Origin of the sequence: Roseovarius albus (genome assembly GCF_900172335.1) — a bacterium.
In the GTDB taxonomy this organism is placed as follows: domain Bacteria; phylum Pseudomonadota; class Alphaproteobacteria; order Rhodobacterales; family Rhodobacteraceae; genus Roseovarius; species Roseovarius albus.
Genome location: NZ_FWFX01000006.1, coordinates 1 through 57,671, shown reverse-complemented (window position 1 = coordinate 57,671; position 57,671 = coordinate 1). Strand labels below are relative to the sequence as shown.

Below are 57,671 nucleotides of genomic sequence, written 5' to 3'. Positions count from 1 at the left end.
CTGCATCCTTTAGAGTTGACATGCAGATAGTCAGTGCCATCGAAATTTCGATAACCTGCTGGAAATGCTCCGCGACTATTGCTCATTGGCCACAGCCGTGAGGGTTCAAGGACTGTACAAAGCACGGACACTGACTGTCGCTCCGACAGCCCGGCCCTCAACGAGAATTTGATAACTCCCAGAGATAAGATCACTAGCTTTTGTGCCTGTCTCGCAAGAAACGTACCCCATGCCTATGCCAGCCCCTACGCTCCAGCCATAGCTGGCCGATGTAAGGCGTCCAACAACCTGCCCTTCGCGCAAAATGGGCTCATTTCCAAAGACAAGTGCCTTCGGATCCTCAAGACGGAACTGTAAAATACGGCTGGAGACGCCGGCAGAGCGCTGTGCAACTATGGCCGCCTTACCTGAGAAATCTGTTTCAAAGTCGCAGGCAAACGTCAGGCCAGCCGTAACAGGATTGTCGAAAGGCCCGATATCATGCCCCCAATGGCGAAAACCCTTCTCGATCCGACAACTGTCGACCGCTATGCCTCCACATGGACGTGGTGTATTCGGCGCAGCCACAATGGTCTCAAAGACCTGTGGGGCATATTCGCTTGGAATATGTAGTTCCCAACCCAACTCCCCCACATAGGTGATCCGATGCGCTCGTATCGGGCAATGGCCGATGTGCAGATCTTGCCAGGTTCCAAAGGGAAAGGCGGCGTTCGACAGATCCGAATCCGTAAGGTCAGACAGAAAGTCACGCGCCCGCGGTCCCATGATCGCGAGCGTTGCCTCAGACGAAGTAACATTCACCATATTCACCCCTGTGCCTTCGAGTTGGGTCTTAAGCCAGCTTTCGGTCTGTGGCTCTGCCCCGGCGGAGGCCATGACTAAATAGCGGCTGGAGCTAAGGCACGCCACGGTCACATCCGCCTCAATCCCGCCATGAGCGTTGAACATATGCGTATACACCAGCGTGCCTACGGGTACCGCCATATTCGCCCCGCAAAGCCGCTGCATCTGGGCCTCAGATTGTGCGCCATTCACAATGAAGCGCCCAAATGTCAGGTCAATCAGCCCCAGGTCATTGCGCAAAGCCTCATGTTCGGCCTTCCAGGCCTCGAACCACGGCTGGCGGTCAAACCCGTCTGTCAGCGCAGCACCATAAACCAATGGCCGTTCCCAGCCATTGGCGCTGCCAAACTGTGCACCCGCTTCCTTCAACGCTGCATAGAAAGGTGTACGTCGCAACCCCCGCGCCTTCGTCTTTCGTAAGTAAGGCCAGTGCATCGCATAGGCATGCGAGAGCGTTTCCGCTGCCTTAGTGGCAGTATAGCTACGCGCGTTCAGCCCCGGCAGAATTCGGCGACTGTCCACATCTGTCAGGTCCATGGTCATGTGGCCCGCCATGATCCATTCGGCCAAGGCGCGCCCTGCCCCCGGTCCGTTTTGGATACCGGTCGAATTGAACCCTGCCACCACCCAAAGCCCTTTCACATCCGTGATTGGCCCCAGATAGTGTTTGGCGTCCGGCGTAAAACACTCTGGCCCGTTGAAAAACTTGCGAATGCCGGAGCTGGCCAAGGCGGGCACCCGCTCCATTGCCGCTTCCAAAATCGGATAAAGGTGCTCTTCGTCGCAAGGCAATTCATCAAATTCAAAATGCTCTGGGATCCCCTCCTCAGGCAACCACGGCGTCGCATGCGGCTCAGAGCAGCCAATCAGGAGCTTTCCCGCATCTTCCTTGTAATAGGCATATTCATCCATCACGCGCAGCACCGGCAAGTCGCCTGTCACGCCTTGAATCGGATCGGTCACCACATAGTAGTGATTAGTATAGTGCAAGGGGATCTGTACCCCGTGGCTTAGCCCGAATTCCCGCGCCCACATACCGGTGGCATTGACCACATGCTCGGCCCGCACCAATCCTTGTGTGGTTTCCACGCCGATGGCGCTGCCTTGTTCGATGACAACCTCCTCGACCTTGCACTCCTCAAAAACCTGCGCGCCATGCATCCGCGCGCCCTTGGCCAGCGCCATGGTGGTATCAATCGGATTGGTGTAACCATCACCCGGAAACCAGAATGCACCCTTCGCATCATGTGTAGACAGCAAAGGCCAGCGATCTTGAGCTTCCGCCACACTGATCTCTTCCGCCCGGATGCTACAGCCAAGAGCATAGTCCACCTTGCGCCGCAGTTCCTGCATCCGCGGTTCTGTCAATGACAAAGTGATCGAACCATTGCGCTTGAACCCAGTGTTCTGGCCGGTTTCCTCTTCCAGACTTTCCATCAGCTCGAGACCATATTTGGCCAGCGCTGACATTATTGGTACGCCCTGCGTCTCTGACACCAACCCCGCCGCATGCCATGTCGTGCCCGAGGTCAGCTTTTTGCGCTCAAACAGCGCAACGGACCACCCTGCCTTGGCCAGATGATAGGCCGTGGCACAGCCAACGATACCGCCGCCAACAATGGCGACCTGCACGTCCGAGGGAAGAGATTTCGCCATGTGTTATCCTCGCAACCGCTCGTTATCCGGGTCATAAAAGGGTGTGGTTGAAACAGTTGCTTTCACCGGCACACCCAGCACTTCGATCTCATATAAATCCCCGGGCTGCGCTTCTTCGGTCAAGTACCCCAACGCGATGCGATTGCCGATCCGAAACCCTGTCCCGCCCGAACTGACATAGCCGACTGGTTTACCATCCCGGCAAATTGGATCGGATGGCAGCGCATCCGCCTCATCGCTTTCGAGCACAAAGGCGGTGAAGTGATAGCTCTTTGGCTGCTCGGCTTGCGCCAGAAACGCTGCGCACCCGACAAAACTGTCCTTCTTGCGACTGACGAACCGATCCAACCCCGCATCAAAGGCAGTATATTCGCTCCCAAAGTCCGTCCCCCAGCCATGGTATCCCTTTTCCAACCGCATAGCGTTGAGCGCATAAGAACCAAACTCAACTATGCCCTTGTCCACGCCTTGCGCCATGATCGCGTCATAGGATGTGACCAAATCCGAGGAGCGCAGATGCAATTCCCAGCCCGGCTCGCCGACATAGGACACCCGCAGGGCGATCACCGGAACCCCGGCAATCGTGATCTCACGCACCGACATCCAAGGGGCGGCCTCTTTAGACAGATCATTCTCGGTCAAGGGCTGCAGGGTCTCGCGTGACTTTGGTCCCATCACCATCAAGGCCGCATCAAAGTCTGAGCCACGCTGCAGGGTCACGCCCTCCTCCGGCAAAAACTGCACCATCCAGTCAAAATCGCGCTGATCCGCCAGTGTTGGCCCGCACAGCAGAAACTTGTCGTCGGCGAGCCGCGCAATGGTTGCCTCTGACCAAATCTTGCCCTTGGGCGTCAGCATATAACTCAGCTTCACCCGTCCAACGGCAGGCATTGCGCCGCAAAATACATGGTTCAGAAAATCGTAGGCCCCCGGCCCTTCGACCTCGTATCGGGTGAAACCACCATGATCCATGACACCAACATGATCGCGCACACCTTCGCATTCGGCCTTAACCGCCTCATGCCAGCATTCGTGGTGAAAGCTCAGCCTGCCATCGTTTTTGACGGTGTCCGTCTCAAACCAAAAGGCCCGTTCCCATCCAGCAACTTGCCCAAACACCGCGCCTTTGGCTTTCAGCCGGTCATATAGTGGTGTGGACTGAACCGGCCGCGCCGATTTCCAAATCCGATGCGGATGGGGAATGGCGTATTGGTTTTCATACAGCTCGCTGGCACGGGTGGCGGTATAGCCGAATGTCGCCCATTCCTCACCAAACCGGCGCGGGTCCCACATCGACATGTCCCATTCAGTCTCACCTTCGACGATCCATTCCGTGAGCGTTTTGGCGGCCGCTGCCGAATGGGTGATCCCCACCGGGAAACAACAGGCATGAAAGAAGTTCGGCAGACCAAAGGCCGGGCCACAGAGCGGTGCACCATCCGGGCTATAGGGAATCGGGCCGTTAACAAAACGGCTGACCCCCGCCTTGCGCAACAGCGGCACATGCGCCAGTGCCGCCTCCAACACCTCGGCAATGTCATCGACGCTGTCTGGGTAAAGCTGGTTAGCAAAACACTCCGGCATACCATTCTGCCACGCAGGGCGCCCTTCGTGTCCATAAGAACCTAGGAGCAAACCGTTTCGTTCACGCCGCAGATAATACATGATGTCCGGATCGCGGATCAGTGGGAAATTGTCCGGGTTTGCTTCCAGTTCAGGTAGGCTTTGTGTCACCAAATATTGATGCTCCAGCGTGACCACCGGCAGTTTTTGCCCGACTAATTCGCCCACCTGACGACCATAATAGCCACCTGCGTTAATCACGATATCACAAACAACATCACCTTTATCCGTGTCAACCTGCCATTCGCCAGACGGGCGACGGTTGATCCCGGTGACCTTGGTGAACCGCGCAATCTGCGCCCCCAGATCCCGCGCGCCCTTTGCAAGCGCTTGTGTCAATTGGCTGGGGTCGAGGTCCCCCTCATAGGGATCGTAGACCCCGCCGATGATGCTCTCCCCAGAACTGAAGTACGGGTGCATCGCATCCATCTCAGACGGGCTAAGCATCGCCATATCATAGCCCAACCCTTTGGAAATTCCCACCAAATGGCGAAAGAAATCCATGCGTTCCTGCGTATGCGCGGGCCAAAATGCCCCGGTGTGGCGATAGGTGATCGGATAATCCACCTCATCAGCCAGATCCTTGTACAGCCGCCAGGCATAATTGCCTGCCCGCATCCCGGCCCAGCTGTTGGCATAGGTCGGTATGTTACCCGCCGCATGCCAGGTCGATCCGCTGGTCAGCTCGTTCTTTTCGATCAACAGCGTATCCGTTACCCCGGCCTTGGCCAGATGGTAGAGTGTTGAGACGCCAACCGCGCCCCCGCCGATGATGACAACTTTGGCCTGTGTCTTCATGTTATTAAGCTTTCAGGTGAATTGGCAGGCGCGCGCGGATCGCGACCTCGATGTCTTTGGGAAGATGGGATGGCGCAGGTTGGGACTCAATCTCGGCCACACGTTCGACGGCCCGGTCCCAGATCGTATGACTGCCGCTTTCGATCCAATCATTCACGCTCTGACGGTCACCAAGCGATGGATAGATGTATTCCTTGGTCATCAGGTCCAGCGTCTGCGCAGTGCCGAGGAAATGCCCCTCGCCCGTCACGACCTGCTCGATCATATCCAGATCAATCGCCCCATCGAACAGCTCCACGCCGCGCACCGAGCGCAGGATCGCACCGCACATATCATCGTCGATCACCAACGCCTCTTTGCTGGCCGCCATGATCGAGCCCAACATGCCAACCGATAAGTTGATCATGTCGGCCCCGGCCTGCGCGGCCAAAGCAATGGTATAGCCCTTCTCATATCCCGCCTGAGTATCGGCGGTTTTGGCGTCCGTCATCCCCGCCGATACGGTGGATGGTAATCCCAAATGCAGCAACAACTGCGCTGCGGCAGCATTGGCCACTGCAGCCTCACCTGAGCCGCCAGTCATCGCCCCCGTACGCAAGTCAGAGATGAACGGCAAAAACGCCAATATGCTCGGAAAACCGGGCTGCATCATGTTGACTAGCACAAGCCCAGCCAAAGACTCTGCCAAACCCTGCGCCAGCGCACCGGCGAGCGAAGCCGGGCTTGTCGCCCCCGCCTGCGCTGCCGAACAGATCTGCAACGGCATACCCAATCGCACTGCCTCTTGCATCACCCCGCAGGCTTCTTCTGCCATGGTAAGCGGAGGCACCACATGACACACCGAGGCAAAACAGAACGGTTGTTTGCGAAATGCGCCTTCTCCGCCCAAAGCCGCATCGAACATCTCAACAATCGGGGCCACATTCTCGGGTTCAAAGAAACTGGTACCGATGGGTTTTGATGTTGCCTTCATTGCTGCAAAGGCGGTGTTGATATCCAGCGTCAACGGGTCGGTCATATCCCGCGCCACAACGGGGCGGAGTGAATAGTGAATACTGTCACAGGCATCGACCACGCGCATCAATTCAAAGAGGTCCGTCAAGGTGCTGTCGCGAAACTCCCCGGTCTCGGCCTCCAACATCTGTACCGCCGCACCGCCAGTGCCGATGTGCACCCGACCTCCACCAACCTCGATCCCGCGTTCAACTGAAAATCCCGGTAATTCTACGCGTTTGCAAGCCTTTGCACAGCAATCCTCAACCACTGAACGCGGAAAGGTCACCCTGCCATCGGCACGTACCACAGCACCGTTTTCCAGCGCAATCTCGCGCAAGTCTTCGGGCACATTGGCGACACCGATCCGTTCCAGAATATCAAATCCGGCATCTATAATGCGCAGCACGTCCCCGTCGCCAAGCGGCATGAATCGCCCACCAAGGGGTGGCTTGGCTGCTGCCTGCACTCTTTGGAGCGTCTTGCCAGATTGTCTTTTGCGCCGCATGGCTGCCCCTTTTGTCAGAGCTGGTTTGAAGCGCAGTTTAGGCAGGGATTTAGATTAGGCCAATTCCATTAAACGTCGTTTATCCTGAATGAAATTCACTCAAGCGCGCGCCGCCCGCTCAATCTCATTTGCGCTCAGCCGGTATTTATCCGCATAGTGATGCCGTGCCTTGATCAACCTCGGATCATCAGGCCGCATACCCAAGGTCCGAATGAATTCAATTCGTTGCTGATTTCGTAGGGAATCCCGGTTGATCGCCGTCCCCATTGTGCGATCAATGATTTCTCCGCCGGGCGAGACGTGAAACCACTTTGAAAAATCCCTAAAATGGTGCTGATTGTGCAGGGTTGTGACATGCCGCTCGACCCGGGTCTTGCGCACATTCAGATGCGCAGTCATATGAAACCACTCGTATCCCAGAAAAGTCGATACACCACCAACCAGAACAATGGCTGCGGCAATCGGCAAAGCATATGCTGGCACAATGAGCGACAGCACGCCCCACACTAATGCAAAATTCAGCACCAACATGGGTACCGACACCCAGATCGGGGCAAAAAACAAGCGCGTGTTTGTCGGAAAATCATGATGGCCGTAATGCGCCTGATAGAGCAGGTTGAAGGCCCATTGCTGGCGCGGCGGATCCAGATGAAAGATATAGCGGTGCAGCCCGTATTCATTCAACATCTGCGCCGGTATCCCCAGAAGTACAAAGCCCCAAGCCCACACCGGCCCGTGCCACAGCAACAGGCCCACCCCAATCGCAACGGCGCATAACATCACCGGGATCGAGTTGTGATGTATCAACATCTTTAATCTGGTCATCAGGTCTCTGCCGCAGGGGTTGATGCGGCAGAGCTTAGCACGCTGGACTGGCAACGCATCAATGACGTTGGATCACTTTGGTCTGATAGGCTCTCTGATTTCAGAAACCTGAGACCCGTTCGACCAGCCAGTACATTGAAACACAGCCAATCGCATAGCCCATCGCGGTATAGCCCGGGGCACCCACGGTGCGAAACTGATTGGCGACATCTTTTGACAAGATACGCACCACGGCAAACGCGGAAATCACCATCAAGACAAAGGTCAATTGCCCCGCTTCCACCCCCAGATTAAAAGCCAGCAAGGCCGCTGGAATATCGCCTTCGGGCAGGCCAATCTCGCTGAGCGCTCCCGCAAACCCCAATCCGTGCAGCAATCCGAATAGGAATGAGACCACCCACGGGAACCGTGCACTTAAACGTGGATTGGCAGGGTCAGTCTTGAGGATCTCAACCGCCAGAAACACAATCGACAAGGCGATCACCGCCTCGACAGGTGGTCCGGGCATGTTCACCCAACCCAACGTCGCAAGCGCCAGAGTGATCGAATGCGCCACGGTAAAAGCGGTAACCGCTCCGATCAGGCGTCCGGGGCTTTGGATCAGGATCAACAAGGCAAAGACGAAAAGCAGATGGTCCCAACCTTCCAAGATATGCTCGAACCCCAACTGCCCATATTGCCATAAGATCTGCAGGATCGTTTGCTCCTCGGGCAAGACAAAGACCGTCTCTGAAGGAGTGAAGCGATACGCCAGCGTTGATGGCCCCTCCAAAAACTCCACCCGCATCAAAACATCGGTGCGCTGTGCTTCCAGACCGGGAATTGTAACCAACTGTGCTTTCAAACCACCGTCACATGTCGCAACCCAAGCCGAGCCCCAAGCCTGACCGTCGAATTGCGGCGCTGCCCCTCGGCTCGGCTCACAAACTTCGGGCAACTGCGCATCAATCGCCATGGGTTTACCTTTGACATCCGGCTTACGCCAGAAAACCTGCCAGGTATCAGGCGCGATCTCGGTCAATTGCAGATAACCCGGCTCCAACGTGTGACTTTGTGCAGACTGTCCACCCAGCAGCACTGCGATCAGACAGGCAAAGGCTTGAAGAACACCTATCATTGCGCCGCCTGCTCTTCTGTAGTGGCCTCTTCAGGCAGAACGATCTCGTATTTTTCTCGCAACCGTTCGACATAGGCTTTGGATAGTTCCTCGGACTTTTCCCGCCGCCAATCTGTCAAAACCCGTTCTTTCACGGCCTCGAATGCAGGCACGGTAGCTTTTTGCGCATCCGTGACCCGCACAATATGCGCACCGTAGCCCGAAACATAGGGACCGCTCCAAACCCCAGCGTCAGCGCCCTGCAACTGCGCAAAGAACCCGCGCCCAAAGGATCCATCGACAGCCTGCTCTGGCGTAAGCGAAACGCGTGGGGGCAACAAGGTTGACCGACCGATCGTGGCCTTTTCATCCGAATTCAAAGTCGCTATTGCCGACTCGATCTCTTCCTGTGTTGGGTTGTCCCCCAAAAATACTTGCTCAAAAGCCACCTGCCCCTGCTGCTGGTATTGCTCTGCTCCATTTTCAAAAAAAGCGGCCAATTCAGCCTCATCCGGCGTAGCAGCCTGCGCCACTGAAGTCGTCAGGAATGTCATTTTCTGCCGCAACCGATTGCGGACCACGCTGTCGCCGCGCGCCAACCCCAACTCATAGGCCTCGCGTACCAGAACTTCTTCCGTAATGTGATCCTCGATCAATGCCTCAATTTCATCGTCTGTTGGTGCGCGCTTCCAAGTCGTCGCAAAGGTTTGCCTCAGCACTTCAATGGTTTCGGGCGACACATTGATCTGATTTGTTGCAGTTTCTTCTACCCCGTCATCTTCAGCGACATAGGCAAACCAAACAAACAGCAACGCACCAAGCGCACAAAAATGGACTAAAGGCTCCTTGAGATAATTCATCGTAATTCCAAATTTTTAAAGCTGGGGATTAGCACTTCAAGCAATCCAATATTTTGACTGATTTGACAACAGTTCGCCCGGCGAATTTCCCCGACGAATAGCTGCCTGCCATCGCCGCAAAAATTCACGACACGTTAAAGGCGTGACATTCCGGTCATAAACAGGTGTTATGGACCTACCAACAGGAGAAAAACATGACAAAAAAGAAGTCCAAACGGGGTGGCAGCCGCAAGAAATTGAAATCCCTTTCCGAGATATTCCAGTTTCTGCGTAAAAATGAGACCCCCATTTATGTGGTCACCCCCACCCCCTATAGCCTCTTGGGCCTCGACCAATGGGTCGGTGGATTGGAATACATTAACTACTTTGACATTTTTGACGGCAATCACGATCGATCTTTTGTTCCAACCAAGATGCCACATGATGATTTTCAATCAATGGAAGACGTGGCCAACTATCTGGTCTCTCACCCCGAATTTCTGGAGCGCACCCAATCCCGCAAAGGTGGATTGGCAATCTTTGTCATGTTCAACGAACAAACCGAGCAACTATGTGCCAAGGCTGGTCTGAGTGTGGCTTTAGCCCCAGCAGCCCTGCGTGAGCATTTGGACAGTAAGATTGTCACCACCCAGCTGGGCAATGAGGCGGGTGTCGCCTCTGCCCCGAACGTACTGGGTCACGCCGATACTTACGAAGAGCTGATTGAATTGGCAGACAGCGCCAAACTTGGCTCCAACCTCGTGGTGCAAACCCCTTACGGCGACAGTGGGCGCACGACCTTCTTCATCAAGTCGCGCAAAGACTGGGACAAGCATTCTGGCAAGATCATCGATCAACAGATCAAGGTGATGAAGTATCTCAATCACCTGCCTGGAGCGGTCGAAGGTTGTGCCACACGGCACGGCACGCTTGTTGGCCCGGTCATGACCGACATCACCGGATTTGCCGAGGTTACCCCCTACAAGGGCGGCTGGTGTGGCAATGACGTGTCCCCACAACTGTTGCCTGATGGTGTGGCCGAACAAGTGCAAGAGATGGTTCGCAACTTTGGCGACCGCCTGTACAAAGAGGGCTACAAGGGTGTGTTCTGTCTAGACTTCCTGCTCGATACCGACACCAACGAGGTTTATCTGGGTGAGCTGAACCCGCGCGTCAGCGGTGTGACACCACCGACCAATCTGATCACCTCAACATACGGCGGATGCCCACTCTTCCTGTTCCACCTGCTGGAATATCTGGACGTCGATTACGACATCAACGTCGATGAAATTCAGGCGCGCTGGACCGAATATGACAACTGGACCCAGCTGGTGTTGAAGCAGACCGAAGACAAGGTTGAACTAATCACCAAGGCACCTCAGTCCGGCATCTGGCGGCTTGATGACAATGGTGATGTGCATTTTGCACGCTCGGCGCTCAACATCACCTCTTTGGGGCAAGAGACCGAAGCGTTTTATCTGCGGGTCTACAGCACGGGTGATTACTGCTATCACGGGGCCGATCTGGGCTGCCTGCTCACCCGTGGCCGCATGCAAACCGACAAGCGCAATCTGACCAAGCGCGCCAAGCTCTGGAATGCCGGGATCAAAGCGCAGTTCAAATCCATCCCGCTAATGCCACAACAAGCGGCGGCAGTACCGGACGATCTGTCTGCAGGAAAATGGTTCTGAGCCAATATAAGGTTAAAGGGAAAGGCCGGGCAATGCCCGGCCTTTTTATTTCATATTTGGGCCACCCATCGGGCCATCACCCGCTGGCGCAACCGGATCAATATCGTTGCGCACCCAGAAAAACCGGAAGCCGAACGAGAGCAGCCATTTTTCCAAGCGGTCCAGACTGGACCACTCGCGTCGCAACCCACGCGCGGATTCAACCAACGCCCACTGCCCATCCACCAAGAAATAAACCGTCCAGGTGTTGGGATAGCGGTCATTGTTGGCAAAGCCCCCACCGGCCACTTCGCGCACTGTACGCACGGCAACAGGATAATCTGCAATTCGGTCTTCCAACATCAAACCCGGCAGGTCACCCTGCCGGATTGTGCTAGTTGGTGCTGGATCAGCGTTCATTCAAATCTCTGACGTGAAATAGGTCCTGCAAACAGTATCTTCACGCCTGAGGTTGCGCGTCAACCACCTCTTCCACATTCAGGGCGACAGCGCGACGCTCGGCGATCGCATCACCGGTCAGGGCCTCAACACGCTCTGCCACGGTCCAAATCTGGCCAAATGGGTCAGCCAGCGCCGCTGTGGTCTCACCCCAATAAGTTTCGGTCGGCTCGGACAACAGGGTCGCGCCTGCAGCAACCGCCTGTTCGGTCATGGCGGCAACATCATCCACATAGAGGTGCAGGGAAACCGCACTCGACGCTGTATAAGATTGTGGCATGTGGCCATGCGCCGTCCAACCACGGGTGACAAACAACATCGCATTACCGATTTTTACAGATGCAAAGCTTGGCGCTTCTGAATCGTCCTGCATCTGAACCTCGGCTCCAAAGGCTGCGCTCAGAAATTCAAGAGTTGCCGTGACGTCATCTACGGCAACAGAAGCGGTAATCGTTGTATAGCCACGGGGGCGAATTCCAGGTTTTTTCATGGTTCTTTCTCCAATTAAGCGCCAGCGCCACTCTGCTCTCTGTCACACAGAAAGGTTACTGGCCACATTATGTACCATGGTGTAGTTTTTTTTGATTGCAAATGCAACACTATGCATCATAGTGTGCGGCACTACGGCCCAAAGGACAGTTATGACCACCCTACAGGACATAGAAAAAGACGGCCAAAACGCCCAGTTTGCCATGCATCGGCAGCTGACTTTGCTGTCCGAAGACTTCCCTGCAGGGGCGTGGGGTGAGATCCATCACCGATTCTGGCCCGCATGGAAAAAATGGTTCGAGCGCAAAGGTGGCTCCAACGCCAGTGCCGAAGACGGACAACGCGCGATTCGGCGCCATATGCCGGAAATTGAGCGCCTGATTGATAGGCTTGCTGACGTTGACCCAAATGACGCCGCCCTACGCAGCTTCCTGACCTTCTGGTGCCCGCCCCGGTATCTGACTAACTGTTCGCAAGCGGTCTCAAACGACCACCAAGGCCCTTTCCTGATCCGCAATTACGATCTGGATCCGGCCCTGAACGAGCTAACCCTGCTGCGTACCAACTGGCGTGGCAAACGTGTGATCGGCATGGTCGATGGGTTGAGTGGCCTGTCAGACGGGATCAACGAAAACGGTCTTGCCATTTCGCTCAGTTTTGGCGGTCGCCTGAAAGTGGGCATCGGGTTCGGCATTCCGCTCATCATCCGCTACATTCTTGAAATCTGCACAGATGTTCAGGATGCCATCGAAGTTCTGCGCCGGATCCCCTGCCACATGTCCTATAATGTGACGCTGACGGATCGCGCGGGTGATACCATTACGGTGTTTCTCGCCCCTGACCGCCCGCCAATGATCAAACATCAGAACTGGGCCACAAATCATCAGATCGGGGTTGAATTGATGGGCCACGGTCGGTTTTCCGCCACCATGGAGCGAGCCGAGATTTTGCAGGCCACTCTTTCTGCGCCCACGCCTCCGACCGCCGAGCAACTCAAACATCGTTTCTTAAGCGCTCCGGTCTTCGCCACCAACTATGATCAGGGGTTTGGCACCGTGTTCACCAGCCTCTACCGCCCCGCCTCTTCCAGTTTGGAACTCATTTTCAGCAATGGCTCTGCCGGGCATTGGTCAGTCAATGACTGGCCGACAAACCGTATCCCCCTGCGGTTTGACGCCCAAGGGTCCCATTTGCTGTAAGCCCTACATTCACAAAGGATCAAGCCATGACAAAATTCGCCATTGGTGGAATTCAGATGCACCTTGGGGTGCATGACAACATGCCGGAAATGAAAAAACGTCTGGCGATCATGATGCATCTCTATCCCTGGGTTGAAATGGTGGTGTTCAGCGAGCTTTGTCATTCCGGCCCCAGCCCGCAATCGGCACAACCGCGAGATGGCGAATACGAAACCCAATGCCGTGAATTGGCACAGAAATATGGCATATGGCTGATCCCCGGCTCGTATTATGAAAAGGGCGAGGTTGACGGCGTGATCTACAACACCTCTCCCGTCATCAACCCGGCGGGCGAGATTGTCACACGCTACCGCAAGATGTTCCCCTTCACACCCTACGAGACCCACACCACCCCGGGCACCGAGGTCTGTACTTTTGATGTCCCACACGTCGGCAAATTCGGCATGTCGATCTGCTATGACATCTGGTTCCCAGAACTGACCCGCACCATGGTGTCGCAAGGGGCCGAGGTGATCATCAACCCGGTTCTGGCCAGCTTTGTCGACCGCCACGCCGATCTGGTCATCGCACAGGCGTCGGCCGCGATGTTTCAATCCTACGTCTTTGCGATCAACGGTTTGATGGCCGGCGGCAATGGCTATTCCCGTGTTATCGACCCCGCCGGACAGTTACTACATGACGGCTCGGTCAACGAGGAACTGATCCCCATCGAGGTCGACTTTGATCTGGTCCGCCGTCAGAGACAGCAAGGTCTGTTGAATATGGGCCAGCCGCTCAAAAGCTTCCGCGACACAGACATGACCTTCCCGATCTACAACAATGGCAGCCACCAGACCGAGTATCTGAACTCACTCGGTCCACTGGAAAAAGCGAAGCGCCCGGTGCGTGGTTAACTGTCGACCTGAAAGTGCAATAGGTGGTGCTTTCGGGTCGCCAAAGACCCGGAAGTCGATTGAAGCTTGACACATCAATGACGGCTTAGAGCCCAAATTGGCCCTTTGTATCTGTTCGAATTTTGGTCAAGCTATCGTGTGGTGAACATTCACTTTATGACTAGAAACGGTTATTCAACAAGACTGACGCTGCGCAATGCACTGAAAATCCTGTTCCGGTCTTCTTCGTAGCGGAATGAGTTAAACATCTGAATATTGGCGGACTCAAAATCAGGATGACGCATCTTCAGCGCTTTTGCGTGCCGTTTCGCCTCTGCAATTTGTCCCAGACCCACCAAGAGGAGAATTCTGTACACTTGCGATGTTGGGGTCAGGACTTCACTGACACCCAGGATTGGAATCCCATCCTGGGGTCGATCACAAAGAAAATACGCAAGTGACAAATATGATCTGAAAGCGTCTGGAATATACGAGTTTGTCTGATAGGCCTTTTCAAGCAAAACAAGCGCTTCTTTCGGGCGACCTTCCCACATAAGTGCTGTGCCCAGAGTAATCATCATGTCGCTATGAAAAGGATTTAGCTCATAGGCACGCTTGGCGTGGGCGAGGCCATCGGCATAGTTGCCTTTGAAATAGTAAAGGCGACTTGTAAGGCGATGAATATGGGCGGAGCGTGGATGAAGACGTGTCAGGCGCCTCATTTCATCGAGACAAAAGCCAATCGGATCTTCTCGTGATGATGGCCAACCGCTGCCCAGCTCGATGGCATAGGTCCAACAAAGACACAGTGTTGGGAATAGTGCATCAGGGTCAGCATCCCGCGCATTTTCAAATATTCCCATCGCCGTTTTGTTATCTTCAAAATTAACATTGTGAAGGAGTTCTATCCCTCGGATCATCACCTCCGCTGCGGTAAGCTTGTTCAAGGGGGTGTCAGAGATTGCCTTGGCCTGTTCCTCCCCAACGGCATCGCTCAGGGTTGAAGCGATAAAGGCCGTAATATCATCCTGCAGCTCAAAAACGTCTTCGAGTTCCCGGTTCAGCGTTTCCGACCAAACCGGTTGACCTGAAACAGTACTGATCAGGCTTACACCAATACGGACCCTTGATGCCACTGTTTGAACTGTACCGTTGAGAACAAATTCAAAGCCGACTTGGTGACCGGCATCCAGCGTTTCGTGGCTTGCAGAAATTTCAGACAATGTGCCCGGATCAACCAGGGCAAATTCTTCAAACTTTGCCAGCGCTGTGGTTAAAGTTGCAGTCAATCCAGAACGCAATGCCTGACCTTCGCTGCTGTCCCCAATGCACTTAAAGGGGGCCAGAACAATTTTTGGTAATTTGCGGTATGGATAGTCTTCTTCTTTCGCATTGGATGCGGCCTGAAACGAAACACTATCGCGACTAGGATTTGCAATTTGAAGCACGCGAACTGGGTTATCAATGTTTTTTAATTTCTGTTCTTTTAAATCCTGAAAATCGACGTCCAGCTTCGTTCTGACCTGGCGCCATGCATCTTCAGAAAGGCATATCCCACCGGCTTCGGCCAGCGGCTCGATACGCGCGGCTATGTTTACCCCCTCGCCGTAGACATCCCCGTCTTCGTCAATCACGTCCCCAAGATGGACACCTATGCGAAACTGTAATTCTTCGCTTGCGGCAAACTGCCATTCCATCGCGCATTCCACCGCCGCAACGATGCTCTGAAATTCTGCAAGATAACCGTCTCCCATGCGTTTGAATATGCGCCCGGAATGTTTCGAAACGACAGGTTCAATAACATCCTTTTCAAAGGCCTTCAGATTGCCAAGGGTGCCAACCTCATCCGCGCCCATCATCCGGGAATAGCCAACGACATCCGCGGCCATTATCGCAGCCAGTTTTCGCTCCATGCGTTCCTCCTCATTGACGTCAAACCCTATCTCGACGCTGTTGCGAAAGCTATAGCGCGGAAAGTACTCGCAATGTCTGTTGCTTGCACAAAGCGAACATGCTGTGGTTGCCGTAAGTCAGAAATTAAATAGTTTTTACTTTGGCTGCTTTGTCCGCGTTGCAGACATTATGCTTGTAACACCCACACCGTCAAAACGTCGGCGGCGTGCAGGCGCTGATGATCTCGCACGCATCCGCCCCAATCGCCTTGAACCGGTGCGGCATGTTGCTATTGAACAGATAGGCATCACCGGGGCCAAGGATCTTGCGCTCCTCACCCACGATGACCTCGATCCGGCCGGAAATGACGATCCCGCCCTCTTCCCCTTCGTGTTGGTACTTTTTCACGCCCGTATCAGCCCCAGGTTGGTAGGTTTCGTGCAAGATCTGCAGGTTGTGACCAAACAAATTGCCCCCCACTTGCCTCAATGACAACCGACCCCGGCTGATTTCAGTCAACTCCTCAGCGGCAAAAAACACCTTGCGCTCTGGTTCAGGCTCAAAGGCAAAAAACTCTGACAAACCAATGGGTATGCCATCCAGCAAGCGTTTGAGCGCGCTGACAGATGGGTTGGTCTGACCCGACTCGATCAAGGATACGGTCGAATTGGGCACGCCCACCGCCTTGGCCAAGGCGCGCTGTGACATGCCTGCCCGCTCTCTCAGGTAACGCAGACGCGCGCCAATCTCGAGATTCGTATTCGTTGTGTTATCAGTGTTCATTATATTGAACAATTAACCACCTCATTTAACAAATACAATACGTTAAGCCATACCTTAAAAGGGGATTGCATTATACACAATGCACCATAGTGTGAGGCGATTTTGTTTCACCCGAGTCTGTTGGACCGGCTTTTTGGAGGACACGACATGAAAAACGCTGAGATCGCAAAGCGCCGTGACGAGACCATCGCCCGTGGCGTTGGCATGATGACACAGATCTATGTAGAGCGCGCAGAGAACGCCGAGGTCTGGGATGTCGAGGGCAACCGTTACATCGACTTTGCCGCTGGCATCGCTGTTGTAAACACCGGCCACCGCCATCCTAAGGTGATGGCCGCTGTTGAAAAGCAGCTGGGTAGCTTCACGCACACCTGCCATCAGGTCATGCCGTACGAAAACTACATTGGTCTTGGCGAGCGCCTGAACGAAGCCGTGCCCGGTAACTTCGACAAGAAAACCATCTTTGTCACCACCGGTGCCGAAGCCGTCGAAAACGCCATCAAGGTCGCCCGCGCCGCAACCGGTCGTCAGGCCGTGATCGCCTTTGGCGGAGGCTTCCATGGCCGCACATTTATGGGCATGTCGCTGACTGGCAAGGTTCAGCCTTATAAGGCGGGTTTCGGGACCATGATGCCTGACGTCTTCCACGTCCCCTTCCCCAACGATCTGCACGGCATCACCATTGATCATGCCAAAGCCGCGATCACTCAACTCTTTAAAGCAGCTCTCGATCCCGACCGCGTTGCCGCCATCATTCTGGAACCTGTTCAGGGCGAAGGCGGGTTCTACCAAGCGCCAGTTGAGTTAATGCGTGCCGTACGCGAAATCTGTGACGAGTACGGCATGGTCATGATCGCGGATGAGGTCCAAACCGGTTTCGCCCGCACCGGCAAGCTGTTCGCGATGGAGCATTACGATGTTGCCGCTGACTTGACTACTATGGCTAAAGGTCTGGCAGGTGGTCTGCCCCTCGCCGCTGTCACTGGCCGCGCCGACCTGATGGACGCTGCCAACCCTGGCGGTCTGGGTGGCACCTATGCCGGGAACCCACTGGGTATCGCCGCCGCGCATGCAGTTATGGACGTGATCGAAGAGGAACAGCTTTGCGACCGCGCGAATGAGCTGGGTTCACGACTGAAGCAGCGTCTGGAGGCCATCCGCGCAGATGTGCCAGAGATGGTGGACGTACGCGGCCCCGGTTTCATGATTGCCGCAGAGTTCAACACCGCCGATGGCAGCGTCCCAAGTGCCGATTTTGCCAACAAAGTCCGCGCCGAAGGTCTGAAGCGCAATCTGGTTCTGCTGACCTGCGGCGTGCATGGCAACGTTGTGCGTTTCCTTGCACCTATCACCATTCAGGATGAAGTCATGACCGAAGCCATGGATCTGCTCGAAGAGTCGATCAAAGCCGCAAAGGCCGCCTAAGATGCTGGATACAAACGCAAACACCCTGAACCTGAACGACCCAACCCTGTTAGAGAGCCGGGCCTATATCAACGGCGAATGGCGCAGCAGAGACAGCCGTTTTGCTGTCACCAACCCAGCAACGGGTGCTGTCATCACCCAAGTTACCGACAGCACCATTGCCGACGTACAAGAGGCGATTGATGCCGCTTATGTCGCGCAAAAAGACTGGGCGGAGTGGACCGGCAAGGAACGCGCCGCAGTTCTACGCAAGTGGTTCGACCTGATGATCGAAGCACAAGACGATCTGGGCACCATCCTCTGTGCCGAGATGGGCAAGCCTCTGGCCGAGGCCAAGGGTGAGATCGCCTATGGTGCATCCTTCATCGAGTGGTTCGCCGAAGAGGCCAAGCGTGTCTACGGCGACACCATCCCGGGCCACCAGCGCGACAAGCGCATCGTCGTGCTGAAACAGCCCGTCGGTGTTGTTGGCGCCATCACGCCATGGAACTTCCCCAACGCAATGATCGCCCGCAAGGTGGCCCCGGCCCTCGCGGCTGGTTGCAGCTTCGTAGTGCGCCCGGCGGAACTCACTCCGCTGTCTGCCATCGCCATGGCTGTTCTGGCCGAACGCGCTGGCGTGCCTGCTGGTGTCTTCAGCGTGCTGCCCAACAGCAATTCGCGCGGCACGGGCGAAGAAATGTGCGCCAACCCAAAGGTGGCTAAAATCACATTCACCGGTTCCACCCGTGTGGGCCAGATCCTGATGCGTCAAGGGGCCGATACCATCAAGAAGATGTCACTGGAACTGGGCGGCAACGCGCCATTCATCGTTTTCGATGATGCCGATCTTGATGCTGCCGTCGAAGGCGCAATGATCGCCAAGTTCCGCAACAATGGCCAGACCTGCGTCTGTGCCAACCGGATCTACGTGCAGTCCGGCGTTTACGAGGCGTTTTCGGAAAAGCTCGCCGCCGCCATCGCCAAACTGACCCCCGGCAACGGCATGGACGAAGGCGTCACAACCGGCCCGCTGATCAACGAGGGTGCGGTCGCCAAGGTCGAGGAACACCTCGCCGACGCAACCGCCAAAGGCGCGCGTGTTCTTGTGGGCGGCAAACGACTGGGTGGAACCTTCTTTGAACCCACCCTGTTGACCGATGTTCCAACCTCAGCACTGGTGTCAAAAGAAGAAACTTTTGGCCCCATCGCACCGCTGATCAAGTTCGAGACCGAGGAAGAGGTCATCGCACTGGCCAATGACAGCGAATTTGGTCTCGCAGGCTACTTTTATGCCAACGATCTTTCCCGTGTCTGGCGCGTCGCCGAACGCATGGAAACCGGCATGATCGGCGTCAACACCGGCCTGATTTCAACCGAGGTTGCCCCCTTTGGTGGTGTCAAACAGTCCGGTCTGGGGCGTGAAGGCTCCAAATACGGCATGGATGATTATCTGGAGCTGAAATACGTCTGCTTGGGCCTGTCCAACTAGGCGCATCCTGCGACAAAAAACCTCTGCCTTTCGCATCACTTTCCCTTGCGGAAGGCAGCTTCACAAACTAATAAAAATATAAAATATCGCTTCAATGTTAATATTAATTACCGAAGCGAAGAGCCCCCACCTCAAATCAACGGACCAACAGGGAAGACAAACCAATGAAAGACAAGGTCACCACAGTTGAACACGCGATGACGCTTATTCGCGATGAAGACGTGATCACCACCACCGGTTTTGTCCAAAGCTGCATTCCCGAAATGCTACACGCAGCACTGGAAAAGCGCTTTCTTGAGGAAGGCCACCCTCGTGATCTAACTTTGATCATGTGCGCGGGAGCAGGAGACAGTAAAGGCTTGGGAACGGGCCGCTTGCACCATGAAGGCCTGTTGAAACGCGTGATTGCGGGCAACTTTGGCCGTATGCCCAAGGTTGCTCAGGCGGCACAAGAAGACAAAATCTGCGGCTACAACCTGCCGCAAGGCGTCATTTCTCAGCTTTATCGCACCTGTGCTGCCGGTCAGCCGGGTCTCTTTTCCAAGGTGGGCCTGCACACCTTTGTTGATCCGCGTCACGGCGGGGCCAAAGTTAACAAGAAGACCGAAGAAGATATTGTCAAACTGCACAACATCGATGGCGAGGAATGGCTATTCTACAAGGCCACCAAAATCGACGTGGCCCTTATTCGCGGTACCAGCGCCGACCCGTCCGGCAACATCAGCATGGAACGCGAGGCACTGACACTGGACGTGCTGGCCCAAGCAATGGCCGCCCACAACAATGGCGGTCTGGTCATTGCGCAGGTCGAACGTATCGTTGAAAACGGCTCGATCAGCCCCAAGGACGTGAAAGTCCCCGGTCTTTTGGTCGATTGCGTTGTGCTGGCCGATCAGCCCGAAATGCACCGTATGAACTATGGCGTTATGCACGACCCTGCCCTGTCCGGTGAAATCCGAGTGCCCGTCGAAAACATGCCCAAGATGACATTGGATCAACGCAAGATCATCGCCCGCCGCGCCGCCTTTGAACTGCCCCCCAATGGTGCGGTGAACCTAGGTGTGGGCGCGCCCGATGGCGTAGCTGCCATCGCCAATGAAGAAAAACTGACCCCCTATATCACCCTGACGACCGAGGCCGGTGCTGTCGGTGGCGTGCTCGCAGGCGGTTCAAGCTTCGGCTCCTCCCGAAACGCCGATGCCGTCATGGACCAAAACCAGATGTTCGATTTCTACGACGGTGGCGGGCTCGATTTAACCTGCCTCGGAGTTGCCCAGTGCGACCGCGAAGGTAACGTGAATTCCTCGCACTTTGGCGGGCGCCTAAACGGCTCCGGCGGGTTCATCAACATCTCGCAAAACTCTCGCGCCGTGGTTTTTGCCGGCACCTTCACCGCAGGCGGTCTACAGGTGGCCGCCGAAGACGGCAAACTGCGCATTGTGCAGGAGGGTCGCAACCGCAAGTTTGTACCGCTGGTGGATCAAATCACCTTTTCCGGCACCTATGCCTGCCGACGTGCCCAACCCGTTCTTTACGTGACCGAGCGCTGTGTGTTCCAGCTGACCCCCAAAGGGTTGGAACTGATCGAAATCGCGCCAGGTATCGATCTGGAAAAGGATATTCTGGGCCAGATGGGCTTCAAGCCCATCATAGAAAACGTCACCGAGATGGACCCGCGCATCTTCATGGATGAACCGATGGGCTTGCTCGACACCCTCTTGAACGTAAACCTGTGTGAGCGTGTGACCTATGACGCCGAACGAAACTTCATGTTCGTGAACTTAGAAGGCTGGAGCATTAAGAAAAAGGCCGATATCGAGGACCTGAATAAGGTTTTGAAAGATGCGTTCGAGGCCACGGGCCAGCGTGTTAAAACCGTCATGAATCAGAACCAGTTCCGCATCGCCGATGATCTTTATGACGCTTATGCTTTGCTAATCGAGCAACTTGTTTCGGAATACAGCTTGTCCACGGTGCGTTACACCACCAGCGCCTTCATGCGTTTGAAAATGAAAGAAACCCTATCAAAACGTGGCGTACAGCCACACATCTTTGAAAGCCAGGACGAGGCACATCAAGCGATTCAATCTTTGTGAGAATTGTTTGGTAAAATATTGAACGCGAAGCCCTCCGAGTGGAGGGCTTTTGTTCTTCAATAGAGGTCGATCTCCCCTTCCTCCATCAGTTTTTTGAACCATTCCTCAGGAGAGACGGGAATATGAGCATGTTTAACCATCGCAGCATTCATATCCGCGAGATCTGAAGCGTCCTGCCATTTTTCTGGCTGCCACAGATTCGACCTCATGATGCATTTCGGACAATGCATAAACGCTGTTTCAACATGAACCAGCAGCGCCAGTTTTGGGGCACGGTTGTTCACCTGCATGCTCTCCAGAAGACGGGCATCCCGACACAATCGCGCGGTGCCCCGAATACGCAGCGTTTCGCCACGATCGGGGACAAAGAACAACAAGCCAATTCTTGGGTCCTTCAGCAGGTTGTGAAAACTGTCCATGCGTTTGTTCCCAGGGCGATCAGGCAGGGCAAGCAGAGTTGAGCCTAAAACTGATGAAAACCCTGGTGGATCTCCTCGTGGCGATAAATCCACATATCCCGCCGGATTTGCTGTCGCCATGATGCACATTGGTGATTTTGATATAAATTCGCTGCAAATCTCATCCAGTTCCTGCAACTCTTTCGCCAAGATCTGCGGCATAGGTGGACCAGACAAGGCCTCAAGATCGTCAACAGATGTGATGAAATCCGAGTAATCTCCAAACGGGTTATTGCCCTTGGTCATTGCTTAAATCCTCACCTCGCTGAAAGACACAACTGTCACCCTAAACCTACCCCGAACACAACAGGTCCGCAGCTCAACATTAAGTCCAACTCTAACCACGCAGCCAAACAAAGCTGGCGCTTAATCAAGACTTCAGCCAAGCCTTTGCGGCATCCATCTCCACTCCATCAAAAAACTGACTTTCAGCATTCAAAAAATGCCCTGCCACACGTTGAAGAAGGTGCTGCCAACCTTTGTTGCCGACAATTGCCACCCGATCAGGCAATGCGGCATGCTCGCGCGCCAATGCAAAATGCGCCCGAAGCGCAGACAGTCCTTGCCAGCCGGTAAATTCAGTGAGGTCCAACAACAGGCGAAATCCTTCTCGCTCTCGAATACGGGCATCCAAATCTCCTTCTGCACGCTGATAGGCCTCAGGATCCACGTCACCGATAAGGCTGACCTGAACAGCGGGACCGCCAAGGTCAATCACATGAATGGTTCCCAAAGATTCCCGCAACCAGCGCCGCGCATCTTCCAATGTATCCAGAGCAAACACCTGAACAGGGCACGGAAAAACTGGTGAGAACAAGCGTATTGAACTCCGCATCCAGCCTTTGTTCGTCACGACTGCAACCCGATCAAATCCGCGCCAGTGCGACAACCCCAGTTTGGTATCTGCCCAAGCCGCGCTCAGATCGTACCCTTCAAAATCATCACCGGCGATCACCAACATCCGGATCGTGTCATGGTATGACAATGCGGTTTCAATTGCTGGAACAAGGGTTTCCTCGTAATCCGAGGAGACAATTTTCCCCGTCATTTGCACTTCCAAAAGTGCACCATCCACTTGTGTCTCAATTTTGATCATCTCAAATTCCTACAAAGTCATAAAATGTTTGCGCATTAGAGGACCAATCCCCTTGCATATCAAGTCTCGAGCACCAACTCGCATCTTCGCTAAACTGACCTACGCTATCTCAAAGGCCAACTTAGTCCATTGAAAACCACGCCCGAGGGATCTAAGCCTTACATATCAAGAGTGGGATAGAAGCCTGTGAAAACACTTCTGATGTACATCTCCGTTTTTATCGGTGGGGCTATGGGCTCGCTGGTGCGCGAGCTGTTTTCGCTCGAGATTCCAGGCCTCCCATTTGTCACCGCGACCTTTGGGATCAATGTCGCGGCCTGTTTCATTCTTGGCTGGCTTTATGCCGTGCGCAACCGGGTGCACGCGCATGTTCTGCATCTTGGCGCAATCGGGTTCTGCGGTGGCATGTCGACGTTTTCTTCCTTCATGGCTGAAATCGCCCGACTGGCCGAAAGCGGCAGCTGGCATTTCCTTACCGCCCCCGCATTCGAAGTTGTCTTTGGACTGGCCGCTGCTGTTGCTGGCGAGGCGCTTGGTCGTCGATATCACGCGAGCGAGGCCTTGGAATGAGCGCGTTCTACCTTCACGCTCTCTTTGCCTTGGGCGGAGGCTTGGGCGCTGTCATACGTCATCTGGTATCCCAACTGATCACGCACGAACTGCCTTTTGCCACGATGATCGTGAATGTGCTGGGATGCTTTTTGCTGGGCGCGTGGATCTCTCACATTGGCCCTTCCACAGAGCTGCTGTCGACACAAGAGCGGCAATTGGTTTTCGGCTTTTGCGGTGGCTTCACCACCTTTTCCAGCTTTGCCTATCAATCTCTGCAGTTACACCGCGAGCGCACATTTATATTGGCGGGCGCCAATATCGGCCTGAGCCTTATCCTGTGCTGGGGGGCCTTCTGGCTGGGTTTGGTTGCACTCAGCTAACAGGCTAACCTGACCTGCCGCAAGTTGCACTACTTTGGCGCAAAACTGATCTTGCTCGTGCTGGCTTACCACCTGCTCACGACGAACAATCTGCTTTTTTGCGCTTCCGGCTGCTGGGCATTTCTTTGCTAGGGTCGGGCATATTTGGATTCGAGAAAAACCGACCAACCACTTTCACCTATCCCTTTCGGTCGTTGATAAACGAATTCCACATGTTCTGGGATGCGCCAACAGGGTCATTGAGTATAAAACTGGTAGCCGCCAATGCGACATACAACCAACCCTCAACCTGACAGGTTTAAGAGTGTCAAGCGACGTCGGGTTTAAGGTTGTGCTTACCGCCCGTTAGACAGCAGAGGTTGCCCATTCTTATTGTGCCGGGCAATCAGGTTGGAAATTTGCCCGGACTTCTTGACAAAAGTCCGCGCCTGTGGCGGGCGGTGGTCCATATCTCGCAACTCAGGAAACAAAGTCAGTAACTCAAGACGCGCCGCCGGGTCTATCGATTTCAGCGCCTCTTGGCCGGCATATAGGCTTTCGGAAGGCAGCCCGTTCGAAAACACGATCTGATGCGTGTCAAACATCAGGTGAACATACTGCACCTTACTACTATCTCCGTCACGCTCAACACCATCAAGTTCAAGCAACTTAACTGCAGGCACCAAAACCTCCATCTCACCGAACATCCGTTCGGCAATACGGGACCGGATTAAGACCCGGTGCTGTGGCGACACGCTCAATTCCTGTGCCGGATACCCCATCCCCAACGCCCCTTTGCGAATGACAATCGGGCACAGCTCTTTGCGGGCCTGCAATTCGATTTCTGAAAGCGTTCGAGACCCAATCCAACGCACCGGCTGCAATCCACAATCCATGGTCAATACGCGGTCACCAACGCAAATATCCTGAACCAGTTTTTCCCCGTGTTCGGTTGCGATCAATGTTCCCGCTGTAAAACAAGGTATGGCGCTACCTGTCTCAAATTGTGAATAACTCACAATCTGCCCGGTCGGCAGCTCAAAGGTCCCGCTTGTCAGTGTATAGGTATCGCCCAAACCGACAACGAAAAAGCCCGCGTTGTCGTCCGTAACCTCGGTGCCAACTGGCAGATTGAGCGCATCAGTTCCGCCACCGCCAAATAGACCGTCGGTCGATGAGGACTTTACAAAATTCAATGTGTCGTTGTTGTTTCCAAGATTCACCCGATCAACGGTTGATCCTTCTACGGAAATTGTGTCGTTACCGCCCCCTCCGAACAATCCCTCATCCGTTGTGGAGTCGACAAAATTCAGGCTGTCAGCACCATTTCCAAGATTGACACGATTGACAGAGGAGTCGGAGACGGAAACATCGTCACTTCCGCCACCGCCCAGCAGCTGGGAAAGTGTGCTGCCATCCTCGACAGAAATCGTATCTGCGCCACCATTGCCGAGAACATCACCACTTATCGTGCTGTCAGTGATTGAGATGTCATCGTTTCCGCCCTGGCCTCGGACGCGGCCGGATATCGTGCTGTCGTCGATAGATATCGTATCATCGCCCTGGCGCGCATTGATGTTATCAACCGGGCTAACTGACGATCCACCATTCAACGTGCCGCTATCATTAGCGACATCAATGTCATCATCATTATTGGTGCCGTTGATATTTGCCATCTATCCGAATTTCACGCCGTTGGTGCTATTGTTTACAATGGTTAATGCCCATGGGCAGCATTCTATTCATCATAAAAGACAAAAGTGGCAATTTTTCATCAGCCGCCCCATTCCCGCCACACTGGCAACCCTAGCAACTAAACGGCTGAAACTGCAGTCTGGAAAACATGACCTTTATGGGTGTCAGAGATGAAATGAAGAACGTAATTTGTGCGCACTGACGCGATTTGGAAGTGGTTCATAAATAATTTGATCAAATTATTCAATATACTCCTTAGAAATTACATTTACGGGTTTGCGCTCTTGCAGAACTTGGTCAATAGTCTTGCCGAGAATACTGAATCTCAGGCACCGGCAGAACATTTGCCGGCCCCAAGTAGAAAGGCAAATTCATGCAATACGAAGCGCCGACAACGGTGAGTGCTGCACTTGACCTGTTGTCAAACGCCACTGGCGAATGCCGCGTGATGGCAGGTGGCACTGATCTATTGGTCCGACTGCGGGCGGAAATGTCAGAGCCCGACCTGATCGTCGACATCAAACGTATCGAAGGCATGCGCGACATTGTTGCCGAAGATGGCGGCTGGCGCATTGGCGCGGCGGTCAGCGGGGCTGAGATGTCCGAACACGATACACTCGGCAAAGACTGGCCCGGTGTTGTGGAGGGTATGGACCTGATCGGCTCAACCCAAGTCCAAGGCCGCGCCACATTGGCCGGTAACCTGTGTAATGCGTCGCCAGCGGCCGACAGCGTCCCCGCTATGGCCGCGGCAAATGCCATCGCCCGAGTGGCAGGCCAGAACGGCACCCGTGATGTGCCCGTGGCAGACATTCCTGCGGGCCCCGGCAAAACTACACTGACCAAGGATGAATTCATTACCTCGATCTTCCTACCTGCCCGCGGTGAACGCGCATCGGACGCTTACCTGCGCTTCATACCACGGACCGAGATGGATATCGCCGTTGTGGGCTGTGGGGTCTCACTGACGCTCGATGCTGACGGCACCATCACAGACGCGAATGTTTCGCTAGGTGCTGTAGCTCCTACCGTGATTGTGGTCGATGCTGCAGCCAAGGCGTTAACTGGAACAAAACTCGATGAGGCCGCACTCGAAGCCCTCGCCGCCGCCTGTTCCGAAGCCGCCACCCCGATCAGCGACAAACGCGGCACGGTCGAGTTTCGCAAACACGTCTCTGGCGTTCTTGCCCAACGCGCCGCCAAAATTGCCTATCAACGCGCAGGAGGTGCGTCATGAGCCAGATTCATGTAAAAACCACAATCAACGGCGACCCGGTTGATTTCCTTTGTGAGCCCGAAGAAACCCTGCTGGACGTGCTGCGGGACAAGCTGAACCTGACCGGAACCAAAGAAGGTTGCGGCAGCGGCGACTGCGGCGCCTGTTCCGTCACGGTTGACGACCGCCTTGTCTGTTCCTGCTTGATGTTGGGCGCCGAGGCTGAAGGCTGCGTGGTCAGCACCATCGAAGGCATGGCCAATGGCGATGAACTGCATCCGCTGCAAACAAGCTTCATCAAACATGCCGCTTTGCAATGCGGTGTATGTACTCCGGGCATTCTGGTTGCCGCAAAATCACTGCTGGAAAAGAAACCGGACCCGACCGAGGAGGAGGTCCGCTATTGGCTGGCCGGTAACCTCTGCCGTTGCACCGGCTATGACAAAATCATTCGCGCCGTGATGCAAACGGCCAAAGACCTGCGGGAGGCATCATAATGGCCTTGGACAACACCGAAAAGAAACGTGATTTCAAAGTCGTAGGGACACGCGTTGAACGCCCTGATGGCATCGACAAGGTCACCGGCCGCGCGCGTTACGGCGCCGACATGAGCGCGCCTGGCATGCTGATTGGCCGCGTACTGCGCAGCCCCCATGCGCACGCCAAGATCGTCAATATCGACACCTCCAAGGCGGAAGCCCTGCCCGGCGTGCACGCAGTGATCACCCGCAAGGATTTTGAACAACCGCACCACAACTCTGTGCACATACTCGAATCCGCCTCTCAGGATGTCGTCGACATTCTTGATAACTGCATGGCTGGTGAAAAGGCCCTCTATGATGGCCATGCGGTCGCCGCTGTTGCCGCAACCAGTGCCCCGATTGCGCGCAGGGCGCTTAAGCTGATCGACGTGACCTATGAGGTTCTGCCACATGTCACCGACGTTGACGCAGCGATGACGCCCGACGCGCCGATCCTGCACGAGGGCCGCGCCGAAGAAACCGCGCCCGAGGGCTCCTCGGGTAACGTGATGGCGCGCCACGAATTTGGCCATGGTGATATCGAGGCCGGTCTGGCCAAGGCCGACCGCATCGTAGAGCGCACCTACAAGACCGAAGCCACCCACCAAGGGTACATTGAACCGCACGCCTGTCTGGCCACTTTCGGGCCAGATGGTCAGGCGGATCTCTTCTGCTGCACCCAAGGCCACTACATGGTACGTAACACTTGTGCGTCCATCATGGGCTTGAAACAAGGCCAGCTGCGTGTCACCGCTTCTGAGATTGGTGGTGGCTTTGGCGGCAAGACAACTGTGTTCCTTGAACCTGTTGCCCTGTGCCTGTCCCGCAAGACCAGCCGCCCGGTGAAAATGGTGATGAGCCGCTCCGAAGTGCTGCGCGCCAGCGGGCCAACAGCCTCCAGCTCCATCGACGTGCGTATCGGCATGACCAAGGATGGTAAGATCACAGCCGGATTTGCCGAATTGCGTTATCAGGGCGGTGCCTACCCCGGCTCGCCCGTTGAATTCGGCGCAATGTCCGGCTTTGCGCCCTATGATTTGGAAAACGTCAAAACCATCGGTTGGGATGTGGTCACCAACCGACCCAAGCAGGCCGCTTATCGCGCCCCCGGCGCACCGATGGCAGCCTATGCCATTGAAAGCGCGATTGACGAGCTGGCCAAAGGCTTTGGCCTCGACCCGCTGGAAGTGCGCCTGATGAACGCCTCTCGCGAAGGCACCAAAGCCTCTTACGGCCCAACCTTCCCCGCGATCGGGCTTGAGGCGACGCTGAAAGCCGCCAAGGATCACCCGCATTGGTCGGCCCCGCTTGGCCCGAACCAAGGGCGTGGCGTCGCCTGCGGCTTCTGGTTCAACTTTGGTGGCGACACCTGTGTCACGCTGAACGTGGCCCCCGATGGCACCATCAACGTCTCTGAAGGCAATCCAGATATCGGCGGCTCGCGCGCCTCCATGTCAATGATGGCGGCCGAGGAACTGGGTGTGCCTTACGATCAGGTCCGCACTATCGTGGCTGACACTGCATCGCTGGGCCAGAACGAAGTCACCGACGGCAGCCGTGTAACCTTTGCCGTGGGCCTTGCCACGATCAAAGCCGCACAAGCCGCTAAGCAAGAGATGTGTAAACGCGCTGCCATGACTTGGGGCATCGACGAAGATGCTGTTGTTTGGGAAGACGGGGCTGCCAAGCCTGCAGGTCCGAACGCAGGGGAATTCCCGCCTTTGACCATTGCCGAGATTGCAGCCACAGCCTCCAATACCGGCGGTCCAATTGCCGGCCACCACGAGGCCAACCCCGAAGGGGCAGGCGTGAGCTTTGCCACGCATATGGTTGATACAGAAGTAGATCCTGAAACCGGCTATACCAAAATTGTGCGCTACACCGTATTCCAGGACGCGGGCAAAGCAGTGCACCCAGACTATGTCGAAGGCCAGTTTCAAGGCGGTGCCGCCCAAGGTATCGGCTGGGCGCTGAACGAGGAATACATCTATGGAGAGGATGGCACTCTGCAGAACGCGGGCTTCCTTGACTACCGTATTCCGGTGGCCTCTGATCTGCCGATGATCGACACGGTGATTTTGGAAATCCCCAACCCGGGCCACCCCTACGGCGTGCGTGGTGTGGGCGAAACCTCCATTGTGCCGCCATTGGCAGCAGTATCAAATGCGGTGTCCGAGGCGGCAGGCGTGCGCATGACTGAGCTACCAATGTCACCGCCCCGCCTGCTGGCCGCGATGCAAAGCAAGTAACGCCATGGTGCAGGTGCGTCTTTGGGGATCTTTGGCCGGTTTTACAGATGGTCAGACCCACGTAGAAATTGAGGCAGCCAACCTGCGCGAACTTCTAAATGGCTTAGCCCGGGATTATCCCGGGCTAAAACCGCAGCTAGACCGAGGGGTCTCGGTTTCCATCGATGGGCGCATCTACAACGACAGTTGGTTCACGCCCATCACTCCCTCAAGCGAGGTGGTGCTGCTCCGCCGCTTGAAGGGTGGTTGACGATCCTTCTACGCAGCAGTTTCCCAAGGGGAACTGATATCAAATGCATTCCAACAGCAATCCATTGAAAACTGATAATCATCACAGCCGCCATTCCCGGTATCCACAACATCACCGCCACCCTGATTGATGTCGACAAGCATGAAGTCATCTTCTTCGAAAACTCCCGGCTCCTCATCTTGAGCAGTGAACCAAAAATTGTCGTTATCACCGAATGCCAAACGGAATCGTTCTTCGATCAATGCTTCGATCCGATTTCCCAAATCTGTCAAAAAAGCGTCCAAATCAAAGGCGAATTCTTCCTGTTCTGGCAGATCATCCATTGGACCATTGTCTTCTGGACCCTCAACAACAGGTGTCTCTGGCTCAGGATCGGACTCCGGTTCAGGATCATTTTCAGCTACAGGCACCTCTTCTTCAGGCTCCATGACTTCCGGCTCTTCATCTGGCAATTCGACCACGTCAGGAACATCTTCCTCCTCTGGCACCTCGTCCTCCAGAGGAACGTTTTCGTCCGTAGGTGTCTCATCCTCTGGCAATTCGGCCACGATCACTGGATCTTCGTCGACCACGTCTTCTTGTGGAACCTCGTCATTGTCCACAACTGGAACCTCTGGCTCCGGGATCACAGGAGCTTCTGGCTCAGCGGGTTCTTCGACAGAGGTGGCATCGGTCGTGCCAAAGTTTTGAGTGATCATCACACCATCAAAGCCACGAAAATCGCCGCGTTCAATCCCGATCCCGATTTCTTCGTAATCCGGATTCAGAATGTTGGCGCGGTGCCCTGGGCTGTTCATCAGGCTTTCATGGATGTCGCGTACATCGTCTTCCAACCCCGGCGCTCCACGTTCGCTTTGCCAGCCAATGTTTTCACCCCAGGTCCAATTTCCTTCCAAAACATAACCGGCACTGACAATTCGATCCCCGGCGGACGACCCGCCTTCGCCGGTGTGTGAAAACTCATCCTTGTCCAGCATCCAATCGCTGTGATCTTCGCTGGCCTCATTCAGATCCCCGTTAAAGCGTAGTGGCGCCAGCCCTATCGCCGCGCGCTCTTTGTTGATTAATCCAAGCATCAATACTTCAAGTGCATTTGCCTGAGACATGATTGGTCCTTTCTGGCGTTGTGTTCGCCATTTGTCATTTCGAGTCTGCTCAACACGCATTCATCACAACAAAGAAAACCCTCCCGGCGCCCAATCGGTACGCCAGTTCGATCTGACACAACTCTGCGCCAAACTTTGAAAACGTGGCCTTCTCTCACTTTGCCAAGGCGATGCATATCCTGCACCCTCAAGGCAATTTTGACGCTATTTCCGAAGCCACACCACTACAATAGCGAGCAATATCGTGCTGATGCAATGGCGCGAAAATGCCTAAACGATTGATTGGGGCGGCAAAAAAATGCGCGTATTAAAATCCGTCACATTTTCTTCCTAATTGACATGAAAAAGACCTTTTTTGGGGAATCGCATCACCGCATTCTTGCCTCATGCAAAGTGATTCATGCTAAATTCGCATAAGATCACAGCACAGCTTCCTGCTTTAACTAAACTAATTAGTTTGATATGGCGGCGCAGCACAATTCGAGGCAAAGGTCCCCAGCATGAGACTCATTTCTGTCACTTCAGCCGCACTTCTCGCGATAGCCGCGCCCCTGATGGCGCAAGAAATTATCAAACCGGTCAAGCTCATGAAAGTCGAAGATAGCGACGGCAGCGTAACGCGCCAGTTCTTTGGCCGAGTCGTAGCGAAGGAAACTGTTGATCTCGCCTTTCAGGTGTCAGGTCAGATCGTAGAATTCCCCGTGACCGAAGGCGAGCCCGTTAAACAGGGCGATCTGATCGCCAAACTTGACCTCGAACCCTTTGAAATCTCACTGGATCAAGCCCGTGTGCAAAAGGAACAGGCTGACCGGGACCTCGCCCGTTTCAAACTGCTTGAAGGCAATACCGTCAGCCAAGTCAGCGTTGACGACGCCCAAACGGCTGATGATCTGGCCAAGATCAACCTACGTGATGCCGAGCGAAACCTGAACGAAGCCACCCTATTGGCACCATTCGACGGCCTTGTGGCCGCGCGTAGCCTATCTAATTTCACAACCATCAATGCAGGCACGCCAGTTGTCCGCCTGCACGACATGTCAGACCTGCGAATCGAAATCGATGTTCCCGAGGTTCTGTTCCAGCAAGCCGGCAAAGACCCGGATTTCGAAATTTTCGCGCAATTCCCAGCCAGCGACGAAACCTTTCCCGTCGAAGTGCGTGAATTCAACGCCGAAACCTCGACAATTGGCCAGACCTTCACCATCACCTTTGGCATGGCCCCACCCGAACATCTGGTGATCCTGCCCGGTTCATCGGCCACCGTGATCGCAATCCAACAAGGCCAGACCGAACACTTCACTGTCCCTGCCGCAGCGATCGTCACAGAAAATGATGGCAGCACCTCGGTCATGGTGTTTGAACCCACCAGCGATGATCAGGGCACCATGTCCCCCCGCCCGGTGGAAATCACCCCATCGAACAAGGGTGAAGTACAGGTCGTCTCGGGCCTTAACCCCGGCGATGAAATCGCGGCGGCAGGCGCATCCGAGCTAAGCGACGGCCAAACCGTGCGCCGCTTCACCGGCTTCGCAAACTAAGGGGCCGGATCATGAACATCGCACGCTTTTCCATCGACAAGCCGCTGATCACATGGCTGATCATGCTAGGCTGCCTTTTAGGGGGCATCTGGGGCTTTTTCAGCCTTGGGCGTCTTGAAGATCCCGCCTTTACTATCAAAACCGCCGTTGTTATTACCCAATACCCCGGTGCCTCGGCGGAACAAGTCGCCGAAGAAATTTCTGAACCGCTAGAGTCTGAAATTCAGAAAATGGGCGAAGTGGATGAAATCCGCTCGATGAACCAGCCCGGCCTGTCATGGATCACCATTGACATGAAGGACCAGTACGACGGTACCGAACTACCCGAAATCTGGACCAAGCTGCGCAACCGCGTCTCGGACGCGCGTCTCCCCACTGGGGCCACGGTGCCCTATGTGAATGACACCTACGGCGACGTGTTTGGCATTTACTACGCTGTGACTGCTCCGGGTTTCTCGGACGCTGAACTTTATGAGCTGTCCACCTTCATGCGGCGCGAATTACTGACCGTCGAAGGCGTTGCGGACGTCGAGGTTGCGGGCATCCCCAACGAAGTGGTCTATGTTGAACCCAACCTCGTGGTCGCCACCAATCAGAATGTCGCCCCAAGCGCCATTCAAGACGCCATCGCCAATGCCAACGCGGTTGTGGACGGCGGCAGCCTCCAATCCTCTGATGGCCGCACCCTGATCCAGGCCCCCGAAGGCGACGAAACTGTCGATGAGATTGCCGGTCTGACCGTCGGCGTTGACGGCGAAATCGTCAACCTCGATGACTTTTCCGAGGTCTATCGCGCTCAGGAAACCAACCCAGATGTCTTTATCCGCCACAACGGCATACCCGCCTTTACGCTTGGCGTTGCGGGCATTGCCGACGAAAACATCGTCGATGTAGGCAAGCGTGCCGATGCCAAACTGGCTGAACTGGCAGGCGACATCCCCGCCGGTGTAAACCTTGCTCCGATTTACCAGCAGCACCTTGTGGTCGAAGAAGCCTCGAACGACTTCCTCGTCAACCTCGCCATGTCTGTGACCATTGTGGTGGTCGTTCTCGCCCTCTTCATGGGCTGGCGCGCGGCTGTTGTTGTGGGCTCCACGCTTTTATTGACCGTGGTTGGCACCGTGATGTTCATGAACTTCTTCTCGATTGAGATGGAGCGCATCTCACTTGGCGCTTTGATCATTGCCATGGGCATGTTGGTCGACAACGCCATCGTGGTCGCAGAAGGCATGCAAATCGCCATGCAACGCGGATCGAACTCTCGTGATGCGGCGGATGATGCGGCCAGCAAAACCCAGATCCCCCTGCTGGGTGCAACCGTGATCGGCATCATGGCCTTTGCCGGGATTGGCCTCAGCAACGATGCGACGGGTGAGTTTCTATTCTCCCTCTTCGCCGTGATCGGCATCTCTTTAATACTGTCGTGGGTGCTGGCCCTGACGGCCACGCCCCTGCTCGGCCACTATTTCTTCAAGCAAGGCACATCAGATGACTCAGGCAGCGGCTACGACGGTCCGCTGTTCCGCGTCTACGGCAAAGCCCTCAATGCAGCTATACGCCTGCGCTGGCTAGTTGTTGCGGGCCTCGTCGGGATTACGGTGGTTTGCTACGCCGGGTTCGGCAGCATCAAGCAGCAGTTTTTCCCCGACAGCAACACGCCGCTTTTGTTTGTGCACTACAAGCTGCCCCAAAGTGCCTCGATCCACCAAACCTCGCGCGACCTTGAAGTCATCGAAAACTGGCTCGAACAAAGAGATGATGTGGTCTCCTACACCACCTACGTCGGCCAAGGTGCGTCACGTTTCATGCTGACCTATCAGGCTGAGGATCCAAACCCCAGTTACGGACACATCATCATACGCACGGAAACCATCGATACAATCTCAGCCCTTGCCGATGAGATGTTGACCGTCGCCGCCCATAATTTGCCCGAAGGTGAATTCCGCGCCAAACGTCTGGCCTTTGGCCCAGGTGGCGGCACCCCGATCGAAGCACGTTTCTCCGGACCGGATCCTGAGGTTCTGCGTGATCTGGGCGACGAAGCCATGCGCCTGATGGCCGAAGCCACCGATGACATCACCACGCTCTTCATTGACTGGCGTGAAATGGAACAGGTGCTACGGGCTGTCTACGCCGATGATCGCGCGCAAGAGGCCGGCATCACCCGTGAAAATGTCACCAATGCCTTCATGTTCGCGACCGAAGGACTCACCGCTGGTGTCTACCGCGAAGGCGAACGTCAGATCCCCATCGTCTTGCGCCTTTCGCCCGATTCCACGCTCGCGCTGACAGATATGAAACTCTTTTCAGCAAGTGCAGATGAGTTTGTTCCAATGGAGCAGGTGATCGATGGTCTGGTGTTCGAGCCGCAAAACACGCTCGTGCATCGTCGCGACCGGGTTTTGACCCTCACCGTCGGCGCCGAAATCAAGCTGGGCCTGACGGCACCACAAGTGCAATCGCAAGTGAAAGATGTGATCGACAACATGCCCCTGCCCGCAGGCTACAAGATGGAATGGGGCGGCGATCTGGAAAGCTCGTCCGAGGCGCAGGCTAGTTTGGCCGCTCAGCTACCGTTCAGCATCATCATCATGGTTCTGATTTCGATCTTGCTGTTTAACGCCCTGCGTCAGCCGCTAATCATCTGGCTGTTGGTGCCGATGTCTGTCAATGGTGTCACCATCGGCCTGTTGGGTACTGGCCTGCCTTTCACCTTCACCGCGCTTCTGGGCCTGCTGTCGCTTTCAGGCATGCTGATCAAGAACGGCATCGTTCTGGTCGAAGAGATTGACATCGTCCGCCGTGAAGAGCCGCAGCTGCCGTTGGCTGATGCCATCGTCAAGGCAAGCACCTCGCGTGTGCGCCCGGTGATCCTGGCTGCTGCGACAACCATTCTGGGGATGATCCCGCTGATCTGGGATGCCTTCTTTGTCTCGATGGCAATCACCATCATGGGTGGTTTGGCCTTTGCCTCGGTCCTGACCCTGATCGCGGCACCAGTATTCTACTACATATTCTTTGTGCGTTCTGCGCATAAGCAACAGGCGATGGAACCTGCAATGGCATAATTTGGATCGTTGCCCGGCCTTGAAAACCGCCTTAGCCAGGCGCCCCAAGTGTAGTGTTGATTTCACAAAAACCTATCCTATCTGGTGTTCTTAAGCTATTCTAAGGACATAATGACCAAACCTGCCCAAACATGAGGCAGGAAAATAGAGGCGGACAAACGACGGGTTGCCACAGAATTGGCCGATCGCTTCCGTCAATTGAGGTGAGCAAAAGATATGGCACGCAAACAACAATATGGCGTTGTCCCCTATTTTAAGGACGGCAACAAAACTCGCATCGTGATGGTTACCAGCCGCACGCATAGGCAGTGGATATTTCCCAAGGGCGGTAAAATTTCTGACCTGTCCAAACGCAAGTCCGCGATGCAGGAAGCGTTGGAAGAGGCCGGCCTGAAAGGCAGGGTCGATAAAAACGCCGAATTCACCACAACCATCATCCGGAACGGCGACAAAATCGACTTAACCCTGTATCCGATGCAAGTCGAAAAGATGAATGACAAATGGGATGAAATGCACCAACGCAAGCGCATCGTCATCTCGCCAAAGAAGGCCCGCAAACTGATTACTTGCAAAGGCATGAGCAAAAGTATCAAGCAATGGCTCAAGTGGTATTACAAGAACAAATCAGCCATGCCGCTAAAAAAGGCGGCATAGGTCCTGATGCACCGCAATTGATGGCGTCTACGGTCCTCTTGCATAGGCGTTCACATTAACGGCTCAACTGGACGCGTGTTGATCTGACGGCTCTTTCAATCGCGAACCCCAATTGTTCGGTTTCAGCGCCTGCAAGATTGCTCATTCAAATTCTGTGCACAGGCGCAACCTTGTTTTGGCATGTGATTGGCTGCGCAGGTTCGTCGTGTTTGCCTCAGCAACTAAATGTGTATTCGTACATGTTAAAATCTTCTACTGACGGCACAGCCGATCGGTAGCTTGCACCGGGGCAAGCTTCCTGAGCCTGTTCAATCATCCGCCGTGTCGGTTTGGCTTCTGCACCGTGATTTTTTGCTCCAAGGATGGTCACGCTTCCGCTTTTGACCCTATAAATCTGCCCCGGCGTATCTTCAGTCACCGACCCGCAGGCCAGCAGAAGTACAGGAAATAGCAGCACGCATATTGCTCTCATAAAAGATGCTCTCAAGTTGGATTGGTTCCTTATTGAAGTGATATGACATAACTGCAAAGTAAGGTCACTTCTGCTCCACCCCCAATTGATGTGCCAGTGTACCATCCCAGTCTTCGTTCGGGATTTTTGGAATCTCTGGATCCGCCTCATATGATGGCGTCATAATCTGGGTGTTATTTTCGTTGAACACATCCACGATGTTGGAGTGCAGGTCCGACATGATCTTTGGCAAATGTCCCCCACGCGAGGTGAAGGCATTGATCTCGTAATTGATGGCGTAATCCGCCAGTTGCGACCACAAAACAAAAGGCTTTGGCGTTTTTTTCAGACCTTTGGTCCGATCTGCCGCTTCGATCAACATGGCTTCGATCTTTTTGGGCGGTTCTTCATAACCGATGCCAACCACGGTATGCACCAAGAGTCCGCGCCCATCGATGACCCGCGTATAGTTCACGACTTCGGAATTCAACAGCTTTGCATTCGGAATACTGATCAGCTCATTTTTGAGCGACTTTAAAATCGTCTCCATCAGTTTGATCTCGACGACGTCTCCTGTCAGGTCTCCCACCTTGATACGATCACCAACATTCGTGCTACGGCGATAGATGACAAACAAACCCGCCATGATATTGCTGACAACAGTGTTCGATCCCAGCGACACCATCACCCCTGCGATGATCGTCAGCCCCTGAAAGGCCGCCGAATCTGACCCCGGAATATGCGGATAGGCAAACACCAAAGCGATGCCGATGATAACGATACGCGACAGGAAATAGGTCGGGGCCACCCAATGCCGCTCAAAGTCGCCCAGTTCAAGTACGCCCGCTTCGACGTTGTCCAACAGAACCTTAACACCTTGGATCAAATACCGCGTTATAAAGACGATAATAACCAGCGTTATCAGGCTTGGTAGATAGGCGACGAAGCCCTTTAAAATATCGATCAATGGGTCGGTGACGTAAGTCAACAATAGCTGCGCCAGCGGTCGAGTTTCCGCGATCGAAAACATGACCAAAGAAAGATAGTAATAGAACACCATGAAATAGGAGCCCCAGCACAGCAATTGCAGAATAAATCTAACGAGCCCTGCGACGGCCTGACCTCGTACAATTGTCTTCGTCACCTGTTCGACATCCGCAAAGCGGCCTTCTACAAACCGTCCAACTGCACGAACTAAACTGTTTCTTCGGCGGAAGAACAGTATCGACAACAGTATAAAACCCACTGTCCAAGCAAATGCGTGAGTCGCGCTATTAATCCGAGCTGATTGTGTCCGTTTGGCTCGATAAGCTTCAACAGCTGTCTTAACTTGCTCTGCGTAAAGCTCTCCTAACGCTTCGACTTTCAAACCTTCGAGTTTCGCTTCTGCACCGGTGACAACGACAATTTGAATATCGCCAGAAACAAGAACCTTTCCATATCTGTGCGGTAATACTTCGATTTCGACACTGGGCTCTTCGGAAGCCTCCGCCAATTCAATAATCTTCGTAGCGATTGTTTCGGCCCGCTCATCCGCCGGCAACGCGGTGAAACCTCGTACCTGAAACAGGACCTCACCCTCCACCACGACAGGCGCGACGTATGTTTCATCGCCTACGATCTGAGTTTGCTCTGCATCCTCAATGAAATTTTCTTCGGTTTCTTGCGCCAACACGAAAGAGGGTGTCACAACACTCAAACACAGAATACATATTGCAAATAATATTCGCTGCCCAATCGCAAAAGGCCAAATACTTTGCTCCGCCTGCATGTCTACTGTCCCCATTGTCGAATTGAAGACAGGATGGCATAAACCCTCTAAATCACAAAGAATTCTTTTGGATCAGAATCTTTGCCCCGCATAAATATAAAGCAGGCTTTCACCACTGTCGTTGCCCGAAACATCTACCGAGAAATCGACTGGGAATTTCTTCGACAAGCGATAACGCACTCCTACCCCGCCTGCTGCACCGTATCGATCAAGATCGCCGATTTTATTCCCAACACCGCCGGCGCCTGCAAAAATCACATACCCCAGTTTTTTACCAACCCGACCCCGATATTCTGCCTGCGTGGACAGTAAGCCATTGTCGAGAAATTGGGTTGAGTTGAAACCCCGCATGGAATCCGTGCCCCCAATGGAGCACAGGTCATAAAATACTGTGTCACTAGATGCCCAGCACCCGGTCAATCGCAAGGCCAACGCCCCTTGGTCCGCGACATTAAAAAACTTATCAAAAGTCACAAATGCCTTGGAATAATCCGCACTGTTCCCAGTAACCGGTTCGGTGTACAGGCCCGTCAATCTCGCGCGGTAACCGCTTGTCGGGTATAGGTCATGATCGCGCCGGTCATGTTCAAGAGCTAAACCATAGCTCATAGTCGAAAAACCCAAAGTTGGGCGGAACTCAGGCGGCATAGCATCAAAAAAACGATTGTTTGAAGTTACACTGGTTTCCAGATACCGCGTCAACAAAGTGATACTGGTGTCCGACGTAAACCCATAAGTCAAATCAAGACGTGCAAGCTTGCCGGTTTGACGTACCGGTACCGTTAGAGAATTACCGATCAAATCGTACCTTACATCTGCATCAATGTAACTGGCCGAAACGCCCCATCGATTGTCATCAAAATTCAAACTTAATGCTGCACCGTATGCTTCAGTATCGTTGGTAGATTTTAGAGCACCCACACCGAACATGGATGTGTTCGACCCCTCATCCGACTGAAACAGATATGCTCCACCCAAGGCTATTCCAGTTTCAATCATCGGATTCGAAAACGGAACAGGCACTGCAATAAAAGATCCATTCCGAAACCCGATATCGGCCTGTGAAGAGGCGTCATCAATCGGCTGCATGTTTTGTTCAAAAGTACTGTTTGCGGTTTCAGCCAGAACAGGCACTGGTGATAAACACGCCAAAAACAACGCAAAAAAAACTCGAATGCTCGGTTCAACAAGGTCTCGAAACCTGTCGAATTTCAGTATCTCAAACATAAGCCTGCCGTTGCATTCAACCCTTCACCTCACGGTTTCATGCATTACTTTTTCGGTCCACATAAACCTGAAAACCCGCTTCGATTTTCACTTGAACGTTTCATTCGCGACACAACATTGCACGCCGAGAGGTTGATTTTATTAACATTCCCTTTTGTAGCAAAAAGCTCTCCTCATAAAATGGATTAACTCATGCTTAGATATCTCGCTATTTCAACAGTAGCAGGACTTTCGTTCTTCACCCAACCCGTTCAGGCCGTGGCCACATTGCACGAAAGTGGAAAACCTCTCTTTTCCTTTTCTGTACCTGACTCCTGAACGATGCAATTAGGTGGCAAGCAGCTATTGCAGCAGCCCGGATCCAGTGAAGCGCGCCCTGTTCCACAGATCTTGTGCATCCGCCCACCGTCTAGAAGGATACTTCTCACCACAGGGGTTCCAAACTTTATCGGAGCAGACCCTAAAATCACTGATCGGTCTTCCCGAAAATAGATGGGCGTGATCCGCCGATCATATAGATCACCAGCCGCGCACAAGACATCGGTAAAGGCAACAGGTCTCGCGGATGAAAGGCTCAATCAGACTAAAGATTCAACTATCAGCTATATTCAGCCAGACGCGCAACATAACGCGCTAGCGTGTCGATCTCGAGGTTGATTTTATCTCCAACACTCACGTCACCCCAGGTGGTGGCAGTTTTTGTATGTGGAATAAAGTTGATCCCGAACACGGCGCCCTCCACCTCGTTCACCGTCAAAGACGTGCCGTTCAGAGCGACCGACCCTTTTGGAGCTATATAGCGTGCCAGTTCTTCGGGTGCTTGCAAACTAACTCGGGTGCTGTCGCCCTCGTCTTGCATAGCAACCACGGTCGCGATGCCATCCACATGGCCAGACACGATGTGACCGCCCAGTTCATCGCCCACCCGTAATGCTCGTTCCAGATTGACCCGACGCTTTACGGCCCAGCCGTCCAGATTGCTTTTTTCCAATGTTTCTGCCGATACATCGACATCAAACCAGCCGTCGCCTTTGCTGACAACTGTTAAGCACACACCGTCACAAGCGATAGACGCCCCAATGTCAACGCCAGCCATATCGTAAGCAGATCCAATGCGCGCCCGCATATCGCCGCGCTGTTCGATTTGTTGAACAGTTCCGATGTCAGTGATGATGCCGGTGAACATAAAGGGCCTCCACAGGGTTGCAATTTGCTCCTAGCCTCTCGAGCGAAAGATGACAAGTGAGACCACAGCGCCCTTTACTGGCCATAAACGAAGAGTATAAGATTGTATGTTACTCACGATACACCCGAACAAACGAGTATCCATGGACGCAAAGCGTGTTTTTCTTTTCCTTCAAGGGCCACATGGCCCGTTCTTTCACAAGCTTGGGAAGATGCTGGAATGTGCAAACGCCAAAGTTTGGCGGGTGGGTTTCAACGCGGGTGATCAACTTTTTTGGCCGTCTCGTCACAACTACATCCCATTTCAGGATGATATCGATACGTGGTCCGAATGGTTCTCGGACCTTCTGAGCGAGAAATATGTCACCGATCTCGTGCTTTATGGCGACGTCCGGCGCATACATGCTGAAGCGGTTGAATTGGCCAAGGAACGCGGGTTGCGTGTGCATGTCTTCGAAGAAGGATACATGCGCCCTTATTGGGTGACATATGAACGCGGAGGATCAAACGGACACTCGCGCCTTATGGACATGAACATCGAAGATATGCGCGATGCTCTGGCCCATTCTGACATCGACAGCCCCGTCCCGCCAGCCAGTTGGGGAGATATGCGCCAGCACGTGTTTTATGGTGCAACCTACCATGGCGCAGTGTTGTGTTTGAATGGCAAATACGAGAATTTCAGCCCCCATCGTTCAATCGGAGTCTCCGCCGAATTCCGCCTCCATTTCAAACGCTTGTTGCTCATGCCTTACCTGTCCTTGAAACGTCACCTCGCAACACTTCAGATCAAACGCGGTAGTTTTCCGTACCATCTTGTGCTGTTGCAACTGGAGCATGACGCCTCGTTTCAGGCTCACTCCCCCTTCTCGTCCATCAGTGAATTTCTCGAGATGGTCATTAAAGGCTTTGCCGATGGTGCCCCGGGTCACCACCATTTGGTAATCAAAACCCATCCGCTTGAAGATGGTCGTTCGACCTTTGTCAAAGATCTCAAAACTTTGACAAAAGATCATGATGTCGAAGGCCGCGTTCACATTGTCCGTGGCGGAAAACTTGCCGGTCTATTGGATCAATCGCGTAGTGCCGTCACCGTGAATTCAACCGCCGCCCAGCAAGTGCTATGGCGCGGCATACCCTTAAAAACCTTTGGGGACGCCGTCTATGCCAAGCCCGAGTTTGTGAGCACGCAGCACCTACCAGAGTTTTTCAGCGCCCCAGATCGTCCTGACCGGCGTGCCTATGTCGATTATCGACAATACCTGCTGGAAACCAGCCAGATCGCCGGTGGGTTTTATTCAACGAAGGGCCGTAGGCAGTTGCTTAGACAGGCAGTTGATATGATGCTGGCAGATGAGGATCCCTATGATGCGCTCCGTTCCGGTACCGCGTCCCCACGGCAACAGTTGCATATTTCTGCATAGGGCTCAGACCCAGAAAAGTGGATTTAACTCGCAGCTCTATCTAGTGTATCACTCAAAAAGAACGACAAGAATCAAGCTGAGGGATATGAGCGGTGAAGAGCCTACACGTTAAACTGGCAAAGTCAGTTGCGGCTGCTGTCGCGATTTCACTCCTGTCGTCTTGTTCGGTACCACGCGTTGGTCCAACCAAAGAAGAAGTATTTTCTGGCTCTGTGCAGCGCTCCGGAGACTCCTTTGTCGTGAGCGTCGATGACCGCGTTCTTAAGGCAACTGCCGTTCAAAAATCACTGGGATTTTCAGACAGCTTTAAATCTGCAGGCCTGATTGGGTCTGACACCATCAATCCGGGCGACACGCTGGGACTGACAATCTGGGAAAACGTCGACGACGGCTTGCTCACTAGCGAAATTGGTGGTCAAACGCCCCTGGAAGAGGTTCAGGTCGATGGAGAGGGCTTCATCTTCGTCCCTTACGCTGGTCGAATTCGCGCCGCGGGTAACACGCCCGAAGGCGTCCGCCGCATCATCACAAATAAACTGCAGGAACAAACACCTGACCCTCAGGTTCAGGTACGCCGCGTTGCTGGTAACGGCTCTACCGTCTCATTGCTTGGTGGTGTCGGAGCACAGGGCGTCTACCCAATCGAGCGCCCTACTCGTACCTTATCTCGCATGATTTCGGCTGCGGGCGGCATAAGTATTGAACCCGAAACTGCACTGGTAAGCGTTTTGCGCGGCAACAAAAAAGGCACAATCTGGTTTCAGGATCTGTTCAAAAATCCACAATACGATATTCCACTGCGCAGTGGCGACCGAGTAGTCATCGAACAAGATACCCGGACCTACACCGCATTGGGTGCAACCGGTGCGCAATCCCATTTGCCTTTCCGTCGCCCAGTATTGTCCGCAGCTGAAGCTATCGCCGGCGCAGGAGGATTGTCGCCACAGACCGGCGACCCGACAGGCGTCTTCATTTTACGCAATGAGCCCGCAGAAATCGCAAACCAAGTCATGGGGCGATCCGACCTGCAAGGTAGTCAGCGGCTTGTTTATGTTGTTGATATCACCGAGGCCAACGGGCTCTTTATGTTACGTGACTTTAACATCCGCAATGGTGATACGATATATGTAACCGAGGCTCCGTTCGCACGCTGGGGTAAAGTGGCAGGTGCGCTCACCGGTACTCTGGGTGCTATCGGTTCGTTCTCAACAGCAGGCGACACGCTTGGGCTTTGATGTCCGATACGCTTGAACAATCCGATACGCTTGAACAAACTGCGCATCCGGGTGAGGTTCCCCGGCGCGCTTACTATTTCAACGCGGGGTTCCTCAAGCAAAAGCGCGTCCGGCGCATCCTGGAACTCGCTGGATATGACCTCAAGCTCGGCAAACCCTCCGCCGAAGATCTGATCGCCGTCTGGGGGCGCAGCCCCTATGCCCATCGCGGCGAAGCAATGGCCGAGAGAACCGGCGCCAGCCTCATGCGCGTTGAAGACGCCTTTCTACGTTCACTCTTCCCCGGCCGTAATGGTGAGCCGCCCTTGGGCCTGATGATCGATCATCAAGGCGTGCATTTCGACAGCAGTCACCCCTCTGATCTCGAAACTCTCCTCGCCACTCACCCTTTGGACGACACGCCCCTACTTGACCGCGCCCGGGGAGCAATCGCCCGCCTGCAAGAGGCGCACCTGAGCAAGTATTCAGCCTTTGAAACCACCACACCTCTGCCCGATCCGGGCTACGTATTGGTGGTGGATCAACTGCACAAAGACGCCAGCATCACCTATGGACAGGCCGACGCCAACACCTTTCGTGAAATGCTGACCTGCGCGCAGCTGGAACACCCCGGCGCCCGGATCTTCATCAAGACCCATCCAGAAACCATTCAGGGCCATCGTGCAGGCTATTTTGATGCCAGTGATGCAAACGACCGCATCACCCTTTACGCCGATCCGATCAGCCCCTGGCACCTGCTCGAAGGGGCGCGCGCCGTCTATACTGCCAGCTCGCAAATGGGGTTCGAAGCGATCTTTGCCGGCCACCGCCCGCAGGTCTTTGGCCACCCCTTTTATGCAGGCTGGGGTCTGACCGAAGACCGCAACCCCAAACCTCTCCCACGCCGGGGCCGCAACCTCAGCAAGGCACAATTCTTTGCTGCCAGTATGATCCTCTATCCCAAATGGTACGACCCATTCCACGACCGCCTGTGCGAAATCGAAGTTGCTATCAACACGCTTGAGGCGCAAAGCCGCTGCTGGCGCGAAGACCACACAGGATGGCACGCCGATGAGATCCGCCTGTGGAAGCGTCCGTTCTTTCAACATTTCTTTGGCCAACATAAGCGGGTTCGCTTCAGTCCTGCATCTACACCAAATGCCAAATCCATGATCTGGGCCAGCAAAGCACCACAAACCGAGACACCCATCTCCCGCGTCGAAGATGGATTTTTGCGCTCCAAGGGGCTCGGGGCCGAGCTGACCCCACCGCTTTCCCTCGTTTGCGATGATCTGGGCATCTACTATGACCCCACCCGCGAAAGCCGTCTGGAACGCTTGATCGCCAAACGCAGCACCCTACGCCCTGACCAAGAGCGCCGGGTGGAACGGTTGATCAAATCCATCACCGCAGCAGGCCTCAGTAAATACAATATCGGTCAAACGCCTCTGGACCTGCCGCCGGGCCGCCGCATTCTGGTGCCCGGTCAAGTCGAAGACGACGCCTCGATCAAACTTGGTGCAAATCAAATCAACACCAACCTCGCCCTGCTCACGCTGGCGCGGGAACAGAACCCCGATGCCGTTATCCTCTACAAACCCCACCCGGATGTCGAAGCAGGTCTGCGCACTGGTGCCATCCCACCCGACACGTTGCACCAATTGGCGGATCACATCTGCAGAGACACCGATCCCTCAATGCTACTAGACCACGTCGATGAGGTCTGGACCATGACCTCGCTCATGGGGTTCGAGGCGCTGATGCGAGGGCTGAAGGTCACCACCACAGGCGCGCCCTTTTACGCTGGTTTGGGCCTGACACGCGATTTGGGCTATACGCCCGAACGCCGCGCCGCCCGCCCCAGCCTCTTGGGCCTGATCCACGCCACCCTGATCGACTATCCCCGCTATCACGATCCGATCACCAACACGCCCTGCCCGGTCGAGGTTATCGTGGACCGCCTCTCAAACAACACCCCACTCCCCCGCAGCGCCCGCAACCGCCTTCTGTCAAAACTACAGGGTGTGTTCGCCAGCTACGCCCATTGGTGGCGGTGAAAACAATCCAAGAATTTTGCTGAGCAAGATTTTGACTTATAGAAAAGTTTCAAAGTTAGAAATTCAGCGTTGCGGAAAAATTCGACTTTCGTTGCAAGTTGATACAGGCAAACAAAGCTTGATTCCGTGTTCCGGGCACAGGACATGAGAACCATCCGTTTGATACATCTCAAATGGTGTCCTGCTGTTCGATCTTAACCCGTTCTCTGGAACCCAATGTGATATCAACCACCGCCACGCTTGCATCAACGTTCCAGAGTCGCCCAACATCTCAACGGCTGCATATGTCGTCGCAGGCATTGTCTGAATGCTGACAACGTCATCCTCCAAAACGCTTTCATCGACAGAAATACAGACATCGTATTGGCAATACTGAGGTGGTGTGACGCTGGGATTGTTCGGGCAAACGCCAATGACCGTCGTATCTTTGTGCCAGACACCGCGTTCCTTGGCCCAACAGACCAACTGTTCGATTGACGAGGCTATCCCCCCCGTGTTGCAATTTGTGCCACGCATGTTGAAGTAAGGGCCGATATGACGAATGTATGCCAATCGCATTTCAGGTGCAAACTGCACAGATGCCGCCCATGAGGGCATGGCTTGATTGGTCGCTTGTGGTGTGGAGGCCAACATCGGATATTGCTGCCACTGGTTTTTGGGGAAATCAACTACGCAACCACGATTGGCGTCACGAAACCCCCTAGGGCCAATCCCAAAACGACGTCGAAACGCGTGCGAAAACGCTTGAGAACCAGAAAAGCCTGCATCTAACGCGATGCTTGTCACTGGCCGATGAGGCTTCAAAACCAATTCCCCAACCGAGTTTTCGAGACGCGACCGGGATACAAACTCAACAGGCGTTTCTTGGCAATGCGCGGAAAAAACGCGCGAAAAATGGTAGCGCGACAGGCAAGCAACGTCCGCCATGTGGTCAAGAGACATCGGTTCTGCCGCGCTATCACGTACAAAGTTAATCACGCGGTTCACCCGATGACGCTGCAACGCGGTTTTGTTCATTTAGTCAGTCCGTTTCAACCTCACGATGCGCATGGCTAGCTCTGCGCGTAGCAGCAGATTATCATCTATTGTCCTTTGAGCTCAGTATTTATCTCGATAAAAATGCGGCCAGTAGAATATGGCCCGACCCCAAATAGCGTGTGATCGATGTCTGTGGTCGCATGAAAGGCAACCCAAGGTCCCTTGTAATAGTCGATCCATTGACCCACAGGATGTGCACCCCGGTGGGTAAGTTTGGTATCCAACGTAACGGTCTTTGTTACACCGTGCAGGGTCAATTCTCCGCTGACTAGGGCCGTGTCACCTCCGGTTAGTTCGACCGATGTGCTTTTGAAATGGATTTCTGGGTATGTTTCCACATCAAGCCAACTCCGGCTAATCAGCTCGGTATCAAGCGGCTCAAATCCGCTAGAAAGGCTGGTCGCATCGATTGTGATTTCAATGCTGGACTGAGCAGGATTTTCCGGGTCGAGAGACATCGCCCCCGAAAGCCGCGTGAATTCGCCATGCTGACGTGACACACCGGCATGGCTCCAACCAAAGAACACCTCGGTATGGCCTTGATCAATGACATAAGTTTCAACCGCCTCAGCCTTCGCAGTTGTGAAAGTGAGAGCCAGCGCGAAACTTGTAAGTGTGCCATATACCAAATTGTTCATAAGTGTAGGTCCTCATATTGGTTTTGCGCTCCAAGCCAATCCAGGGCCAGATCGCGTTAAGGGTGCGAATATTTTTCCATTGATAAACAGAACCAACTTAGAAGACTTGATCGAGATTGCTGTTTTTCTCTAACGAATAAAGTTGTGAATCGAGGGCCCTCGCCCTGCTTATGCGCGATTGCTTAACACTCAATGCCAAAGTGTTGAGCAAGAACGGTTCCATGATGCCACAGACTTGATACGAATGTTGGCTTTATCGACCAACAAGAACCATGCAATCACAGCGAATGACGGCAAGTGAATGTTTGCAATTCTCTCCAATCAAGCATTCACAAAGTCGATGTGTCTGAAGCTGCAATCCCCATCATTGAACAACATTCTAAATCTCCCCCTTTGCAACATCGGTTGCGTCAGCAATAACAAGTCATGTGCGGAAAATTTGCAGCCGGGGATCTCACCCAAGATCAGATGTTGGAAATCCTCTCAGGGTTTCTCTACACACCTGCGCGCGCCGATCCGAATACGCCAGAGGCCAAACGGGGCTACAACATCTCCCCCTCGGATCAGGCCCATATGATCCGCTGGGATGACGACGGGTTTCAACTGACCACCGCCCGCTGGCAAATCAACGACCCACGGGCAAAATCCCCACTGATCAATTCCAAAATCTCCAATACCCATTTCTGGCGCGATTATTGGGACAATGGCCGCTGTATCATCCCCGCCTTGGGATATTATGAATGGAGCGGTCTGTCTGGTCGTAAACAACCCTATTTCATCTCGGTCAACCGCAACGCCCCCCTGATCTTTTTTGCCGGTTTCTACCGAACATCTGGGGACGGTTTGCAATGCTCCATCCTCACCCGCAACCCGGCCCCGGAAATCGAACACATCCACAGCCGTATGCCGGTGATCCTGTCCCCTGCAGAAATCAATGACTGGCTCACCTACACCACCCCCTCAAACGAAGCGCAGGACACCCTCGGCACCGATTGGGAGGGACGATTTGAGGTCACCCCCGTCGCCCCGATCACAAAGTCCAGCGAAGGCCCAGAAATGACTGAACCCTGGGCGCCGCAGCAAACCAGTTTCGATTTTTAGAGTTCCGAAAATTTTTAGCTCTGATAGCGCAATGCAGTTTTGAACAAAACCCACGTACAACTTGTAGAAGTTGCATAAATTTTCGGCGCCGTATTGAGAGGAAATGGTGGGTGATGAGAGACTCGAACTCCCGACATCTTCGGTGTAAACGAAGCGCTCTACCAACTGAGCTAATCACCCGTGAGGCGCGTCATAGCCAAGGCCGAGGACGGACGCAAGCCCTCTTTGCATCGAAAATGGTGGAAAAGTAAAAATCCCTCAGTTTTCTTTCAGGCAGGTCTCAACCCCGTCCTGCAGATGGTAAATACACCCCTGCCCGCGCTCTAGCTGACGCAGTTGAACTTCATCAAGATCCATTGCGATTCCGCGCAACAGCAGGCCAGTTACGCCATGTGTGATAACAACCGACGGCCCTGCCAGCTCGCTTAGAAACGCTGCGCATCGGGTGCGAAGTTCCGCCACGGTTTCCCCACCGGGTGCGCTTGTGAAGAGCGTAAATTCAGTTCCTGGGCCGTCCTCCATCCCGAGCTCTTCAAAAAGCTCAGGGCGGGTGCGGCCCTCCCACTCACCTGCTGACACCTCTTGCAGACGCTCATCGTAAAAGACATCAGAATCAATGCCTTGAAGAGCAATTTCAGCAGTCTCTCGTGCTCGCCCCAAGGGGCTGCAATAGATATCAGGCGTGGGCTTATCTTGCAAAACCCCATGCAATAATCGCCCCTGTGCCTCGGCCTGCGCCCGACCACGTACTGTCAAATTCGAATCGCGGCGACCTTGCAGGCGACGCTCGACATTCCAGACGGTCTCCCCATGCCTGAGCAAATAAATAGGTGGTAAATTCACGGTAGATCCACTTCGATCCTGCCCCCGAAGGGGTTACTGCAATACCTGCGCCTGCCCATCCTTGATGTGATGAACAATGCCCTGCCCACCGGGAACTAGCGACATATTTGAAACGTCCAACCCCAAAACTAAACACCGTAGCATTCTGGAGGTCACACCGTGAGTCACAATCACACTGGGGCCTGTCAGGTTTTCGAGAAACCTTTCGAGACGCGCCTTCATTTGCTCAATCCGCTCCCCCTGCGGGGCCTGAAACTTCCAGACATGAGGATCATCCGCGTGGTCAAGCTCTGGATGCGCCAGTTTAATCTCAGCCACGGTCATCCCTTGCCACGTACCTATATTAATTTCCTGCAGCGCCGGGTGGCATTCAACTGCAAGGCCGGAAGCGGCTATTTGCGCCGTACGGAGTGCGCGTCCGGCGGGGCTGGAGTAAACTCGGACCTCTTTTTCCGATAACTCAAGCTTTAGGATTCCCGCCTGTCTGGTGGACTGAGCCAAACCCTTCGAGGTCAGGGCACTGTCAAACTGCCCCTGAAGGCGCCCCAAAACATTCCACTCGGTCTCACCGTGGCGCAGAATCCAAAGCTCTGGAAAGGCTTTTTGCATCAATTAGTTGTTCCAAGTGTTCGGGGTGCCATTGCAGCATATTCGTGAAGCGCGTTGATTTTCGCTCGATACTCGTAGCGGATCGCTAAGAGCGTCTCAAGCCCAAGCTGGCGGCGAGTTTTACAAAAAGGGGCGCCCTTAGGGCACCCCTTTATCTGCTTCTATAGGAGAAGGTTCAGTGCGCGGTTGCCCCGGCGCCACCTGTCCCTGCTTTGAGCGCAGATTCGGCAGCCGCAGCTTCCTCTGCCGCCTCATCCCACTCAATTGGTTCTGGCTCGGACGTCAGCGCCAGTTTCAGTACTTCCGAGACATGCGTGACGGGTATGATCTTTAACCCTTCCTTCACGTTGTCCGGAATTTCCGTCAGGTCCTTTTCGTTTTCTTCCGGGATCAGCACCGTTTTGATACCACCGCGCAGGGCTGCGAGAAGTTTTTCCTTAAGCCCACCGATAGCCAGCGCGTTGCCACGCAGGGTGACCTCGCCGGTCATGGCAATGTCTTTGCGCACGGGGATGTCTGTCAGGACCGACACGATCGACGTGACCATCGCCAAACCGGCACTTGGTCCGTCCTTCGGTGTGGCCCCCTCTGGAACGTGAACGTGGATGTCCATCTTGTCGAATTTCGGTGGCTTGACCCCGATCTGTGGTGCGATGGAACGCACATAGCTGGAGGCCGCGTCAATCGACTCTTTCATCACATCACCCAGCTTACCGGTGGTTTTCATCCGGCCTTTGCCCGGCAGACGCAGCGCTTCGATGTTCAGCAACTCCCCGCCCACGGACGTGTAAGCCAAACCTGTAACAACTCCAACTTGATCGCGTTCCTCTGCTAGACCGTAGCGGAATTTTTTGACACCAAGATAGTCGTCAATGTTTTCCGACGTGACTTCAATGGTTTCCGCCTCTTTCTTAACAATCTTGGTCACCGCTTTACGCGCAATCTTGGCGATCTCACGTTCAAGATTCCGAACGCCAGCCTCACGCGTATAGTGCCGCACGATGTCCAACAGCGCGTCATCCTTGAGGTCAAACTCTTTGGCTTTCAGGCCATGGTTTTTGATCTGCTTTGTGATCAGGTGACGCCGAGCAATCTCGGTCTTTTCGTCCTCGGTGTAGCCAGCCAATGGAATGATCTCCATCCGGTCCAGCAAAGGCCCAGGCATGTTATAGCTGTTCGAGGTGGTCAGGAACATCACGTTTGACAGATCATATTCCACCTCAAGATAGTGATCCATGAATGTATTATTCTGCTCAGGATCAAGCACCTCAAGCATTGCGCTCGCCGGGTCACCACGAAAATCTTGCCCCATCTTGTCGATCTCATCGAGCAGGATAAGCGGATTGGTGGTTTTGGCCTTTTTCAACGCCTGAATGATCTTACCGGGCATCGAACCAATGTAGGTCCGACGGTGACCACGAATTTCGGACTCGTCCCGCACACCACCTAGAGAGATGCGAATAAATTCACGTCCCGTGGCCTTGGCCACAGATTTCCCCAAGCTGGTTTTACCCACGCCTGGAGGACCGACAAGACACATGATCGGGCCTTTTAGCTTTTTCGAACGCTGCTGCACAGCGAGGTACTCGATGATCCGTTCCTTGACCTTTTCCAGGCCATAGTGATCCGTATCAAGCACCTCTTCGGCCTTGCTCAGGTCTTTCTTGACTCGGCTGCGCACACCCCACGGAATGGACAGGATCCAATCCAAATAGTTGCGCACAACTGTGGCTTCGGCACTCATAGGTGACATGTTTTTGAGCTTCTTCAGCTCACCATCAACCTTTTCACGTGCCTCTTTTGATAGCTTGGTGTCATTGATGCGGGCTTCAAGCTCTGCAATCTCGCCTTCGCCCTCTTCACCGTCACCGAGCTCCTTCTGAATGGCCTTCATCTGCTCATTCAGGTAATATTCACGCTGAGTACGCTCCATCTGTGACTTGACGCGCGTCTTGATCTTTTTCTCGACATGCAGAACGCTCATTTCGCCCTGCATCAGGCCATAAACCTTTTCCAAACGCTCGCTAACCGACAGCGTTTCAAGCAGTTCCTGCTTTTGGCCCACTTCAATCCCAAGGTGACCTGACACCAGATCCGCCAGCTTTTCAGGTTCTGCGGTTTCTGCGATGGTGGCCAGTGCTTCTTCGGGGATGTTCTTTTTGACCTTCGCGTAGCGCTCGAACTCTGTTGTTACAGTGCGCAGCAGCGCTTCGATCGTGGCTTCATCGCCCATTTCTTCTTCCAGAAATGCGGCTCTAGCCTCAAAGAAGTTATCGTTCTCAAGGTATTCGTCGATTTGAATCCGTGCGACGCCTTCGACCAAAACCTTCACGGTGCCATCGGGCAACTTCAGCAATTGCAGCACATTCGCCAATACACCTGCGCGATAGATACCCTCCGCAGTGGGGTCGTCTTCGCTTGGATCGATTTGGCTGGCCAGCAAAATTTGCTTGTCATCTTGCATCACTTCTTCGAGCGCCCGCACTGATTTTTCACGCCCGACAAAAAGCGGCACAATCATATGCGGGAACACCACTATATCGCGCAACGGCAATACTGGAAGCGACGCATTAAGGAATTCTGGCATTCTAATATCCTGTTCTAAGCAAGAAAGCTCTGGCCCCGAATATTCAGCAACCCCGGCCTTCTCCGTTTGACATGATTGATGTGGGCAGGTCTTGTCCGAATTTCAACCATATTCGGGCAACAATGCCTTGTCGGCTCAACAGGAGCAAGCCGCAATTCAACGCATTTGTTTCAAATTCTCTCTACGTCGTCTTCAGCCAAGTGCCATTGCAGCTAACACAGCAACCGAAGCCCACATACAGGCAAAAATAGTATAGCTCATAATATAACTCACAATGCAAACATCCCAGGTACATCTGCACCGTAACACAAATTCGTCCATTCCCCTAAGCTAGCCTTCCTGAGCATGCACCAACTGTGGTCAAATTGTCAGTTTTCGCCAAATTTCATCGACAATTACCAAGGCAAAAACCCGATTGTTTCCCGAAGACCCAAGAAGCGCGTGCAAAGCCACCGTGGGCGCAATGAGAAATTCTAGAGAATCGCTTGGGAAACTTAGCGCCGGAACGCCTAAAGCTGCTCAATATCACCTTGGGCACGTTGCGCGTGAAATTCGGTTTCCCACGTGTCGAACCGGCCCGCAGCAATAGCTTCCCGCATGCCCGCCATGATCTCTTGATAGTAATGGAGGTTATGCCATGTCAGCAGCATTGAACTTATGATTTCTTGGCTGCGGAACACATGATGCAGATAGGCGCGACTATAATTGCGGCATGTCGGACACGTGCAATTTTCATCAATCGGGCGCGGGTCATCCTGATGGCGGGCGTTCTTAATGTTCAAGAACCCATATCGCGTCCACACCTGGCCGGTCCGACCGGAACGTGAAGGCAAAACGCAGTCCATCATGTCGATGCCGCGTTTTACCGCGCCAACGATATCATCCGGCTTGCCAACGCCCATCAGATACCGTGGCCTGTCCTTGGGCAAATACCCCGGTGCATAGTCCAGCACGCCAAACATGGCCTCTTGTCCCTCGCCCACGGCAAGACCACCGACGGCATAGCCATCAAAGCCAATCTCCTGTAGCGCTTTGGCAGATTCTTCACGCAACTCTGGCGTCACTCCGCCTTGCATGATCCCAAACAAAGCATGCCCCGGACGATCCCCAAAGGCCTCTTTTGAACGCGCCGCCCACCTCATACTGAGGCGCATACTTTCTGCAACCTCTTTGTCCGTCGCCGGTAATGCCGGGCATTCGTCAAAACACATGACAATATCGCTGCCCAACAGCTTTTGGATCTCCATCGAGCGTTCCGGTGTGAGTTCATGCTTGGAACCGTCGATATGCGATTTAAAGGTAACCCCCTGTTCATTGAGCTTGCGAAGCCCGGCAAGACTCATCACTTGAAAACCGCCACTGTCCGTCAGAATAGGGCGTTCCCAATTCATGAACTTGTGCAAACCACCCAGCTTAGCAATCCGCTCTGCGGTCGGGCGCAGCATCAGATGGTAGGTATTGCCCAGAAGGATATCTGCCCCCGTCTCGCGCACGCTCTCTGGCAACATCGCCTTGACTGTTGCCGCGGTACCCACCGGCATAAATGCCGGGGTCCGTATCTCGCCGCGCGGGGTTGAAATAACGCCGGTGCGGGCCTGCCCGCTTTCGGCATGAAGGGAAAAAGAAAAGCTGTTCATGCCCGCCCACATGCACCGGATTGTTGCGATTGCCAAGCCCCCGGGTTGCACCCCCGGGCCATACATGTTGTGATCAGACTCTTCAGGGAGAAGGCTTCCCGCAAGAATGGAAGCCCAAAATCAAAACAATAAGGAGGGACGCGATTGCCCAATTCCGATGACACGGAGGTTCTCAATTTTGGCTGGGAAGAATGGATCAGTCTGCCTGATCTCGGCATTCCGGCGCTGCGCGCAAAAATTGATACCGGTGCCCGCACCAGCGCATTACACGCATTTGACATAGAAACATTCGGCCCAGCGTCAAAACCCAAAGTCCGCTTTACACTTCACCCCATTCCCGGTCGTGATGATCTGGTGATCCCCTGCTCCGCCCCGATTGTGGACCGGCGCGAAGTGACATCCTCTAATGGTGAAAAAGAGATGCGCTTTGTTATTGAGAGCAACATCTCGGTGAATGGTCAAAGCTGGCCGATTGAAATCACACTTACCAATCGCGCTTCAATGAACTCAAGAATGTTGCTTGGGCGAACTGCTCTCAAGGATAACATCTCAATCGTTGCGACCGAACGCTTTCAACAACCTGAACTAAATTACGACGTCTATCACACTTCAAAAATGCGTAATGCCCAGCCCAATCGTTCACTTCGGATTGCGGTGCTTTCGCGCGAAGATAACTATTCCACCCGACGCCTTGTTGAAGAAGGCGAGAAGCGCGGTCACACGGTTGAAGTCATCAACACAACTCGTTGTTATATGACAATTAACGCCATGGCCCCGGACGTGCATTATGATGGCAAGCGTTTGCCAAGATTTGACGCCGTTATTCCCCGCATTGGGGCCTCGATCACACCCTATGGCACCGCTATTGTTCGGCAGTTCGAAACCATTGGCACCTATTGCGTCAACCCTTCGGCTGGGATCACGGCTAGCCGGGATAAGCTTTATGCCCACCAGTTGATGGCACGCCACAAGGTCGGGATGCCGAACACAGCTTTTGCCGCCTCCCCCAAAGACACAACAAACCTTATCGGTCTTGTTGGCACCGCCCCGTTGATTGTTAAACTACTCGAGTCTACCCAAGGCAAAGGCGTCGTTCTGGCTGAAACAAAAAAGGCCGCCGAATCTGTGATCGACGCCTTCCGGGGCCTCAAGGCCAACTTTCTGGTGCAAGACTTCGTTAAAGAAGCAGCAGGCGAAGACATTCGCTGTCTGGTGGTTGGCGGCAAGGTTGTCGCCTCAATGAAACGTACTGGGGCTGAAGGTGATTTTCGGTCTAACCTGCATCGGGGCGGCAGCGCAAAATCAGTGCGCATCACAAAGGAAGAGCGAGAAACGGCCCTTCGTGCGGCAAAAGCGTTTGATCTTAACCTTGCTGGTGTTGATCTGCTGCGGTCAGAGAACGGCCCCAAAGTGCTGGAGGTCAACTCCTCCCCCGGACTGGAAGGCATCGAAAATTCAACCGGGAAAAATATTGCCGGCAAATTGTATGACGTGATTGAATCGCGCGCACGCGCAACTCCGATCAAGCGCCGCAAGACCGCCAAAGCCAAGTAAATCGGGCGAAATGAGGCCGCCTAATGGCGGCCTCATCTTTCACGAGCTTCCTTACATTTTTCGCATCCTTGATTTAATTACGGCCTTTTTCCTGCCGGTTTTCCGCGTTAACACAGCTTGAAAATGCGTCACGCAAACCCAATATGTATACCACTGCATACAACAACTGAGGGATATTAATGGAAGACCTATTGCTCGAACTCGTTTCATCAAACCTGCTGTTCATCCTGCTGGCTGTTTTTATCTTTGTCCTAATCTTTCGGGGCGTTAAAATTGTACCTCAATCAGAGCAGCACGTCGTAGAACGATTTGGGCGCTTACGTGCAGTACTCGGCCCCGGCATCAACTTCATTGTGCCATTTCTGGACAAAGTAGCGCACAAGATCTCGATTCTCGAACGCCAATTGCCTACTGCAAGCCAAGACGCCATCACCAAAGACAACGTATTGGTGCAGGTCGATACATCCGTCTTTTACCGCATCATCGAGCCTGAAAAGACTGTTTACCGTATCCGTGACGTGGATGCCGCGATTGCCACCACAGTGGCCGGTATTGTCCGTGCGGAAATTGGTAAGATGGACCTGGATGATGTGCAGGCCAACCGCGCCAGCCTGATCTCCACTATCCAATCTAGCGTCGAAGATGCTGTTGATGATTGGGGCATCGAAGTGACCCGGGCTGAGATCCTGGATGTAAACTTGGATCAGGCTACACGCGACGCTATGCTACAGCAATTGAACGCCGAGCGCGCCCGCCGCGCGCAGGTGACCGAGGCGGAAGGTGCCAAACGTGCTGTCGAGTTGAACGCAGACGCCGAACTTTACGCCGCCGAGCAAACCGCCAAGGCACGCCGTGTCCAAGCCGAGGCAGAAGCCTATGCCACCAGTACAGTTGCTGCTGCAATCGCCGAAAATGGACTGGAGGCGGCACAATATCAGGTCGCGCTGAAACAGGTCGAAGCTCTCAACGCGCTTGGCAACAGCCCGTCATCCTCGACCGTTCTGGTCCCTGCACAGGCGCTTGAGGCCTTTGGCAACGCGTTTAACATGCTGAAAGGAAAATCATAATGGATCTTTGGGCACAATGGTGGGTCTGGCTGGGCGCGGCACTGGCCTTGGCCATCCTCGAAACGCTTGCTCCGGGCTATATCTTTCTCGGCATCGCTCTTGGGGCTGCGATCACAGCGGTAGTGGTCGCCCTGCCCTTCGGCATCGGCCTTCCGGCATTGCTTGCGATCTTCGCAGTGCTGTCGCTCATCTCTTGGTTCGTGCTACGACGCGTATTCAAACCCGCAGACGATCAGAGCCGGATCGTTCACGAAGACATCAACAAATAATGAAAGCGGGCCTCAGCCCGCTTTTTTAAACGCGCAAAAACGACAGGAATATATCGTAAACTTAGTTTTGCTGCTTAGCGAAGCACATACAGTTCCTTTTTTGAGATTTTGCTCCTGTTCTCGCGACGCCACAAGAATTATCACCTGAGTACGGCTCTGCAAAAAACGCTATCGAAGAGTTTAGCACCAAAAATTTCGAACATCTTATCTTGGCGAATCCATCTTTGCTGTCGGAACATGATGAAACTGGGTAAACTTTAGTGGATTAAGGATGCTTGCCCAAAGTTCAGTGGTTATAGGCTGGCAGCTTCACTTCGTAGATTTATCGCGATCTTCTGCCATCTGGCTACCACATTATTGCGCGATCAAATGGTCCGACAGCTCTAATGCTGTCGCCAAAATAAGACGCCGAATTTGAAACCTCTCCGCGCAATCTTAACCTAGCTTGAGAGGTTCGGTGCATCAAAGGTTCACATGCCTATTTTCTCAACACATCCGTTCTTGTTAATTTCGAATTGAGGTCGAACGAATACATTGTAACCCCTTAAAGCCTTTGAGGCAGATCGAGTTTTCGTTTGACGTCAGCGCTAATGGGTCCAATTAGGTTGATTTGATAAGGGAGAGTTTCTGGCTCATCGTAACCACTGAGGAGTGGAAGATGAGAAAGACAACCAAAAGCCCTGGCGAGAAGATCGTCAA

General features: G+C 54.0%; 47 protein-coding genes and 1 tRNA gene. 23 read left to right on the top strand and 25 right to left on the bottom strand.

The features are described from left to right. Nucleotides 1–105: 105 nt before the first annotated feature. From ROA7450_RS10545 to ROA7450_RS10520, 6 genes are all read right to left on the bottom strand, one after another. Nucleotides 106–2,499: a GcvT family protein gene (locus ROA7450_RS10545; protein ID WP_085805687.1), complete on the bottom strand. Its 2,394-nt coding sequence runs from the start codon at nucleotides 2,497–2,499 to the stop codon at nucleotides 106–108. Nucleotides 2,500–2,502: 3 nt separating this feature from the next. After that, complete coding sequence (locus ROA7450_RS10540) at nucleotides 2,503–4,920, bottom strand: GcvT family protein (RefSeq protein ID WP_085805686.1); 2,418 nt, start codon at nucleotides 4,918–4,920, stop codon at nucleotides 2,503–2,505. Between the two features lie 4 nt (nucleotides 4,921–4,924). Continuing rightward, a complete protein-coding gene (locus tag ROA7450_RS10535) occupies nucleotides 4,925–6,421 on the bottom strand; it encodes a trimethylamine methyltransferase family protein (RefSeq protein WP_085805685.1) in 1,497 nt (498 codons plus the stop codon). Nucleotides 6,422–6,520: 99 nt separating this feature from the next. Further along, nucleotides 6,521–7,246, bottom strand: coding sequence for a sterol desaturase family protein (locus ROA7450_RS10530; RefSeq protein ID WP_085805684.1), 726 nt, complete (start codon nucleotides 7,244–7,246; stop codon nucleotides 6,521–6,523). 100 nt (nucleotides 7,247–7,346) lie between these two features. Then, nucleotides 7,347–8,363, bottom strand: a complete 1,017-nt coding sequence (locus ROA7450_RS10525; RefSeq protein ID WP_085805683.1) for a HupE/UreJ family protein — start codon at nucleotides 8,361–8,363, stop codon at nucleotides 7,347–7,349. Next, a complete protein-coding gene (locus ROA7450_RS10520) occupies nucleotides 8,360–9,202 on the bottom strand; it encodes a peptidylprolyl isomerase (protein WP_085805682.1) in 843 nt (280 codons plus the stop codon). The genes ROA7450_RS10525 and ROA7450_RS10520 overlap by 4 nt, the downstream gene beginning before the upstream one ends. Nucleotides 9,203–9,396: 194 nt before the next feature. Between ROA7450_RS10520 and ROA7450_RS10515 the strand changes: the two genes are divergently transcribed. Beyond that, nucleotides 9,397–10,872 carry a biotin carboxylase gene (locus tag ROA7450_RS10515; protein WP_085805681.1) on the top strand — a complete coding sequence of 492 codons (1,476 nt, stop codon included), beginning with the start codon at nucleotides 9,397–9,399 and terminating at the stop codon, nucleotides 10,870–10,872. Nucleotides 10,873–10,917: 45 nt separating this feature from the next. Here ROA7450_RS10515 and ROA7450_RS10510 read toward each other — a convergent pair whose 3' ends face one another. Both ROA7450_RS10510 and ROA7450_RS10505 read right to left on the bottom strand, forming a co-directional pair. After that, nucleotides 10,918–11,271, bottom strand: coding sequence for a hypothetical protein (locus ROA7450_RS10510; protein WP_200812950.1), 354 nt, complete (start codon nucleotides 11,269–11,271; stop codon nucleotides 10,918–10,920). Nucleotides 11,272–11,311: 40 nt separating this feature from the next. Then, nucleotides 11,312–11,800, bottom strand: coding sequence for a VOC family protein (locus ROA7450_RS10505; RefSeq protein WP_085805680.1), 489 nt, complete (start codon nucleotides 11,798–11,800; stop codon nucleotides 11,312–11,314). A gap of 151 nt (nucleotides 11,801–11,951) precedes the next feature. Between ROA7450_RS10505 and ROA7450_RS10500 the strand changes: the two genes are divergently transcribed. Continuing rightward, a complete protein-coding gene (locus tag ROA7450_RS10500) occupies nucleotides 11,952–12,998 on the top strand; it encodes a C45 family autoproteolytic acyltransferase/hydrolase (RefSeq protein ID WP_085805679.1) in 1,047 nt (348 codons plus the stop codon). Between the two features lie 26 nt (nucleotides 12,999–13,024). Continuing rightward, on the top strand, nucleotides 13,025–13,891 hold the full coding sequence (locus ROA7450_RS10495; protein ID WP_085805678.1) for a carbon-nitrogen hydrolase family protein: 867 nt from the start codon (nucleotides 13,025–13,027) through the stop codon (nucleotides 13,889–13,891). 170 nt (nucleotides 13,892–14,061) lie between these two features. On the opposite strand, the gene ROA7450_RS10490 is transcribed toward ROA7450_RS10495, so the two are convergent. Both ROA7450_RS10490 and ROA7450_RS10485 read right to left on the bottom strand, forming a co-directional pair. After that, complete coding sequence (locus tag ROA7450_RS10490) at nucleotides 14,062–15,783, bottom strand: adenylate/guanylate cyclase domain-containing protein (protein ID WP_085805677.1); 1,722 nt, start codon at nucleotides 15,781–15,783, stop codon at nucleotides 14,062–14,064. A gap of 190 nt (nucleotides 15,784–15,973) precedes the next feature. Then, complete coding sequence (locus tag ROA7450_RS10485; protein ID WP_085805676.1) at nucleotides 15,974–16,546, bottom strand: cupin domain-containing protein; 573 nt, start codon at nucleotides 16,544–16,546, stop codon at nucleotides 15,974–15,976. Between the two features lie 147 nt (nucleotides 16,547–16,693). On the opposite strand from ROA7450_RS10485, the gene ROA7450_RS10480 reads away from it, so the two are divergent. The 3 genes from ROA7450_RS10480 (at nucleotide 16,694) to ROA7450_RS10470 (ending at nucleotide 21,538) form a co-directional block, all read left to right on the top strand. After that, the gene (locus ROA7450_RS10480) at nucleotides 16,694–17,971 is read left to right on the top strand and encodes a 4-aminobutyrate--2-oxoglutarate transaminase (protein WP_085805675.1); all 1,278 of its coding nucleotides are present in this window, start codon (nucleotides 16,694–16,696) and stop codon (nucleotides 17,969–17,971) included. A 1-nt stretch (nucleotide 17,972) separates the two neighbouring features. Beyond that, a complete protein-coding gene (locus ROA7450_RS10475) occupies nucleotides 17,973–19,442 on the top strand; it encodes an NAD-dependent succinate-semialdehyde dehydrogenase (RefSeq protein ID WP_085805674.1) in 1,470 nt (489 codons plus the stop codon). Between the two features lie 164 nt (nucleotides 19,443–19,606). Continuing rightward, nucleotides 19,607–21,538 carry an acyl CoA:acetate/3-ketoacid CoA transferase gene (locus ROA7450_RS10470; protein WP_085805673.1) on the top strand — a complete coding sequence of 644 codons (1,932 nt, stop codon included), beginning with the start codon at nucleotides 19,607–19,609 and terminating at the stop codon, nucleotides 21,536–21,538. A gap of 56 nt (nucleotides 21,539–21,594) precedes the next feature. Here ROA7450_RS10470 and ROA7450_RS10465 read toward each other — a convergent pair whose 3' ends face one another. Next, complete coding sequence (locus tag ROA7450_RS10465; RefSeq protein WP_085805672.1) at nucleotides 21,595–22,242, bottom strand: MSMEG_1061 family FMN-dependent PPOX-type flavoprotein; 648 nt, start codon at nucleotides 22,240–22,242, stop codon at nucleotides 21,595–21,597. 124 nt (nucleotides 22,243–22,366) lie between these two features. Continuing rightward, nucleotides 22,367–23,092 (bottom strand): SpoIIAA family protein, encoded by a 726-nt coding sequence (locus ROA7450_RS10460; RefSeq protein WP_085805671.1) that lies wholly within the window; start codon nucleotides 23,090–23,092, stop codon nucleotides 22,367–22,369. A 186-nt stretch (nucleotides 23,093–23,278) separates the two neighbouring features. On the opposite strand from ROA7450_RS10460, the gene ROA7450_RS10455 reads away from it, so the two are divergent. The 3 genes from ROA7450_RS10455 (at nucleotide 23,279) to ROA7450_RS21520 (ending at nucleotide 24,317) form a co-directional block, all read left to right on the top strand. Further along, nucleotides 23,279–23,662, top strand: a complete 384-nt coding sequence (locus ROA7450_RS10455; RefSeq protein WP_234999495.1) for a fluoride efflux transporter FluC — start codon at nucleotides 23,279–23,281, stop codon at nucleotides 23,660–23,662. Then, nucleotides 23,659–24,024: a fluoride efflux transporter FluC gene (locus tag ROA7450_RS10450; RefSeq protein WP_085805669.1), complete on the top strand. Its 366-nt coding sequence runs from the start codon at nucleotides 23,659–23,661 to the stop codon at nucleotides 24,022–24,024. Before ROA7450_RS10455 ends, ROA7450_RS10450 begins: the two co-directional genes overlap by 4 nt. A gap of 98 nt (nucleotides 24,025–24,122) precedes the next feature. Next, entirely contained in the window at nucleotides 24,123–24,317 is a 195-nt protein-coding gene (locus tag ROA7450_RS21520) for an Mpo1-like protein (RefSeq protein WP_159454035.1), read from the top strand. Between the two features lie 42 nt (nucleotides 24,318–24,359). Here the strand turns inward: ROA7450_RS21520 and ROA7450_RS10445 are convergent, their stop codons facing one another. Beyond that, complete coding sequence (locus ROA7450_RS10445; RefSeq protein ID WP_085805668.1) at nucleotides 24,360–25,679, bottom strand: Hint domain-containing protein; 1,320 nt, start codon at nucleotides 25,677–25,679, stop codon at nucleotides 24,360–24,362. Between the two features lie 392 nt (nucleotides 25,680–26,071). Here ROA7450_RS10445 and ROA7450_RS10440 point away from each other — a divergent pair, with 392 nt between their 5' ends. Genes ROA7450_RS10440 through ROA7450_RS10425 form a run of 4 tightly spaced genes read left to right on the top strand, consistent with a single transcriptional unit; the run spans nucleotide 26,072 to nucleotide 29,934 of the window. Next, nucleotides 26,072–26,935, top strand: a complete 864-nt coding sequence (locus tag ROA7450_RS10440) for an FAD binding domain-containing protein (RefSeq protein ID WP_085805667.1) — start codon at nucleotides 26,072–26,074, stop codon at nucleotides 26,933–26,935. After that, on the top strand, nucleotides 26,932–27,411 hold the full coding sequence (locus ROA7450_RS10435) for a (2Fe-2S)-binding protein (protein ID WP_085805666.1): 480 nt from the start codon (nucleotides 26,932–26,934) through the stop codon (nucleotides 27,409–27,411). The genes ROA7450_RS10440 and ROA7450_RS10435 overlap by 4 nt, the downstream gene beginning before the upstream one ends. Further along, nucleotides 27,411–29,684, top strand: coding sequence for a xanthine dehydrogenase family protein molybdopterin-binding subunit (locus tag ROA7450_RS10430; RefSeq protein ID WP_085805665.1), 2,274 nt, complete (start codon nucleotides 27,411–27,413; stop codon nucleotides 29,682–29,684). Before ROA7450_RS10435 ends, ROA7450_RS10430 begins: the two co-directional genes overlap by 1 nt. Nucleotides 29,685–29,688: 4 nt before the next feature. Then, nucleotides 29,689–29,934, top strand: coding sequence for a MoaD/ThiS family protein (locus ROA7450_RS10425; RefSeq protein WP_085805664.1), 246 nt, complete (start codon nucleotides 29,689–29,691; stop codon nucleotides 29,932–29,934). A gap of 8 nt (nucleotides 29,935–29,942) precedes the next feature. Here the strand turns inward: ROA7450_RS10425 and ROA7450_RS10420 are convergent, their stop codons facing one another. After that, nucleotides 29,943–31,040 (bottom strand): CAP domain-containing protein, encoded by a 1,098-nt coding sequence (locus ROA7450_RS10420; protein ID WP_085805938.1) that lies wholly within the window; start codon nucleotides 31,038–31,040, stop codon nucleotides 29,943–29,945. Between the two features lie 500 nt (nucleotides 31,041–31,540). Here ROA7450_RS10420 and ROA7450_RS10415 point away from each other — a divergent pair, with 500 nt between their 5' ends. The 3 genes from ROA7450_RS10415 to ROA7450_RS10405 all read left to right on the top strand — a co-directional run bounded on the left by ROA7450_RS10415 (nucleotide 31,541) and on the right by ROA7450_RS10405 (nucleotide 36,300). After that, entirely contained in the window at nucleotides 31,541–32,578 is a 1,038-nt protein-coding gene (locus ROA7450_RS10415; RefSeq protein WP_085805663.1) for an efflux RND transporter periplasmic adaptor subunit, read from the top strand. 11 nt (nucleotides 32,579–32,589) lie between these two features. Then, nucleotides 32,590–35,646, top strand: coding sequence for an efflux RND transporter permease subunit (locus ROA7450_RS10410; RefSeq protein ID WP_085805662.1), 3,057 nt, complete (start codon nucleotides 32,590–32,592; stop codon nucleotides 35,644–35,646). Nucleotides 35,647–35,862: 216 nt separating this feature from the next. Continuing rightward, the gene (locus ROA7450_RS10405; protein WP_085805661.1) at nucleotides 35,863–36,300 is read left to right on the top strand and encodes an NUDIX hydrolase; all 438 of its coding nucleotides are present in this window, start codon (nucleotides 35,863–35,865) and stop codon (nucleotides 36,298–36,300) included. Nucleotides 36,301–36,514: 214 nt separating this feature from the next. Here ROA7450_RS10405 and ROA7450_RS21280 read toward each other — a convergent pair whose 3' ends face one another. From ROA7450_RS21280 to ROA7450_RS10385, 4 genes are all read right to left on the bottom strand, one after another. Further along, nucleotides 36,515–36,718, bottom strand: a complete 204-nt coding sequence (locus tag ROA7450_RS21280; protein ID WP_234999494.1) for a hypothetical protein — start codon at nucleotides 36,716–36,718, stop codon at nucleotides 36,515–36,517. Between the two features lie 118 nt (nucleotides 36,719–36,836). Further along, nucleotides 36,837–38,441, bottom strand: a complete 1,605-nt coding sequence (locus ROA7450_RS10395) for a mechanosensitive ion channel family protein (protein ID WP_234999493.1) — start codon at nucleotides 38,439–38,441, stop codon at nucleotides 36,837–36,839. A 153-nt stretch (nucleotides 38,442–38,594) separates the two neighbouring features. Continuing rightward, nucleotides 38,595–39,611, bottom strand: coding sequence for a BamA/TamA family outer membrane protein (locus tag ROA7450_RS10390; protein ID WP_159454034.1), 1,017 nt, complete (start codon nucleotides 39,609–39,611; stop codon nucleotides 38,595–38,597). 736 nt (nucleotides 39,612–40,347) lie between these two features. Then, nucleotides 40,348–40,935: a riboflavin synthase gene (locus ROA7450_RS10385; protein WP_085805657.1), complete on the bottom strand. Its 588-nt coding sequence runs from the start codon at nucleotides 40,933–40,935 to the stop codon at nucleotides 40,348–40,350. Nucleotides 40,936–41,041: 106 nt separating this feature from the next. Between ROA7450_RS10385 and ROA7450_RS10380 the strand changes: the two genes are divergently transcribed. The 3 genes from ROA7450_RS10380 to ROA7450_RS10370 all read left to right on the top strand — a co-directional run bounded on the left by ROA7450_RS10380 (nucleotide 41,042) and on the right by ROA7450_RS10370 (nucleotide 45,629). Continuing rightward, nucleotides 41,042–42,358 carry a capsule polysaccharide biogenesis protein gene (locus ROA7450_RS10380; protein WP_234999492.1) on the top strand — a complete coding sequence of 439 codons (1,317 nt, stop codon included), beginning with the start codon at nucleotides 41,042–41,044 and terminating at the stop codon, nucleotides 42,356–42,358. A 92-nt stretch (nucleotides 42,359–42,450) separates the two neighbouring features. After that, nucleotides 42,451–43,593, top strand: coding sequence for a polysaccharide biosynthesis/export family protein (locus tag ROA7450_RS10375; protein ID WP_085805655.1), 1,143 nt, complete (start codon nucleotides 42,451–42,453; stop codon nucleotides 43,591–43,593). Continuing rightward, entirely contained in the window at nucleotides 43,593–45,629 is a 2,037-nt protein-coding gene (locus ROA7450_RS10370; RefSeq protein WP_085805654.1) for a capsule polysaccharide biogenesis protein, read from the top strand. Before ROA7450_RS10375 ends, ROA7450_RS10370 begins: the two co-directional genes overlap by 1 nt. A 63-nt stretch (nucleotides 45,630–45,692) precedes the next feature. Here the strand turns inward: ROA7450_RS10370 and ROA7450_RS10365 are convergent, their stop codons facing one another. Both ROA7450_RS10365 and ROA7450_RS10360 read right to left on the bottom strand, forming a co-directional pair. After that, a complete protein-coding gene (locus ROA7450_RS10365; protein WP_085805653.1) occupies nucleotides 45,693–46,646 on the bottom strand; it encodes an AraC family transcriptional regulator in 954 nt (317 codons plus the stop codon). Between the two features lie 65 nt (nucleotides 46,647–46,711). Next, nucleotides 46,712–47,305 carry a YceI family protein gene (locus tag ROA7450_RS10360; RefSeq protein WP_143534423.1) on the bottom strand — a complete coding sequence of 198 codons (594 nt, stop codon included), beginning with the start codon at nucleotides 47,303–47,305 and terminating at the stop codon, nucleotides 46,712–46,714. A gap of 426 nt (nucleotides 47,306–47,731) precedes the next feature. Between ROA7450_RS10360 and ROA7450_RS10355 the strand changes: the two genes are divergently transcribed. Beyond that, nucleotides 47,732–48,406 (top strand): SOS response-associated peptidase, encoded by a 675-nt coding sequence (locus ROA7450_RS10355; RefSeq protein ID WP_085805652.1) that lies wholly within the window; start codon nucleotides 47,732–47,734, stop codon nucleotides 48,404–48,406. Between the two features lie 104 nt (nucleotides 48,407–48,510). On the opposite strand, the gene ROA7450_RS10350 is transcribed toward ROA7450_RS10355, so the two are convergent. The 5 genes from ROA7450_RS10350 to tgt form a co-directional block, all read right to left on the bottom strand. Then, nucleotides 48,511–48,586: transfer RNA gene (locus ROA7450_RS10350), tRNA-Val, on the bottom strand. Nucleotides 48,587–48,664: 78 nt separating this feature from the next. Further along, a complete protein-coding gene (locus tag ROA7450_RS10345; protein WP_085805651.1) occupies nucleotides 48,665–49,249 on the bottom strand; it encodes a histidine phosphatase family protein in 585 nt (194 codons plus the stop codon). A gap of 33 nt (nucleotides 49,250–49,282) precedes the next feature. Further along, the gene (locus ROA7450_RS10340; protein ID WP_085805650.1) at nucleotides 49,283–49,858 is read right to left on the bottom strand and encodes a histidine phosphatase family protein; all 576 of its coding nucleotides are present in this window, start codon (nucleotides 49,856–49,858) and stop codon (nucleotides 49,283–49,285) included. 175 nt (nucleotides 49,859–50,033) lie between these two features. Beyond that, nucleotides 50,034–52,445, bottom strand: coding sequence for an endopeptidase La (gene lon / locus ROA7450_RS10335; RefSeq protein ID WP_085805649.1), 2,412 nt, complete (start codon nucleotides 52,443–52,445; stop codon nucleotides 50,034–50,036). Nucleotides 52,446–52,954: 509 nt separating this feature from the next. After that, nucleotides 52,955–54,082 (bottom strand): tRNA guanosine(34) transglycosylase Tgt, encoded by a 1,128-nt coding sequence (tgt, locus tag ROA7450_RS10330; RefSeq protein ID WP_085805935.1) that lies wholly within the window; start codon nucleotides 54,080–54,082, stop codon nucleotides 52,955–52,957. A gap of 144 nt (nucleotides 54,083–54,226) precedes the next feature. Here tgt and rimK point away from each other — a divergent pair, with 144 nt between their 5' ends. The 3 genes from rimK to ROA7450_RS10315 all read left to right on the top strand — a co-directional run bounded on the left by rimK (nucleotide 54,227) and on the right by ROA7450_RS10315 (nucleotide 56,972). Further along, nucleotides 54,227–55,636: a 30S ribosomal protein S6--L-glutamate ligase gene (rimK, locus tag ROA7450_RS10325; RefSeq protein WP_085805648.1), complete on the top strand. Its 1,410-nt coding sequence runs from the start codon at nucleotides 54,227–54,229 to the stop codon at nucleotides 55,634–55,636. Between the two features lie 179 nt (nucleotides 55,637–55,815). Further along, complete coding sequence (locus tag ROA7450_RS10320; RefSeq protein WP_085805647.1) at nucleotides 55,816–56,703, top strand: SPFH domain-containing protein; 888 nt, start codon at nucleotides 55,816–55,818, stop codon at nucleotides 56,701–56,703. Next, nucleotides 56,703–56,972: an NfeD family protein gene (locus ROA7450_RS10315; protein WP_085805646.1), complete on the top strand. Its 270-nt coding sequence runs from the start codon at nucleotides 56,703–56,705 to the stop codon at nucleotides 56,970–56,972. The genes ROA7450_RS10320 and ROA7450_RS10315 overlap by 1 nt, the downstream gene beginning before the upstream one ends. The last annotated feature ends 699 nt before the right edge of the window (nucleotides 56,973–57,671 follow it).

Excerpts from the sequence above, each read along its gene's own strand:
- ROA7450_RS10470 (WP_085805673.1), top strand. The coding sequence starts at position 19,607 with ATGAAAGACAAGGTCACCACAGTTGAACACGCGATGACGCTTATTCGC.
- ROA7450_RS10390 (WP_159454034.1), bottom strand. The coding sequence starts at position 39,611 with ATGCAGCCGATTGATGACGCCTCTTCACAGGCCGATATCGGGTTTCGG.
- ROA7450_RS10355 (WP_085805652.1), top strand. The coding sequence starts at position 47,732 with ATGTGCGGAAAATTTGCAGCCGGGGATCTCACCCAAGATCAGATGTTG.
- ROA7450_RS10450 (WP_085805669.1), top strand. The coding sequence starts at position 23,659 with ATGAGCGCGTTCTACCTTCACGCTCTCTTTGCCTTGGGCGGAGGCTTG.
- ROA7450_RS10315 (WP_085805646.1), top strand. The coding sequence starts at position 56,703 with ATGGATCTTTGGGCACAATGGTGGGTCTGGCTGGGCGCGGCACTGGCC.
- ROA7450_RS10380 (WP_234999492.1), top strand. The coding sequence starts at position 41,042 with ATGTTACTCACGATACACCCGAACAAACGAGTATCCATGGACGCAAAG.
- ROA7450_RS10495 (WP_085805678.1), top strand. The coding sequence starts at position 13,025 with ATGACAAAATTCGCCATTGGTGGAATTCAGATGCACCTTGGGGTGCAT.
- ROA7450_RS10425 (WP_085805664.1), top strand. The coding sequence starts at position 29,689 with ATGGTGCAGGTGCGTCTTTGGGGATCTTTGGCCGGTTTTACAGATGGT.
- ROA7450_RS10415 (WP_085805663.1), top strand. The coding sequence starts at position 31,541 with ATGAGACTCATTTCTGTCACTTCAGCCGCACTTCTCGCGATAGCCGCG.
- ROA7450_RS10525 (WP_085805683.1), bottom strand. The coding sequence starts at position 8,363 with ATGATAGGTGTTCTTCAAGCCTTTGCCTGTCTGATCGCAGTGCTGCTG.
- ROA7450_RS10485 (WP_085805676.1), bottom strand. The coding sequence starts at position 16,546 with ATGAACACTGATAACACAACGAATACGAATCTCGAGATTGGCGCGCGT.
- ROA7450_RS10545 (WP_085805687.1), bottom strand. The coding sequence starts at position 2,499 with ATGGCGAAATCTCTTCCCTCGGACGTGCAGGTCGCCATTGTTGGCGGC.
- ROA7450_RS10385 (WP_085805657.1), bottom strand. The coding sequence starts at position 40,935 with ATGTTCACCGGCATCATCACTGACATCGGAACTGTTCAACAAATCGAA.
- tgt (WP_085805935.1), bottom strand. The coding sequence starts at position 54,082 with ATGAACAGCTTTTCTTTTTCCCTTCATGCCGAAAGCGGGCAGGCCCGC.
- ROA7450_RS10500 (WP_085805679.1), top strand. The coding sequence starts at position 11,952 with ATGACCACCCTACAGGACATAGAAAAAGACGGCCAAAACGCCCAGTTT.
- ROA7450_RS10340 (WP_085805650.1), bottom strand. The coding sequence starts at position 49,858 with ATGCAAAAAGCCTTTCCAGAGCTTTGGATTCTGCGCCACGGTGAGACC.
- ROA7450_RS10505 (WP_085805680.1), bottom strand. The coding sequence starts at position 11,800 with ATGAAAAAACCTGGAATTCGCCCCCGTGGCTATACAACGATTACCGCT.
- ROA7450_RS10465 (WP_085805672.1), bottom strand. The coding sequence starts at position 22,242 with ATGACCAAGGGCAATAACCCGTTTGGAGATTACTCGGATTTCATCACA.
- ROA7450_RS10475 (WP_085805674.1), top strand. The coding sequence starts at position 17,973 with ATGCTGGATACAAACGCAAACACCCTGAACCTGAACGACCCAACCCTG.
- ROA7450_RS10510 (WP_200812950.1), bottom strand. The coding sequence starts at position 11,271 with ATGAACGCTGATCCAGCACCAACTAGCACAATCCGGCAGGGTGACCTG.
- ROA7450_RS10460 (WP_085805671.1), bottom strand. The coding sequence starts at position 23,092 with ATGATCAAAATTGAGACACAAGTGGATGGTGCACTTTTGGAAGTGCAA.
- ROA7450_RS10365 (WP_085805653.1), bottom strand. The coding sequence starts at position 46,646 with ATGAACAAAACCGCGTTGCAGCGTCATCGGGTGAACCGCGTGATTAAC.
- ROA7450_RS10540 (WP_085805686.1), bottom strand. The coding sequence starts at position 4,920 with ATGAAGACACAGGCCAAAGTTGTCATCATCGGCGGGGGCGCGGTTGGC.
- ROA7450_RS10490 (WP_085805677.1), bottom strand. The coding sequence starts at position 15,783 with ATGGAGCGAAAACTGGCTGCGATAATGGCCGCGGATGTCGTTGGCTAT.
- ROA7450_RS10530 (WP_085805684.1), bottom strand. The coding sequence starts at position 7,246 with ATGACCAGATTAAAGATGTTGATACATCACAACTCGATCCCGGTGATG.
- ROA7450_RS10480 (WP_085805675.1), top strand. The coding sequence starts at position 16,694 with ATGAAAAACGCTGAGATCGCAAAGCGCCGTGACGAGACCATCGCCCGT.
- lon (WP_085805649.1), bottom strand. The coding sequence starts at position 52,445 with ATGCCAGAATTCCTTAATGCGTCGCTTCCAGTATTGCCGTTGCGCGAT.
- ROA7450_RS10360 (WP_143534423.1), bottom strand. The coding sequence starts at position 47,305 with ATGAACAATTTGGTATATGGCACACTTACAAGTTTCGCGCTGGCTCTC.
- ROA7450_RS10435 (WP_085805666.1), top strand. The coding sequence starts at position 26,932 with ATGAGCCAGATTCATGTAAAAACCACAATCAACGGCGACCCGGTTGAT.
- ROA7450_RS10420 (WP_085805938.1), bottom strand. The coding sequence starts at position 31,040 with ATGTCTCAGGCAAATGCACTTGAAGTATTGATGCTTGGATTAATCAAC.
- ROA7450_RS10520 (WP_085805682.1), bottom strand. The coding sequence starts at position 9,202 with ATGAATTATCTCAAGGAGCCTTTAGTCCATTTTTGTGCGCTTGGTGCG.
- ROA7450_RS10430 (WP_085805665.1), top strand. The coding sequence starts at position 27,411 with ATGGCCTTGGACAACACCGAAAAGAAACGTGATTTCAAAGTCGTAGGG.
- ROA7450_RS10370 (WP_085805654.1), top strand. The coding sequence starts at position 43,593 with ATGTCCGATACGCTTGAACAATCCGATACGCTTGAACAAACTGCGCAT.
- ROA7450_RS10405 (WP_085805661.1), top strand. The coding sequence starts at position 35,863 with ATGGCACGCAAACAACAATATGGCGTTGTCCCCTATTTTAAGGACGGC.
- ROA7450_RS10535 (WP_085805685.1), bottom strand. The coding sequence starts at position 6,421 with ATGCGGCGCAAAAGACAATCTGGCAAGACGCTCCAAAGAGTGCAGGCA.
- ROA7450_RS10320 (WP_085805647.1), top strand. The coding sequence starts at position 55,816 with ATGGAAGACCTATTGCTCGAACTCGTTTCATCAAACCTGCTGTTCATC.
- ROA7450_RS10515 (WP_085805681.1), top strand. The coding sequence starts at position 9,397 with ATGACAAAAAAGAAGTCCAAACGGGGTGGCAGCCGCAAGAAATTGAAA.
- ROA7450_RS10445 (WP_085805668.1), bottom strand. The coding sequence starts at position 25,679 with ATGGCAAATATCAACGGCACCAATAATGATGATGACATTGATGTCGCT.
- ROA7450_RS10410 (WP_085805662.1), top strand. The coding sequence starts at position 32,590 with ATGAACATCGCACGCTTTTCCATCGACAAGCCGCTGATCACATGGCTG.
- ROA7450_RS10440 (WP_085805667.1), top strand. The coding sequence starts at position 26,072 with ATGCAATACGAAGCGCCGACAACGGTGAGTGCTGCACTTGACCTGTTG.